Source organism: Streptomyces pluripotens, from assembly GCF_000802245.2.
Taxonomy (GTDB): Bacteria; Actinomycetota; Actinomycetes; order Streptomycetales; family Streptomycetaceae; genus Streptomyces; species Streptomyces pluripotens.
Genome location: NZ_CP021080.1, coordinates 2244242 through 2301912, shown reverse-complemented (window position 1 = coordinate 2301912; position 57671 = coordinate 2244242). Strand labels below are relative to the sequence as shown.

Sequence of the window (57671 nt, the reverse complement as noted above, 5' to 3'; positions counted from 1 at the left end):
GGGCGAGCCGAGCCGTGAACGGTACGGCGTCACGGTCACGCCGGAGCGCACCTGGGCCTGGCTGGACGACCCGGTGGGGCCATATGCCTGGCCCCTCCCCGGGCAGTCGCAATCCCCGGTCCTTCCCTAGGCCCTGCGGATCGTGATCGTGGTCCAGGCGCCCACGTGTACCCGGTCACCGTCCTGGAGCGGAACCGGCACGAAGGGCTGGATCGGTTCCTCCGCGCCGTTCACCGTGGTGCCGTTCGTCGAGTTCTGGTCGACGATCGCCCAGCTGCCGTCCGGCTGCTGGACCAGTACCGCGTGCTGGTGCGAGACACCGGGGTCCTCCGGGGGCACCGCCAGGTCGATGTCGGGCGTGTCACCGGTGGAGTGTCGGCGCCGGCCGATGGTGATCTGGTTGCCGGCGAGCGTGCGCTGCTGTTCGGGCGAGTACGCGGGCAAATTCAAGCCCGCGGCCTCGGGCCCGGAGCGCTGCATCATCGCCATGAAGTACTCGCGGTCCGGGCCGATGGTCGCGGTCCAGGTGGCCTGCTGCGACGGCTGCGGGAAGCCGGGGCCGGACGGGCCCTGCAGGCCGCCGGGCGGCGGGTAGCCGTATCCGCCGCCCTGGCCGCCGGGTCGGCCACCGTCCGGGCTGCCGGGTCCTCCCGACGGACCGGCGGATGTCGGAGGGGAGATCACCCAGTCGTCTTCACCGCCGCCGAAGGACGGGCCACCGGCGGACGGACCGCCGAAGGGCGAACCACCAGGGGGGCCGCCGACCGGGGGCCGACCGGTCTCCTGCGGGAAGGCGGGCGGAGCGGACGGCGCGGACTGGAACGCCTGAGGGGCGCCCCCGGGGCCGGCCCCCGGTCCCGGGGGCCGGCCGGCTGACGAGGAAGGGGCGGACGGCGGTACCGGGCGGGACGGGTCCACGCCGAATCCCGAGGGGCCGGGCGCGCCGGGACCCCGGGACGGACCGGGTGGCGTGGGGCCATCGGGGGCGGACGGCTCACGGCTGAAGGGCGGCGGACCGGAGGAGCCGTCGGGTCGCTGTCCCTGCCCCTGCCCCTGCCCCTGCCGTTGGCCACCGCCGAAGAACGGCGAGCCGGACGGGCCGCCGGCGCCCTGCGGCTGGGACCCCCCGAAACCGGAGAGCCCGTCGGAAGCCGGGCCCTGGCCGGGCACCCGGCCTGCCACCTGGCTGCCGCCGAAGTCCCGCGGCGGGCCGGACGGACGCCGTTCACCGCCGAAGGCGGGCGGGGCGGTGGGGCCGTCGGGTCCCGAGGGGCCGGGCGAGGTCGGCGGGCCGGACCGACCGCGGTCGCCGCCGAACGGCATCGGGCCGGAAGGCTCGCTACCGAAGGACGGTATCGGCTCGGCGGGCCGGTTTATCTGCGAGGGCCGTGAGTCCCGGTACTCGTATCCGTCACCGCTGCCGTACGTCGCGCTCGGCGGCTGGAAGCGGGCCTGTCGTGTGGGGGCGGCCGGGGTGTACGAGGTGGCCGTGTTGGTCAGGAAGTTCCACCGGCACTCCTCGCAGAAGGGCGCACCGCCCTCGCGGGGCGTGCGGCACTGCGGGCACAGCTCCGGCTCCGAGCCGGGCGTACCGGACGGGTGCGGATGTCCCCCACCGGCCTGGCTGCCGGGACGGCTCTGGCCGGTGGGCGGTGGGAAGCCGTAGCCGCCGGCGGGCGGGGGCGGCGGAGGTACGGCACCGGCCATGCGGTGACCGCAGACCTCGCACCAGTCGTCGGAACCCGACTGGTGTCCGTTCGGGCAGGTCGGCATGTCGGTGCTTCCCCTCCTGCTAAGGGTCCGGCTGGATATCGCGCTGCCGTGCGGCAGCGTCACTTCTTTACACGAACAGTCTTTGTGGACCGGGTCTCGAGAGTCATCTCATCGGCCTCGGCGACCTTCGTCTTCAACCGCACAGTACCTGTCGCGGCATCGACCACGTCCACCACCTTCGCAAGCAGTTTCGCAGTATCCGCGTTCCCCGAGGCACTCGCGAGCTGAACTGCCCGCCCCAGTTTGGCCGTTGCGCCGTCGAAATCACCCGATTTACGGAGTTCGAGGCCTTGCTGGATGGCTTGTGCGAGTTCGGCCTGCCCGGTGTAGTGGGCGACCTGCGGATTGATCGAGGTGGACGCGGTCATGTCGTCGGTCCAGACGGCCCGTACGAGCCCCTGCGCGCCGAGGCTTTGTGCACTTCCGTCCGGTTGGGGCACGATCAGGGAGACCCTGGCGGCGAGCATCTCCTGGCCGAGGCCAGCCGGTGGAACCTCCACGCACACGTGGTAGTCGCGGGACTCGTCGCCCCAGGATCCGGTGGGGTAGTCCCCGGCTCGGGGCCCTGCCTCGGTGCGCCGAGCAGTCAAGTCCTCGACGGTGGGAGCGACTTGCTTGACGAATCTGAGGGACGCGCCGACCGGCGTCCAGATCCGCAGGGCGACGTCGGCGACCTCTTTGCCCATCACCGTCTCCATCATCTGGGTGAAGTCGGTGGCCAGGCCCGACGGGTCGGCGACGATATCGGCGGTGCCGAGCAGCGCGGAGGCGATACCTGTGACTTCTTTCACTTCCCAGTCGGTGCCCACGCCTCGTGCGTCACAGGTGAGCCGTCCGGCGCACGCACCCAGCGCTTCCCTCAGGTCCTCCGGTGACTCGTGTTCGTTGCGGCCGTCGGTGAGCAGGACGCCGTGCCGGATGGTGACGTCCGCCGAGGACAGCAGCCGGTCGGCGAGGCGCAGCCAGGTACCGATGGCCGTACCGCCGCCCGCGCTCAGCCGGCGCAGTGCCTGTTTGGCCTGTGCACGGGTGGTGGCGTCGGCGACCGCGAGTCGCCCGCCGCCCGGGTACACCTCCTTGGCCATGTGCGTGCCGCCGATCACCGCGAAGTGGGTGCCGTCACGCAGGGTGTCGATGGCGGCGGCGGTGGCGTCGCGGGCATTGCGCATCTTGGTCGGCGGGTAGTCCATGGAGCCCGAGCAGTCGACCATGAGGGCCACGGCGGCGGAGGGCCGCTGCCCGGTCGGATAGAAGGGGGCGGTGACCGAGCTGCCGATGGTGCCGCCGCCCGTCGCCGTCACCGTGACGATGGTGTTGACCTCGTGGCCGCCCTGCGGCAGGTACTCGTTCTGGTAGACCTCCACCGAGAACTGCGGCACGGTCGACTTCGCGAAATTGGCCATGCTTGATCGCATCCCCCTCCGGCACCCCGCTGACGCGAGGCGTTGCGTGTGGACGGCCCGGTCCCCTCCGGTCCGCCGAGGCCTCCCCGCTGTGTGACGGCGTTCCTTTTCGGCCTCAGGCCGATCCTGCCCCCTGAGGCGGCGCCGGGAACGGCAGGACCGCCACTGTTACGTTGTCGTGGCCCCCGCCGTCCAGGGCGTGGCCGACCAGTACCCGGGCGCAGTGCAGCGGGCGTGCCGCAGCGTCCGGCGGGACCGCCTCGGACATCTCCTCGGCCGTTTCGGCGTAGTTCCACAGCCCGTCTGTGCACACCACCACGACACCGGGCCGGTCCGGCTTGAAGCAAGCGGTGTGCGGCTCCAGCTCGTAGGCATCCGCGCCGAGCCAGCCGGTGATCGCGTGGGCGCGTTCGTCGGCGTACGCCTCGGCCTCGCCCATCAGCCCGGCGGCGACCATCTGTGCGGCCCAGGAGTCGTCCTCGGTCAGTCGGGCGGGCGGCGCACCGCGGTCGTCCGGCACCCAGTAGACCCGGCTGTCGCCGACCCAGCCGACGACCAGCAGCCCGGAAGCGACCACCGCGCCGACGAAGGTGCAGGCCGGGGCGTTCTGGTGCGGGAGGTGGTCGCGGGCCGTGGCGGGTTCCTCGGCCAGTGCGTTGACGGCCTGTGCTGCGCTGACGATCGCCTCGTGCATGGCCTGCTGCGGGTGGGTGCCGTGCGGCAGGGCCGCCAGCAGTGAGTCACCGGCCGTCCGAGCCGCCGCCAGGGAGGCGTCGTCGGGGCGGGTGGCCGACGAGACGCCGTCGCAGACGACCGCGAGGGCGGCGGGTGTACCGTCGGCGAGCGTGGTGTGGCCGACGGTGAAGGCGTCCTCGTTGCGGTGATGGCGCAGGCCCCGGTCGCTGACGGCGGCGACCGGGCCCGACTCCCGCTCCAGGTGGTCGCGTTCGCGTGGCTGGGCGTGCCCGCAGTTCTCGCAGTACCCGTCGCTGTCCACCCGCCCCGCACAACAGGCCACGCACATCTGCTGCGGGGCGGCCGGACCGGCACCGGAGCCGGCGGCGGGGCGCGGGTCCGGCGCTTGCAGCGGGTACTCGTCGAGATCCGCCGGCCGGTCGAAGCGCACCCCGGAGCCCGCGGGCCGCTCCCGGCCGGGTGCACCGGCCTCGTGCCCGGGCAGGGGAGGGCCACCGGAGCCGGGGCCGGACCGGTCGGCCGGTTCTGACGTGGGCCGGTCCGTGCCGTCTCCGGGGGAACCGGTCATGGCGAGCGTCGGATGGTCCTGCGGCGGAGCGGGTACCACCGAAAGGTCGTATCCGCACGCTCCGCAGAAGAGATCGCCTGGTTCGACGGGCTCAGCGCAGCTCGGGCACTTCTTCAGTGCGGCCTGCTGGGGCATCTGCGACATCAACTACACCCACGTCCGGGGGCGGTAACGGTTGGCCCGTTCCACCAGTTCGATCCTCTCCTCGCCGCCCGGTGCCAGCCGGGCCAGCGTGCGGTAGGCACGTTCCAGGCCGAACCGGAGGCCCCGCTCGTCCAGACCGCTGCCCAGCAGCACCTGTCCACCAGCGGCAGGCGGAGTGGTGCTCTGGCCCACGGACAGTACCCAGTCCAGTGCACAGCCGAGAACCTCCGCCGACAACTGTGCGCGCCGTGCTGGGTCCAGACCGTATGCCTGCAGCGCCTCGACCTGTCCGGCGGCGGCCGTCAGGTCGTCAAGGAACGGTACGTCACCGGGGGGCGCCGTGCGCTGTTTGATCCGGGCCCGGACGGCGGCGATGCGGGCGGCCGTGTAGTGGATGGAGGATTCCGGCACCGACTCCAGCGTCTTGACGGCGCCGCGCCGGTCCCCGGCCGCGAGCTCCACCCGGGCGAGTCCGAAGGCCGCGCTCACATGACTCGGGTCGGTCGCCCACACCAGGTAGTAGTACTCGGCGGCGTTGTCCAACTGGCCCAGCACCTCCGCGCACAGGCCGAGCGCGAGCTTGGGCGCGGCCTCGCCGGGGAAAGCGTCGTAGATCGCATCGAAGGCGAGCGCGGCACCTTCGAGGTCGCCGGTGACCAGGGCGCTCACGCCCCGGTACCACACCACCCGCCAGTCGTCGGGCCGCTCCTCGTCCAGCTTGCCCAGGCCCATCAGCGCGCCCTGGTGGTCGCCCCTCTCCAGCCGGGCGCGGACCTGCCGCAGTCGGGTTTCCACGGTCGGCGTGGGCGCCGCATCCAGCGCGCTGATCAGCTCGGCCGGCGCGGCGGCCATCAGGCCCGCCAGGAAACCGGCGTTGGGGTCGTCCGGGTCGACCAGCGGCACCGGCAGGGCGAGGGCGGCGGCCCGGACGTCCACGGGCCTGACGAGGGCCGACGGGCTGGAGGGGGCGACCGGTTGTCGTTTCGCACCGCGCGCCGCCCGTGACCCCAGCCGGGACACGTCCTCGCTCAGGTGCGGGAACAACTCCGTGTCCGTGACCTTGATCTCGGGCCCGAACAGCGTCGACAGGGCCGGCCGCGCCTGCCCGGTCTGCAGCGCGACGACCTCACGCAGCACGCCGGTCAGCTGCTCGGACATCTCCTGCGCGGAGGCGAACCGGCGGGCCGGGTCGGGGTCGGTGGCACGCACCAGGAGCCGGTAGAAGGACTCGTAGCGGCGGAAGACCTCGATCGTGTCCGGGTCGGGCAAGGAGTCCGCGTAGAGGTTTGTGTACCCCTGGAAGTCGAAGGTGAGTACCGCGAGCGTCCGGGCCACCGTGTACAGGTCGCTGGCCACCGACGGGCCGGTCTCGGCGACCTCCGGTGCCTGGTAGCCGATCGTGCCGTAGATCGCCGACTCGTCGTCGTCCACGCGGCGCACCGCGCCCATGTCGATCAGTTTGAGCTGGTCCTCGGTCTGGATGGCGTTGTCGACCTTGAAGTCGCAGTACAGCAGGTTGCGGCTGTGCAGATGGCCCAGCGCCTCCAGCGCCTCGATGCCGTACGCGCAGGCCTGCTCCACCGGCAGCGGATCGCGCCGGCCGTCGGGAGTGCGGCGGGCGTTGGCGATCTCCTTGAGTGACTTGCCGCCCACGTACTCCATGACGATGTAGCCGTCGAGGGAGCCGGTGCGCTGGTCGAGGTGCTCCACGAAGTTGTAGATCCGCACGATGTTGGCGTGCTCTATCTCCGCCAGGAAGCGCCGCTCGGAGATGGCCGCCGCCATCGCGTCCTGGTCCCCGGTGTCCAGCAGGCCCTTGAGTACCACCCACCGGTCGGCGACGGCCCGGTCCACGGCGAGGTAGATCCAGCCGAGTCCGCCGTGCGCGAGGCAGCCTGCGACCTCGTACTGGCCGTGCACGATGTCCCCAGCCCTCAGCTTGGGCACGAAGGAGTAGGGGTGCCCGCACTTGGTGCAGAAACCTTCCGTGCGCCCCGGCCGCTCACCGCGGGCCCGGCCGACCGGTGCCCCGCAGTCGGCCCGTGAGCAGAACCGCTTCCGCTCAAGCACCTCCGGGTTCTCCAGCACCATCGCGCGGGGGTCGGGCCGCGGAACCTGCGGCACGCTCACCAGCCCGGCGCCCAGTCGACCGCGTGCCGACGTGCTCGACGACGAACCGGAGCTGCGCACCGACACCGATCGGCCGCTGGACCTGCCCGACAGCGAGCGGGAGAGACGCCCGGACACCGAGCGGCGCGACTTCGACGACTGGGAGGCCGTACGGGAACTGCCGGAACTACCGCTCTGCGCGGAGCCCCTGGTCATTCCGGTGGGCGGCGAGCCGACCATCCCGGTCGCCGAGACCACGGGTGCCAGGCCGCAGGCGTCGCAGTACAGCTCACCGCCGCCGACGTCCTCGTAACGGCCCTCGCACCCCGGCCGCTGGCACTCCTGCCCCGGCTGACTCATGACTGGCCCCCCTCAGGGCCCTCCGGCATGCCGGGGCCGCCGAGCAGTTCGACTGCTGCCTGCTGGTAGCGCAGCACGGCCTGTTCCGCCACACGCAGGTCGCAGGGCGCGCTCCACAGCATCCGCCGGGCCGCGTCGTACCGCTCGACCAGCACCGGGTCCTCGGCCAGACCGTGCCGGGCGACCTTCGCCTTGTAGGCGTCCAGCCGGCCGCGCAGTTCGGCGCGGACCGCGAGTGGTGCGGTGACCGCGGTCAGCGACTCACGGGCCCGCAACAGTTCGTCCTCCGCTTTCCGTTCGAGGGATTCCAGGAGCGGGGAGAGGCGGTGCCACCGCGCCTGCCGCCGGTACTCGGCCGCCGTCGCCAGTTGCTCCTGCAGCGCGGTGGGTGGGCCGCTGACCACCGGTACCTCGGTAGCGGCGATCTTCGCCAACACCTCGCCGCGTGCGGTGCGGGCCTCGGCGAGCGTGCGGTCCGCGCGGGAGAGCACGTCCCGCAGCCGGATCAGCCGTGCCTCCGCGTCCTGGCGGACCGTCAGTACGGCTTCGATCTCCCGCCGTGCGTCCTCCAGGGCGCGCGCCTCACGGTCGTACACCGTGGTGTCCGGACGGCCGCCTCCGGGGGCCGAACTGCCTTCGGCCGGTACCCAGAAGGCGAGCGGATCCGAGACGACGTCCTGCCGCAGCCGGGTCAGTGTGCGGGTGATCCGTTCCAGGTCGTCACCGGCCGGGTGCTCGCCCGGACGCACGCCGACGGAGTGCGCGAGCTGCCGGGTGCGCTGGAGCTCCGCGGCGAGCAGATCGATCCGTGCGGGCAGTGCGGACCAGACCGCGTCGGCGGCGACGACCATGTCCAGACTCGTCGCGTACAACTCGTTCATCCGGTCCACCAGGGAGGTCAGTGAGAAGGTCTCGCTGAGCCTGCCGTTCCCGGCGACCGTCACTGAGTCGCCGCGCAGTAGCCCGGTCAGCTCCACCAAGTCGTCGCGGCTGGACCAGCGGCGTCGGGAGCGGATCTCGCGGGCGGTGTGCAGGGTGGCGGCGTAGGCGTCGAAGTACCCCCACAGACGGGTGATCCGGGCCTCCGTCGCCTGCCAGCGTTCCTTGGTGACGCCGGTCAGTTCCGCGCCTTCGAGGAGTCTGCGGCCCGCGTGGTCCTGTAGGGCCAGCAGCGAGGTCTCGATCGCCTCATGTTCCTGGCCGAGCCGCGCCAGCGCACGGTCCGCCTCGTCCCGGTCCATCACCGGCCCGGCGGGGTCCGTGACGCCCATCGATCACCTCTCGCTGCTGTGTGTTCCGGTCGGATGTGGCTCAGCCGGCGCGCAGATACCGAGGCGCCGGTGGCTCGGACGCCGCCGAGTCCTTCCCCAGTGTCGCCGACAACCACGTGTCGTACGACTCCTGCCAGCCGTGCGCTCGGTAGTCCATCAGAACGCGATTGACCCGGCGTACGAGATCGGAGGCGTTCTTCTTCATCGCCACGCCGTAGTACTCGGTCGTGAACGCCTTGCCCTTGAGCTCGACGGTCGGATCTTGGGCGGCCTGGCTGGCGGCGAGGGCGCCGTCGGTCACCACCGCGTCCACCTCGCCGAGTTGCAGCCGGACCAGGCAGTCCAACTGGTTCGGGACGGTGGTGGAGATGTCGGTGGAGGCGGGCAGACGGCCGGACTTCCGGTCGGCCGTCAGCTTGATGAACGCGGTCGAACCGGTCGCCGTGCAGATCTTCTTGTGCGCGAGCGAGTCGTCGTAGCCGGTGATACGGGACGACTTGGGTGCGAGTACCTGCTGCCCGGTCTTGAAGTAGGGGGCGGAGAAGGCCACTTGCGTCAGACGGTTGCAGGTGATGGTCATGGTCCGCACGACCATGTCCACCCGGCCGTTCTGGATCGCCGGGATGCGCTGGCTGGTGGGAATGGCCTTGAACTGAACGGCATCCGGGTCACCGAGGATGTCCTGTGCTATTCGGTGCACCAGGTCGATGTCGAAGCCCTCCAACTGTGCGCCCTCGGTGTTGGGGTTGCGGTAGCCCCAGCGGTAGCTGTTCTGGTCGATACCGACGACCAGTTTGCGCTTGGCGCCCGTCCGGGCCTTGATGGCGTCGATCGTGGGGCCGTCCGCGCCGGAGGGCGGCAGGGTCTGCTCCTGGGCCTGGGACTCCGTGCAGTCGCCGGCGCGGGCCTGGCTGCCGGTGGCCACCCGCTGTCCGGCACGGACTGGCCGGTGTGCTGCCTGGGTGCACGGCAGCAGCAGGGCGAACGCCATCGCCAGCGCGCACAGCACCGCCATCGCACCGACCCCGCCCCAGCCCCGCAGGGAGGTTCGGGTACGTGCCGCGAACATCGACGCACCCCCTGTCACCGGTACTCCGAGAGTCTGCGCCCGATGCCTGCCACGGCGCCGGCCGCACCCAGCAGCGCGAGGCCGGCCGCGCCCTGTGACAGCCCGGTCATGGCGCTCCGCCCGCTGCCGGCGGCTCGCTGGAACTCGGTCTGCTCGTGGCCGATGGCCCGGGCGAGGTTGGCATCGACGCTGTCGAAGCACTCACCGGTCGCACCCTTCGTCCCGATCACCTTGTCCAGCGCCTGCTGGTAGTTGCCGTTCTCGTCCTCGGAACGGGCCGAGGCGTGGCGCTGCTTCCACACCGCCATATTGCCCTGGGCCGCCTTCACCGGCGTGCTGCCCGCCGGGTCGTCGGCGAGCGTCTCCGCCTCGGTGAGTCCCTTGCCGAGCACGGCCATGTCCTTGTCGAAGGCGTAGTAGTAGGCGTCGTACGTCTCCCCGCCGACCGTGATGGTCTGGGCACCGCGCGACACCAGGCTCAGGTTCTCGTTGCCGCGCGCCTTGAGGGAGGCGATCCTGGCGTCGTGCAGGACGCCCAGTGAGCGGATGCCGTGGTCGTAGGAGCGGTTGAGGTCCGCGCGGGCGACCGCGTGCCCCACCACCAGCCACAGCAGGACGACCGTGGTGGCGGCGGTACCGGTGACCAGGCCGTGGTTGAGGACGCGGTTGGTGCGTCGGTAGGTGCGGTGTTGGGCCCAGCCCAACGCGGCGAGTGCGAGCAGCCCGAGCGCGATGGCGGCCCACGGATAGGGCGTGGTATCCGCGTAGTCGGCGTCGAGCCGCTGGTTCTCCGTCGTGTAGAGGTCCTCCGCCGCCGGGAGCATCTCGTACTGCATCTTCTCGTTGGCGTACCGCAGATAGGCGCCGCCCACCGGATAGCCCTGCCGGTTGTACGTCCGGGCCCGCTCGATCAGGCCCTTGTACTCGGGCAGCAACCGGTTCAGCTTGGCGATGGTCGCCTCGGAGGCCGAGCCGGGCTCGGCGTTGGCGGCGGCGGTCACCAGTCCTCCGGCGGCGCTGCGGATGTCCTTCTCGTACCGGTCCCGGGAGGCGGCGGTTTCTTGGCCGCCCGCCAGGAACCCGCTGGACGCCGTCGTGTTGGCGTCCGCTAGGGCGCGGTAGATCCCGGCGGCCCCGGAGCTGAGTGGCTGGCTCCGGTGCAGCACGTCGTCGGCGGCGGCCGCCCGTTCGCTGGTCTGCCAGGCCGTCACGGCCCCGAACACGAGGACCAGCAGGGCGAGTAGGGCCCCGATGATCCGCAACCGCCCCGGCTCGGTGGTCGCGGCGGCCCGCACCCGCTCGGCGCCCTCGGCGAAGGCGCTGCGGCGGTCGGGCGACCCGACGGCGGCGACCAGGGGGGCCGACGGGCCGGGTTGGACGGGAAGTTGGGGGGCGGCGGGCACGGCGGCGCCGGTCGGCGGCGTTGCCGCGCTGCTCTTCGGCGGGTGTGTCACTCGACCTCCCCCAGGGTCATCCGTTCGCCGCCAAGTATCACCGCACGGAGTGACATCCGCACTGGCCTTCACTGGATCTTGATCGGATCGCAGTGTGCCCGACGGTACGCGCCGTCCGGCACACCACCCCCTGCCGATGAACACGCGGGTCAGGGCACGCCGGTTCCCCGGCTCGGCGTGTGCATGTCCTGGCCCGGGGAAACCGCGTTGTCGTGGCGGTGGGTCTCGCCGGTGCGCTTGCCGCAGGCGAGGCCGGTGCCCCCGTGGACGAACCGGTGCCCCTGTGGATGAAGGTGCCCCGCCGGCCCGTGCGGGACGGACCCGGGCGCCCTCCCGGTGCTGCGGACGAACCCACCCATCTGGGGCAGCAGCCCTTGCCGGGCAGACGTCCGGGGGAAGGGCCCCGTCAGGTACCGGCGCCGTGGTGTTCGACCGGCACGTTCGCCCAGTGCTCCTTCGCCCAGTGCTCCCGTACCCGTCCCTGTGCCTGCGCCCCCGCTCCCAGCCGGTCCAGGCCAAGCAGCACCGCCCCCAGCACCGGGTGCGCCGTGACCACACGGACGTCGGCCTCGGGGGCGCGGACGGACAGCAGATCCCGGATGCGGTCCTCCAGGGGGAGATGACCGGCCGTCAGGACGCCTCCGCCGAGCAGGACGGGCGTCTCCTCGTCCAGCAGGTCCAGCCGGGTCAGCGCCACCGTGGCCAGTACCGCCACCTCCTCGGCCAACCGGGAGACGATCGAGCGGGCCACCGGGTCACCGTCCGCCGCCGTCGCGAAGAGGACCGGTGTCAGCTCGTGGCGGCGGTCGTGCTCGATGCGTTCCAGGTGCAGGGCCTCGATGAGGGCGTACATGGTCGGCAGGCCGAAGTGGGCGGGCAGAGTGTGGGACAGGGCTGTCGGCGCGCCCCTGCCGTCCGCCGCTCGCGCCGCGTACCAGAGGGCCTCCTCTGCCAGGCCCCAGCCTCCGCCCCAGTCGCCGGAGATCCGGCCGACGGCCGGGAAGCGGGCGGTGCGGCCGTCGGGGCGCAACCCGACGCAGTTGATGCCCGCGCCGCAGACGACCGCGACCCCCCGGGGCTCGGCGACTCCCGCGCGCAGCACCGCGAAGGTGTCGTTGCGGACCTCCACCGACGTGCCCCACGCGCGCGCCCGCAGCGCGGCGGTCAGTTGCTCCTCCTCCACCGGGAGGTCGGCGTTGGCCAGGCAGGCCGAGACGTGACCGACCGACGTCAGACCTGCCTCGGTGAACGCCCGCGCGACCGGTTCGGCCAGCGTGTCCAGGGCCGCCGGCATACCCACCGCGGGCGGACGGAAGCCACCGCCGCGTGCCGTGGCGAGCACCTCTCCGGCGCCGGTGACCACGGCCACGTCGGTCTTGCTGTTGCCCGCGTCGATGGCGAGAACACTCGCGGTGTCAGGTGCGGTCAGGCCCACGCCAGGTGCTCCCGGTTGTGTGCGATCAGTTCGTTGGTGAGTGTTTCGGCGTACGCGTACTGGCCGATGAGGGGATGGGCGAGCAGGGCGCGGAAGACGCGGTCCCGGCCGCCCCTTAGGGACGCTTCCAGGGCCAGCTCCTCGTACGCCGCCACGTTCGAGATCAGCCCCGAGAAGAGGGGCTTAAGGGCCGGTACCGGCAGTGGCACGGGACCCGAGGGGCCGACCGCCGCCTGCACCTCGATCACCGCGTCGTCGGGGAGGAAGGGGAGCGTGCCCCGGTTGAGCGTGTTCACGACCTGGTAGGGGCTCCCCTGTCCGCCCAGCAGAGCCGCGGCCAGGTCGACGGCCGCCTCCGAGTAGTAGGCGCCGCCTCGCTTGGCCAGCAGTGCCGGCTTCGCGTCCAGGGAGGGGTCGCCATACAGCTTCAGTAGTTCGCGCTCCATGGCGGCCACCTCGGCGGCCCGGGAGGGCTTGGTGCGCAGTTCCCGCACCACCTCGTCGTGCGCGTAGTAATAACGCAGGTAGTAGGAGGGAACCACGCCGAGGCGGTCCAGGAGGGGGCGGGGCAGGTGCAGGTCGGCGGCGATCGCGTCACCGTGCCGGGCGAGCAGTCCGGGCAGTGCGTCCGTACCCTCCGGGCCGCCCAGCCGCACACCGGTCTCCCAGGTCAGGTGGTTGAGGCCCACGTGGTCGAGGTGGACCTCGCGCGGTTCGGTGCCCAGCATCGTCGCGAAGGTGCGCTGGAAGCCGATCGCCACGTTGCACAGGCCGACCGCGCGGTGCCCGGCCTGGACCAGGGCGCGGGTGACGATGCCGACCGGGTTGGTGAAGTCGATGATCCAGGCGCGGGGGTTGGTGCGGCGCACGCGTTCGGCAATGTCCATGACCACTGGAACCGTGCGTAGCGCCTTGGCGAGGCCGCCCGCGCCGGTCGTCTCCTGGCCCACGCAGCCGCAGTCCAGGGGCCACGTCTCGTCCTGCTGGCGGGCAGCCTGTCCACCGACGCGCAGTTGGAGCAGGACGGCGTCGGCGCCGTCGACCCCCGCGTCCAGGTCGGCGGTCGTGACGATCCGGCCGTCGTGTCCCTGTTTGGCGAAGATGCGGCGGGCCAGGCCGCCGACCAGCTCCAGGCGCTCGGCAGCCGGGTCCACCAGGACGAGTTCCTCGATGGGCAGGGTGTCCCTGAGGCGTGCGAAGCCGTCGATGAGTTCGGGGGTGTAGGTCGAGCCACCGCCGACCACGGTGAGTTTCATACGGGGTTAGCCCTTCACTCCGGTGAGCGTGACACCCTCGACGAACGCCTTCTGGGCGAAGAAGAACACGAGGATCACGGGGGCCATGACCAGCACGGTCGCGGCCATGGTGAGGTTCCAGTCGGTGTGGTGGGCGCCTTTGAAGGACTCCAGGCCGTAGCTCAGGGTCCAGGCACCGGGGTTCTCGGACGCGTAGATCTGGGGGCCGAAGTAGTCGTTCCAGGCGTAGAAGAACTGGAAGAGGGCCACGGCGGAGAGGCCCGGTTTCGCCATGGGGAGGACGACCCGCACAAGGGTGCGCAGGTCGCCGCAACCGTCCACCCGTGCCGCGTCCAGGTACTCGTTCGGGATGGTCATCAGGAACTGGCGCAGCAGGAAGATGGAGAACGCGTCGCCGAACGCCATCGGGATGATCAGCGGCCACAGGGTGCCGGACAGATCCAGCTGCTTCGCCCAGAACAGGTACATCGGGATGATGACCACCTGCGGGGGCAGCATCATCATCGAGATCACCAGCATGAGGGACAGACTGCGGCCCCGGAAACGGAACTTGGCGAGCGCGTACGCCACCGGGACCGAGGACGTCACGGTCAGGACGGTGCCGAGGCCGGCGTAGACCAGCGTGTTCCGCCACCAGGTCAGGAAGCCGGGTGTGTCGAAGACCTTCCGGTAGTTGCCCCACTCCCAGGTGTGGGGGACCAGGTCCTTGCTGAGTGCCTGGCTGTCGCTCATCAGCGAGGTCAGGAGCACGAACACGAACGGGAGCGTGAAGAACAGCGCGGCGGCGACCCCGAGGGAGTGCACGGCGATCCACTCCAACAGGGCACGGCGGCGGGCCGTGCTTTCGGCGCCGGACACAGGGAGCGTCGGCTTCACCGGTTTGTCCAGTGCGTGGGCCACGGTCAGTCACCTGCCTGGATCAGGCCGCCCCGGCGCCGCATCAGCAGTGCGGTGAACGCCATCGACAGGGCGAAGAGCACCAGGGCCACCACGCAGGCGGACCCGTAGTCGAAGCGCTGGAAACCGAGGTTGTAGACGAGCTGCGGGAGGGTGAGCGTGGACTTGTCCGGATAGCCCGGTTCGAACTGGGTGCCCGCGCCCTGGATCACGCCCGAGGCGACCTTCCCCGCGATCAGCGGCTGCGTGTAGTACTGCATGGTCTGGATCACGCCGGTGACCACGGCGAACATCACGATCGGGGAGATGTTGGGGAGCGTGACGTACCTGAAGCGCTGCCAGGCCGACGCACCGTCCAGCTCCGCCGCCTCGTACTGCTCCGCCGGTACGTCGAGCAGCGCGGCCATGAAGATCACCATCAAGTCGCCGACCCCCCACAGTGCCAGCAGGGTCAGGGCGGGCTTGGACCAGGCGGGGTCGTTGAACCAGCCCGGTGCCGGGACGCCCGCCTTCTCCAGGATCGAGTTGACCGGTCCCGTACCGGGGTTGAGCAGGAACGCGAAGGCCATGGTTGCCGCGACCGGCGGGGCCAGGTACGGCAGGTAGAACAGGGTGCGGAAGACCCCCGTACCGGTCTTGATCTTGGTGATGAGCAGGCCGGTGCCGAGCCCGAAGAGCACCCGGAGGGTCACCATCACCACGACCAGCCACAGCGTGTTGCGCAGTGCGGGCCAGAAGAGCGGGTAGTGCTCGAAGACGTAGGCCCAGTTCTTCCCGCCGCTCCACCGCGGCGGCTGGAAACCGTCATAGTGCATGAAGGAGAAGTAGACCGTCGAGATCAGCGGGTATGCGAAGAAGATCGCGAAACCGAGCAGCCAGGGCGACATGAAGGCAGCCGTACGAAGCGCCGCGCGCCGGCGCTTCGATGCCAGAGTTGCTGTTGCCATGGGCTACTTCGCCTGCGCGATGTCCGTGTCGATCTGTGCAGCCGTCTTTCTCAGCCCGGCTTTCAGATCGGTGACTTTGCCACTCTCGTAGTCGTATCCGAACTGCTGGATCGTCACCAGGTACACGCCGCCGTTGACGGAAGCGGGGGTCGTGGTGGAGTTTGGGTTGGCGGCGATGTCCAGGAACGTCTTGAACCGTCGGTCGTACGTGAGCCTCGGCGACTTCAACGCGGCCAGGGTTGAGGGGATGTTGTGGATGTCGTTGGCGAAGCCGACCACCGCGTCCGTGTCCGTGGTGATGTACCTCAGGAATTCCCACGCCGCGTTCTGCTTGTGGCTGGTGGCGGCGATGCCCGCGATGGTGCCGGTGATGTAGCCCTTGCCGTACTGCGAGATCTGGTCGTCGGGTACGGGCAGCGGGGCGACCCCGATCTCGAACGTCGGCTTGGCCTCCTCGGCCATGGCGAGCCGCCACTCGCCATCCATCTGCATGGCCACTTGGCCGGTGTGGAAGGGGTGTTTGGGACCCCACTCGTCGCCGAGCGTCGCCCGGAACTTCTCCAGCTTCTGGAATCCACCGAGTTCGTTCACGAGTCTCTTCTGGAGCTCGAATCCCTTTTCGAAGACGGGGTCCGAGGCCAGATTCGACTTGCCGTTCTTGTCGAAGTACGTGGGTGAGAACTGCGCGAAGTAGTGTTCCGTGGTGGACTCCCAGCCGTGGTAGTCCGGCATGAAGCCCAGCTGTCTGTACCCGTCTTTCCGGGGGATGGTCAACTTCTTGGCGTCGGCCTCGAATTCTGACCATGTCTTCGGTGGGTTCCTGATGCCGGCTCCGGCGAACGCGGTTTTGTTGTAGTAGAGCCCGTACGCGTCACCGAGCAGTGGAACCGTGCAGCGGTCCGAGCCGAACTGAGTGTATTCATTCATCGCCTTCGGGAACGTCTTCGCGGGGTCGATTCCGGATTTCTTGAAGAAGGGGTTGAGATCCACCAGGGCGCCCGAGGAGCAGAACGTGCCGACGTTGTTGGTGGTGAAGGAGGAGATGACGTCGGGGGCCTTGTCCCCGCCCGCCCGCAGCGCCTGATTGATCTTGTCGTCGGTCATGTCGCCGACGATGTTCACATGGATGTGGGGGTGGGACTTCTCGAAGCCGGAGACCAGCGACTTGACCGCCTTGACTTCGTTCGGCGCGCTCCAGGCGTGCCAGAAGTTGATCGTCGTGTCCTTCGACGGGTCGTCGGCGGCGCCGGTGTCGGACTGCCCAGTGCAGGCGGTGGTGAGTAGAACGGCGGACACAGTTAGGGCGAAAGCTGCTTTTCGGGCAATTTTGGGTATGGCTGTGGGCATGGCCAGGTCTCCCAGGGGCGGGCTGCGGGGCAACAGGGGTGGGCTACGGGGGTGGGGAGGGAGTGGAGAGAGCGCGGGGAGGCGCGAGGGCGGGGCGGCGTTCAGCGCGAGGTGTCGAAGACCTCGTCGCGGGTGGCGGCGAGCGCGGACTCCAACGCGCCACGCAGCACGGGGCGTTCGCGGATGTCACCGACGGCCAGTCGGGGGCGGGGTGCGGCCAGCTCCGCCAGTTCGGCCTGGACGAGGGTGCGCAGCTCCTCGCCGCCGGCCGTCAGTGCGGATCCGCTGAGGACGACGAGCTCGGGGTCGAGGACGGAGACGAGTGAGGCGAGACCGGTGGCGAGCCGGGTCGCGTAGGCCTGCAGCAGCTTCCGGTAGGGGCCGTTCGTGTGATGGGCGGCGCGGGCGACGAGTTCCGTGGCGGCTTCGGTGTAGGGCCCCGCCGGCACGTCCTCGACGCCGAGTTCGCGGGCCAGTTCCGGCAGGATCTGAGTACCGGCCAGTTCTTGGTAGCCGCCACTGTTGGCCTTGGTCACCTGGCGTACCAGGGGTGTGCCCGGCACGGGCAGGAAGCCGACCTCGCCGGCTCCACCGGTCCAGCCGCGGTGCAGTCGGCCACCGAGGACCAGGGCGGCGCCGAGCCCTTCCTGGTTCCAGAGCAGGACGAAGTCCGTGTGGCCGCGGGCCGCACCGAGCCGCTGTTCGGCGACGGCGACGAGATTGACGTCGTTCTCGTACTCGACCGGCATGGGCAGCGCCGCCGCGAGTTCGTCGAGCAGGGTCGGCGAGTGCCAGCCGGGCAAGTGGGAGGCGTAGCGCAGGCGGCCGGTGTTGGGGTCGAAGGCGCCGGGGGTGGCGATGACCAGCCGGTGTACGTCGGAGCGGGACAATCCCGCAGCTTTCGCGGCGCCGTCGAGGGCATCGGTGACCTGCTGGACCACGGGTTGTGCCGGGTGTCGGCCGGGGGTGGGCAGTTCGTACTCGCCGACCGTGCGACCGGTGACGTCGGCCACGGCGGCGTGGATGCGGCTCGGGGAGACGTCCAGTCCGGCGGCGTGGGCTGCAGCGGGGTTGACCGCGTACAGCTGGGCGTTGGGGCCTGGGCGGCCCTCGCTGGTACCGGTCACCCGCACGAGCCCGGCCGCTTCCAGGCGGGCCAGCAGTTGGGAGGCCGTCGGCTTGGACAGGCCGGTGAGCTTACCGATCCGGGTGCGTGACAGCGGGCCGTGCTCCAGCAGGAGGTCCAGGGCGGCACGGTCGTTCATGGCGCGCAGGACGCGCGGGGTGCCCGGCGTGCCCGGCGTGCCGGCGGTTCCTGCCATGGGGTTCGACACCTGCCCTTCCAGCCGCCCGGCTTCTCAGTATCACTGAAGAGCGCCGTTGAGCACTGTTAGGAAACTTTCCTGTTCGGGTGGGAGGAACCTAAGCCCAGGGCGAACGGGGCGTCAAGAGACGACGCCGCCGAGATGGCGGAGTCGTTGCCTCGCCGGTTGTGCCGCCGGGTGCGTACGGGACGTGCGCTTCTCCCGTGGGCGAAGCCGGCCCGGATCCCGTCACGGATGTGGTTGCCGCTGGTCATCCGGCCATACCGGGGATGGTGCTGCGCGGGGCGCGGGGCGCGGGGCGCGGGGACCGGGACGGCCCTGCCCCGGCTCCCGCACCCGTGCCGTGACGGATGCGGCGCCCGGTCGTGGCGCTCCGGTCCCGCCGACACCGGGCTGGGCCCCGTGGACCCCCGCCCGTGCAGTTCCGGCGGGACGGCGGACACCGGCGGCCCCTCGGCACGGAAGCGGGACCTTCCCACCCGGCCGGTGTGCCGGACTGCCGCGCTACTCTCCCGGCGGAGCGGGGCGCGGGGGCGTCACCGGTGCCGTCGACGTCGTCTCGGGGGAATCCCCGTCGGCGTGGACCGAAGGGGCCCCCATCGCCGCCGAGTCGGCGGCCTCCCCCTGGTCCGCCACGGCCGTCGCCCCGCCCACGACCCGCACCCCGGCCGCGTCGAACGCCCGCTTGATCCGCCAGCGCAGTTCCCGCTCGACCGTGGTGTCCTTGCCCGGCATCGTCTTGGCGGACACCCGGACCACCATGGAGTCCGGAAGGACGCTGTCCAGGCCCAGCACCTCGACCGGGCCCCACAGAAGCTCGCTCCAGGGCTCTTCCTTGCCCATGCGCTCGGCGACCGCGTCCAGCGTCTCCTTGGCCCCGTCCAGATCCTCGTCGCCCTTGAGCGTGACATCCACGCTGGCCGTGGCCCAGCCCTGCGAGAGGTTGGCGACCCGCTTGACCTCGCCGTTGCGGAGATACCAGATGGCACCGTTGGGCCCGCGCAGCTTGGTCACGCGCAGTCCGACCTCGATCACCTCGCCGGTGGCCACGCCGGCGTCGATCACATCACCGACGCCGTACTGGTCCTCAAGGATCATGAACACCCCGGAGAGGAAGTCCGTGACCAGGTTGCGGGCGCCGAAACCGATCGCCACGCCCGCGACGCCGGCGGAGGCCAGCAGCGGTGCCAGATCGATCTGGAACGTGGCGAGCACCATCAGTGCGGCCGTGCCCAGGATGAGGAAGCTGGCCACCGACCGCAGCACCGAGCCGATCGCCGCCGCGCGCTGCCGGCGCCGCTCGGCATTGACCAGCAGCCCGCCCAGCCCGCTGCCGTTACCCGTCTGCGGTGAGCGGTTCATCCTGTCGATCAGCTGGGTGATCGCGCGCCGCACCGTCGCTCTGAGCGCGATCGCGATCACCAGGATCAGCAGGATCTGCAGCCCCATCGCGAGCCACGTCGTCCAGTTCTGCTCGACCCAGCTTGCCGCGTTCGTCGCGCTGTCCTGGGCGTCCTGGAGGGACGGTACGACCGGCTCCGTAGACTCCGAGGGAGACGGTGACGCTGACGCACCGGCGGCCATCAGCAGGGCGGACGAGGACGACACGGCAGGTACCTCCAAGGTGCTGCACGGTCCGCACCGGTGGGTGGTCGAGGTCACGAAAAGGTCACCGGACGGACACGGACACCACACTAACGGGGCATGGCGTGTGCCCTGCGCGGATCCGCGCAGGACGGGCGCAGGAGAGACACGACTCACGTCGGCTTGAACCGTGCCCCACCCAGGGCATCCCTCACCTGTGGTCGAAAACACTCCCAGCCCGTTACCGGGACATGGTGGCGCATGGACCAGGCATGAGGGGAGACTGACTGCAGATCGTCCCGGCGCGAGCCACGCGCCGCCGACGCCCAAGGAGGCACCCGTGCCGCACGTCCTGGTCCTCAACGCGTCGTACGAGCCGCTCGGCGTCGTACCGCTCCGCCGCGCGCTCGTCCTCGTCCTGGAGAACAAGGCCGTCTCCCTCGAGGAATCCGGCGCCTATATGCACAGCGCGACCGTCACAGTCCCCGCACCCAGCGTGGTCCGGCTCAAGCGATTCGTCCGGGTCCCCTACCGGGGGCCCGTTCCTCTCACCCGTCGGGCGCTGTTCGCCCGCGACGGGGGCCGGTGCATGTACTGCGGTGGCGTCGCAACCAGCGTCGACCACGTCATCCCGCGCAGTCGCGGGGGCAAGCACGTCTGGGACAATGTGGTGGCCTCCTGTCGCCGCTGCAACCACGTCAAGGCCGACCGCCACCTCGTCGAACTGGGCTGGCGACTGCGGCACAAGCCCGCCCCGCCCACCGGACTGGCCTGGCGCATCATCGGGACCGGCCATAGGGACCCGCGCTGGTTGCCCTACTTGCAGCCGTACGGCGCGGATGACGCCCTGGCCCGGATCGACGGCATCTCCGCCTGACGATCCGGGCCTTCGCACACCCGGGAGCCACCCCCGTGGGTCCCCGGGCACGTCCCGCGGCAGGCCTGCCCGATCAGCCGCGGGGCCCTTCAGGGCGCGCGCCACACACCGCGTACAGGGCGGTGCCGAGCGCGAACAGCGACAGCGCCGCGGCCCAGGCGCCGGTCTGCGCACCTGGCTGCACCGGCCACGCCCACACCGTGACGCCACGCCCGCGCGCCGCCGAGGAGGCCAGGTACACGGCACTCACATAGCCGAAGGCGGGCAGCCAGCTCAGCCGGGCGCCCAGCAGCACGGCCGCCGTCGCGCTGAAGCCGGTACAGCCCAGCGTGTTGCGGATCACCGCGGGGGGCCCGAAGGTTTCCGCGTGCCCGAGCACCGCGAGCGTCAGTGACGCCGCCGCCAGTGCGGTCAGTGCCCCCAGGTGCACCAGCCGCCGCGGCCACCACGGTCGTACGGCCGTGCGGTCCAGTTCCTCCGAGTCGCCGTGCAGACCCGCCCCAATCACCGCCGAGGCCAGCAGCGGGGCCAGCGCGACGATCGGCACGCGGCGGAAGGGGTCCAGATAGCCGTCCAGCTGACCGGCGGCCCACACCGCGAAGCCCGCGGTGCCGATCAGTGCGGTGAGGGTGAGGGGAACAGCGCGGGAACGCGCGTACAACAGCGGTCCGGTCACAGTGACGGCACCCCCGCGGGGCCACAACGGCCCGCCGTCGCGAAGTACGCGGACAGCCATCTGCGGCGCTCCTCCTCACCCAGGCCGGCCAGCCGGGCCCTGGCCGCGCGGCGCCGGCGCAGTTCGGCGCGCTGTTCCGCGCCGCCCCGTCCGTCCGCCCGGTCGAAGGCGGCCTGCAGCGGGTTGGGCGCCAGATAGTCGGCCACCGCATCGTCGGCCCTGACCCTCCGTGGGTCCGGGTCGTCACAGTCGTGCCGCTGCAGCGCCATCACAGCCTCCCACGCGTACTGCTTCGGATCGGTCAGCCGCCCTCGTACGACCGACCAGCCGAACGGCGTCAGCATCGGCAGCTGGACCTCGCCGGCACGCGGGTCGCTGCCCCGGTCCACCCAGCGGGTGGGCAGGTTGTGCACGCCCCTGAGCTTGCCCGTGATCCCCGACAAGGCGTCCCTGACCTGCGGCAGCATGCCCGGGTAACGAGCGCTGACACAGACCGCAGGGGTGGTGGAGGTGTCACAGACCTGCCGCTCGGCGATCGTGTCCACGCGCCACAGCCCCGCTCCGGCCTGCCCAAGCAGCACGCCCGCCGCCGCGGCGGCGGCCAGCGGCACCAGGGCCGTCACCCGGCGCCGGGCTGTGTGCGCCAGTACCGCGGCCACAGCGAGCCCGCCCGTCCACCCGGCCATCGCGACCGGCTGCCACCACACCGGCCGCAGCACCGCCAGGGCCTGGAAGGCGGGGTCGAGGCGGACACCCGGACCCGAGTCGCCGGTCCCGGCCACTCCCAGCCCCACGTACCCGGCCATCGCCAGCAGGGGGGCGGCCAGCCGCGTGGGCGCGATCCGTCCCACCACATGGCCGGCCACCGCAGCCGCCAGCATGGTCACCGTGTCCTCCGGCAGCAGGGCCAGGTGGGGCCGGTCGCCCTGGGAGAACGGCCAGGTGGCCACCATGGCCAGAGCCACTGCGCACAGATAGCCGGCAGCTCCCCAGAACGCGACCGGCAAGGCCGAGGCCAGAAACCGGGCGAGCGGAGACCGGACCGCAGAACCCCACAGCTCCTCTGTGCAGCGCCGCCGCTCCCGCCCGCCCTGCCAGCAGCCAGCGGCGGCGGCCAGTGGCACGGTGATCAGCAGGGCGTTGTGCGCCTCCGCGGCGGTCTCCGCCCAGTCGCCCTGCCAGCGGGTGGAGACGCCGGTCAGCATCGCGCCCAGGGTCAGCAAGATTGCGCCCCCGGCCCAGGGAGCGAAACCGCGCACGGCCTCGGCGCGCAACGGGTGCGGCGCCCGGACGGATTCCTCCGGTCCGGCGGTCACGGCCTTCGGTCCGACCACGTCGGTCATCGCACGCCCTCCCGCACACCCGCGGCACGGTGCGCCCGCAGGGCGGTCGTGTAGCCGCGTTCGATCGGGTGGTCGCCCGGGCCGTCGGAGGCCTCCCCGAGCAGGGTGAGCTGCTCCGGGGTGCCCCGGTAGGCGATCCGCCCCGCGTCCAGCAGGGTGACCTCCGTACAGGCGGCGGCCACGTCCTCCACCAGATGGGTGGAGACCACCACCGTCGTCGTGCCGCCCAGCTCGCGCAGCAGCTCACGGAACGCGACGCGCTGTTCCGGGTCGAGCCCGGCCGTCGGCTCGTCCAGCAGCAGTACGCCGGGATCGTTGACGATGGCCTGTGCGATGCCGACGCGGCGCACCATCCCGCCGGACAGCGTCCGGACCTTCGCGTCGATGCGGTCCCCGAGACCCACCCGGGCCACGGCCCGTTCCACGGCGGCCGGGATCCGCGCGGCGGGCAGCTCCTTCAGCCAGGCCACGTACGCCACGAACTCCCGCACGGTGAACCCCGGGTAGTGGCCGAACTGCTGCGGCAGATAGCCGAGCCGGCGCCGGACTTCGGCCCGTCCGCGGCGGTCCGAGATCTCCTCGCCGAGCATCTCCACCCGCCCGGACTCTGGTCGCGCCACCGTGGCGAGCACGCGGATCAGGGAGGTCTTACCCGCCCCGTTCGGCCCGAGTAACCCGTGCACACCAGTGCCGAGGACCAGATCGGTGGAGTCGAGGGCGAGGGTCTTGCGGTGCCGGACCCGCAGTCCGGTCACACGTATCGCAATCAAGGTCTCTCCAGGAGGGTGCGCCGCCGGTGGAGACACCGGAACCGGCGGCTGTACGGAAAGCCGGGAGGGTGGGACGTCGGCACGTCCGTCACTGGTCGAGCGGGCGGTCGAAGGCCGCCCGGCGGACAGCCAGCAGGGCGGCGCTCAGGACGGCTGCCGCCGCCCACGCGCTCTGGGCGCCGACGCCGTCGAGGCAACGGGAGAGCTGCCCGGCCAGCCGAGCCGTGCTCGCGCCAGCGGGCGACGTGGGCACCGGGGCCAGCACCGCGCACAGCCAGCCGCCTCCCGTCAGCCAGGCCGCCGTCCGGCAGCCGAGGAAGGAGGCCAGGGCCAGCGAGCCCAGCGTCAGCGCCAGCCCGGGGAGCAGCCAGGCTGCGGCGGCCGGGGCACCGGAGGCGGGCAGCAACAGGCCGGTGAGGGTCAGCAGCGGCAGGCTCACCGCGAGAACGGCGACCGTACGGGTCAGTGCGAGCCGTAGCCCACCACCCGGGGTGGACGCGGCGATCTCGTGCAACGGGTCGGCGTGCGGACCGTAGGACAGCGTGACCCCGGCCACCGGTACGACCGGCGCGACCGCCAGCAGCAGCGCACGCGCGCCGGGGAACCCGGTGCCGTACGCCAGCCCCAGCGCGCCGCCGGCCACCACCAGGACGGCGGGCAGCCAGGCCCCGCGCACGGCGGGCCCGGCCGCCCACAGCAGGCGAGCGAGCCGCGATGCCACCGGAGCTTTCGGACGTGCCGGTCGCGAGGGCGGCGTCGCCGCTGGTGCCGGTGGCAGGCGGGGCGGCTCCGGCGCGGCTGCCAGTACCGCCTTCCGTGCCTGGGCGAGCACCGCCCCGGCCGTCGTGCCGTGTACCGCCTCCGACACCCGGGACGCACAGCCCGCGCAGCTCTCCACGTGCTTCTCCAGGGACCACGCCTCCGTCTCCGGCAGCACCCCCCCGGCATAGCGGGCGGCCAGGTCGGCGGAGACGTGCCAGCTGCGCGCGTTGCCGTTCGTCATGCTGTGCCTCCCAGCGGGATCGGGGGCAACTGAGCCAGTGCCGCCCGTAGTTCGGCCCGGGCGCGTCGGGCCCGGGATTTGACCGTGCCCTCGGGTATGCCGAGCAGCAGGGCCGCCTCACGGGTACTCAGCCCGTCCACCACGGTCGCCCGCAGCACCTCGCGCAGCTCGGGGGAGATCCGGTCGAGGGCGGTGCCGACGTCGCCGTACTCCAGTCCGGCCAGCACCCGGTCCTCCGCGGACGGCGCGGTGCCGGACCCGTACCCCCCGGGCGAATCCGGTTCCAGTGGCGACCCGGTGAACCGGGCGACCCGCTCCTGAGCCCGCTGGGCGTCGACCAGGCGGCGCGCAGCGATCGTCCACAGCCAGCCGCCGGCCTCCTGCCCGCGGTGCCCGTCCGCCGACCGCCACACCGTGACGAACGTGTCCTGCAGCACCTCGCGCACCATCTCCGGGTCGGCGCAGCGCCGCGTCAGCCGGGCGTGCAGCCAACCCGCGTGCCGGTCGTACAGGGTGCCCATCGCGGCCGTGTCCCCCGAGGCCACGGCCCGCAACAGCACCCCGTCCTGGTCGGCGCCGCCGGCCTTCTCCTCCTGGCCCCCCATGGGGCGGAACAGTCTCACACCCTCTCTATCGGTCAGCGGGCCAGAGCCGGATCACGGCCACTCCATCAGGTGCACCGGCGGCGGTCACGAGTGCCGACGCCTTCACGGGGTAGGCCTGCCGTAACCCCTTCCAGGCCGGGCATCCGACACACCGACGTCCCGCCCGCCTGCCGACCGACCACCGACGTACCGACGTACCGACGTACCGACGACGAGGAGACCCCCCGTGGCCGCACCGGCTAGCCTTCCGATCCCCGCCCAGTGGAAACGCGTGGCGGACCACTCCGCCCGGACCGACGAGGCACGGCTGTGTGTCTTCAGCGCGGAGAGCGCCGACGCCCAGGCACCGCTGACCAGCGAGCCGCCGCTGCCCGACGCCGAACCCCTCACCAGCGAACCCCCGCTCGCCGACGCCACCCCGCTGACCAGCGAGTCCGACCCGGTCGCGGACTCCGTGGACTCCTTCGCCCTGGGACTGTAGATGGCCGCGGCGCACGACGAGGGGGTGTCCCGGTCCGGCGCCGATCCGTCCCGGCCCGCCGGCGTCGATCTGTCCCGGCTCGCCGGCGTCGATCTGTCCCGGCTCGCCGGGTTACACGGGGTCGCCACCTCCTACCGTCCGGCCCCGGACCGCAGCGCCACCGTTCCCGCCTCGGCCGTGGTTGCGGTCCTGGCCGCCCTGGGCGTCGACGCAAGTACGCCGGACGCCGTACGGGCCGCTCTTGCTGACCGGGAGCGCGAGCTGCGCGAGCGTCTGCTGCCGCCCACGGTGGTGCAGTGGGCCGGCGACGAGTCCCCCGCCGCCCTCGCCGGGCTGCCCGACGGCACCCGGCTGCGCGTCGAGACCGAGGAGGGGGAGGAGCGGGACGGGATCGCTGACCTCCCGACCGGTGTCCACCGGGTGACCGCCCTCGCGCCCGACGGGCGAACCGGCCGTGCCCATCTCATCGTCGCCCCCAGCCGGCTGCCCGGCCCGCCCGGCCGTTCCCACGGCCTCCTCGTCCAGCTGTACTCCCTCCTCTCCCGGCGTTCCTGGGGCATGGGCGACCTCGGCGACCTCGGCGAGCTGGCCGGCTGGGCGGGACGCACCAACGGCGCCGGATTCATCCAGGTCAATCCCCTGCACGCGGCCGTGCCCGGCGCCCCGACGGACCCGTCGCCGTACCGGCCTTCCTCCCGCCGCTTTCCCGACCCGGTGCACCTGCGGGTCGAGGACATCCCCGAGTTCGCGTACGTCGAGGACCGCAACCGTCTGCACACCCTGCTGGAGCGGGCCGGGCGGCTTCGGGCCGACGTCCTCGACAAGGGCGCCCTCATCGACCGGGACGCGGTGTGGGAACTGAAGCGGGAGGCCCTGGAGCTGGTGCTGGAGGTTCCCCTCGGCCCGGGCCGGCAGGCCGCCTACGACGACTTCCGCACCACCCACGGCAAGGCACTCGACGACCACGCCACCTGGTGCGCCCTCGCCGAGACCCACGGCTCCGACTGGCACCGCTGGCCGGACGGCCTGCGCGACCCCGGTTCCGCCGCGACCGCCCGCGCCCGTACCGGACTAGCCGACCGCGTCGCCTTCCACGCCCGCCTCGCCTGGCTCACCGACGGCCAGCTGCGCGCCGCCCAGCGTGTCGCCCGTGAGGCTGGGATGCCGGTCGGGATCGTGCACGACCTCGCCGTTGGCGTGCACCCCGGCGGTGCTGACGCCTGGGCGCAGCAGGACGTGTTCGCCGCCGGCATGTCCATCGGCGCCCCACCGGACGCCTTCAACGCCCGCGGCCAGGACTGGGGCCTGCCGCCCTGGCGCCCCGACCGCCTCGCGTCCTGTGGCCACGCCCCCTACCGCGACCTCCTGCGTGCCTTCTTCCGCTACGCCGGCGCACTGCGCATCGACCATGTGATGGGCCTGTTCCGGCTCTGGTGGGTCCCTCGGGGCGGCGCGCCCACCGAGGGCACCTACGTCCGTTACGACGCCGACGCCATGCTCGCTCTCCTCGTCCTGGAGGCCACCCGTGCCGGGGCGGTCGTCATCGGCGAGGACCTGGGCACCGTCGAGCCCGGAGTGCGCGAGACACTGCAGCGACGCGGGGTGCTCGGCACGTCCGTGCTGTGGTTCGAACGGGACTGGGAAGGCGATGGCCGCCCACTGCCCCCTGAGCGCTGGCGCACCGATTGCCTGGCCACCGCCACCACCCACGACCTGCCGTCCACCGCCGCCCGGCTCACCGGCGACCACGTCGGCCTGCGTGATCGGCTGGGCCTGCTCCTCCGCCCGGTGGCCGAGGAACGCGCCGAGGCCACCGCCGACACTGCGCAGTGGCTCGCTCTGCTGGGCAGTCTCGGCCTGCTGCACAGCCCGGCGGCCGGGCCGCCCGGCTCCGACGAGGAGGAGGAGATCCGAGCCGTCCACCGCTTCCTGCTGCGCACCCCGGCCCGCTTGATCGGCGTCTGGCTGCCGGACGGCGTCGGCGACCGACGCCCGCAGAACCTGCCGGGCACATGGGACCAGTACCCGAACTGGCGGCTGCCGATTGCCGACGTGCAGGGGCGGCCGGTGTCCCTGGAGGACCTGGTCGCCTCGCCGCGACTCAGGGCGCTGCTCGATGTACTGCGCCCGGCCGGCGCGACCGGCTCGTGCAGCGCATCCGCCATTACCGCACCCCGGACGCGCGGCCCGCGCGGCGGTTCGCTAACTTGAGACCGTGGACAAGAAGAACGCCCTGCGCGCCGGCGCCCTGGCCGCCGGTACGACGCTGATGATGCTGCTGATGTCGTCCCCCGCGCTCGCGCTGAGCCGCGATGACGGTGACGACCCCGGCCCGGGTCTGAGCGTCATCCAGACCGTGGGCCTCTACGTGCTGATCCCGCTCGGGCTGTTCGTGGTCATCGCCGGTCTGGTGATGGTGCTGGACAAGTCCGACCGGAAGGGCGGGGCTTCGTCCAAGTCCGGCGTCAAGACCGACGCCCAGGCCAAGGCCTGATCGGACCAGAGGTTCTCTCACCAGGGGACCATAGGTTTCCTCACCAGGGGCGCCCGCCCTCCCGCCGGTACGCGCGTATGCCGCAACCGTTGGGTGGGGCCGGCGCCCTCGGTGTTCTCGCGCCTGCTCAGGGACTCGGTGCCGGACTCGGCGCGGTCAGATACCGCTGCACGGTCGGCCCGAGCCACGCCACCATGTCCTCACGCGTCAGTGCCACGGCTGGCGGCAGGCGCAGCACGTAGCGGGTGAGCGCGAGTCCGAGCAACTGTGCCGCGCACAGCGCGGTCCGCGCCGGGACCTGCTCCGGGTCGGGGCACACCTGTGCGGTCACCGGGAGCAGTTGCTCCCGGAAGATGCTCTGCATCCGCTCGGCCCCGGCCTGGTTGGTGGCACCGACCCGCAGCACTGCCGTCAGCTCCTCGTTCTCCTCCCACAGGTCCAGGAAGTGGCCCACCAGCGCCTGCCCGACCTCGTCCCGTGGCACCTGGCCGAGGTCAGGCAGGCGTAGATCGAGCGCGACGGCCGCCGCGAACAGGCCGTCCTTGCTGCCGTAGTACCGCATGACCATCGACGGGTCGATGTGCGCGTCCTTGGCGATGGCCCGGATGGTGGCCCGCTCATAGCCGTCGGAGGCGAAGCGTTCGCGGGCGGCGGCAAGGATGGCCCTGCGGGTGGCATCGGAGCGACGCCCTTGGTGCGTGTTCATACTGCCGTTCATACCAACAAGCGTAGGCCAACAGTCGTGGGCCAACAAGCGTTGACAAGTCCTTTTGGTGGACCTAGCGTGGTCAACGCTTGATGGCCAACGACTGTTGGCCATCAAGCGTTGACCACCGGTTGTTGGTCAATCGGCGTAGGCATACCAGGAGGTCACCTTGAACGGCACCACTGGAACCACTTCGGAAACGTCCGATACATCCGATACATCCGACACGCCCAATGCATCCGACACGCCCAATGCATCCGACACGCCCAATGCATCCGACACGTCCCCTGCGTCCAGCGCGGTGAACCCGGTGAACGCGTTCGGCGCGGCGAACCCGGCGAACCCGGTGAACCCGGTGAACGGTTCGAACACCTCGAACGCCACAAGTGCCCCGGTCCGCGAACGCCGCGACCGGGCTGCCTCCCGTGTGATCGTCGTCGGTTCCGGCCCCACCGGCCTCCTCCTCGCCGGTGACCTCGCCACCGCCGGCATCCCGGTCACCCTGCTCGAAAAGCGCCCCCACGAGATCAGCAACCTCTCCCGCGCCTTCGTCCTGCACGCCCGCTCCCTCGAACAGCTCGACGCCCGCGGCCTCGCCGACGGCCTGGAGGCCCTGGGGCAACCCCTCGACCGCCTCCACCTCTTCGGCCGGCTCACCATCGACCTCGCCGGCCTCCCCTCCCGTTTCAACCACCTCCTGGTCCTCCCGCAGTACGAGGTCGAGAAGGTCCTGGAGCGGCGCGCGGTCGAGGCGGGCGTCGACTTCCGCTACGGGACCGAGCTCACCGGCCTCACACAGAGCACCGGCGGGGTGACGGTCGAGGCCCGCGGCTCCGAAGGGCGCACGCAGATCCTCCGGGCCGCCTACGTCGTCGGCACCGACGGCATGCACAGCGCCGTACGGCGGGCGATCGGACTGCCCTTCCCGGGCAGGTCGGTGATCCGGTCCGTGGTACTCGCCGACGTCAGACTCACCGAGAAGTCCCCGTCCCTGCTCACCGTCAACGCCGTCGGCGACGCCTTCGCCTTCATCGCCCCCTTCGGCGACGGCTACTACCGGGTGATCGGCTGGCTCCGCGGCCGCAACGTCTCCGACCGCGAGCCCCTGGACCTGGCGGAGGTCAAGGAGATCACGCGCCTCGCGCTCGGCCGGGACCTCGGGATGCATGATGCCCGCTGGCTCTCCCGCTTCCACAGCGACGAACGGCAGGCGCCCGCTTACCGGGTCGGGCGGGTCTTCCTCGCTGGGGACGCCGCCCACGTGCATACCCCGGCCGGTGGCCAAGGCATGAACACCGGCCTACAGGACGCGGCGAATCTGAGCTGGAAGCTGGCGGCGGTCCTCGGCGGGCACGTGGAGCCCGGCCTGCTCGACAGCTACCACGCCGAGCGACACCCGGTCGGTAGGGAGGTGCTGCGCAGCAGCGGCGGCATCGTCCGGCTGGCTATGGCCAAACGGCCCTGGGCACTGGCCGCCCGCGCTGCGCTCACCACCGTCCTGAACCGTGTCGACATGGCCCGCCGCAAGGCCACTGCGCAGGTCACCGGCATCGGTTACCGCTACCCCGCCCCCCGGGGAGCCCACCCGCTCACCGGCACCCGCGTCCCGGACGTCGCCCTCGCCGGCGGCAGCCGGCTGCACGAGGCCCTGCGCGGCGGCCGGTTCGTGCTGATCACCCCGGAGCCGTACCAGGAGGGGGCGGGCTGGGGGGACCGGTTGGCTACCGCCCGTTGGGTCAGCGACCGCCGCACGACCGTGCTGGTACGCCCTGACGGCTATGTGGCCTGGGCGTCCGGCTCCGCCGACCGCACGGCGATCGGAACGGCACTGACCCGGCACCTGGGCCCAGAGATCCGAGAGGCCTGAGGATCTGAGGGCCTGAGGGGCCACGTCTTCCCGGGGCGTCGGCGTCCCCTTGGCGGGGTGGCGGGGAGGGCGGCCTTTGACCGTTCAGCTTCTGCGCGCGCCAGCGCGGGCAGTCCGCGGTACGGCCCTCCCGACGCCGCGGGACCGTGGCGGCGACCGCCGGTGGTGCGGGCCGCCCAGCGCAGCACGTACTGGCCGCGGTGCGCGAGGGGGCGGGCGATGCACCGGCGGCCAGGGGGGACGCCCTGCGCAGCGCCGCCGAGGACCTGCGTCCGCGGGGTGTCGCCCCTCAGCGCACGGAAAAGGGCGCCCGGCGGAAACCGGGCGCCCTTCGTCGGTGTACGGACGGCTACTCGGCGGCAGCCGCGTCCGCCGCCTGCGCCTTCAGCGCTCGCTCGATGCCCGAGCGGGACTCCGAGACGAGACGGCGCAGGGCCGCGTTCGGTTCGGCCGAGGCCAGCCAGTTGTCCGTCCTGGTCAGGGTGTCCTCGGACACCGGGATCGACGGGTAGAGGCCGATGGCGATCTGCTGGGCCATCTCGTGCGAACGGGCGTCCCAGACGTCCTTGAGGACCTCGAAGTACTTGTCCGCGTACGGCGCGAGCAGCTCCCGCTGGTCGGACTGCATGAAGCCGCTGATCACGGCTTCCTGTACGGCGTTGGGCAGCTTGTCGGAGTCGACCACCGATGCCCATGCCTCCGCCTTGGCCTCCGGCGTGGGCCGGGCCGCGCGGGCGGTCGCCGCGTGCCGTTCGCCGGCCGCGGTCCTGTCCCGCTGGTACTCGCCCGCGATCTCGGACTCGTCGTACCGGCCGACCGCCGCGAGCCGCTCCACGAACGCCCAGCGCAGCTCGGCGTCCACGGCCAGGCCCTCGATGGTGTGCGTGCCCTCCAGCAGGGCGTCCAGCAGATCCAACTGCTCCGGGGTGCGCGCGGTCGCCGCGAAGGCCCGTGCCCAGGCCAGCTGGTGGTCGCTGCCCGGCTCGGCCGCGCGCAGGTGGGCCAGCGTGGCGTCGGTCCAGCGGGCCAGCAGTGACTCGCGGGCGGCGGGCGCCGCGTACTGGTCGACCGCCAACTTCACCTGGCGGTGCAGTGACTGCACGACGCCGATGTCGGACTCCTTGCCGACGCCGGACAGGACCAGCGCGAGGTAGTCACGGGCGGCCAGCTCCGCGTCCCGCGTCATGTCCCAGGCCGACGCCCAGCACAGGGCACGCGGCAGGGACCCCTCGAAGTCACCGAGGTGCTCGGTGACGGTCTTCAAAGACTCCTCGTCCAGGCGGACCTTGGCGTAGGACAGGTCGTCGTCGTTGAGCAGGACGACCGCGGGGCGGCGCTTGCCCTGCAGCTGCGGCACGTAGGTCAGCTCGCCGTCGACGTCGAGCTCGACACGCTCGGTGCGCACCAGCTTGCCGGATTCGGCGTCGAGGTCGTACAGGCCGACGGCGATGCGGTGCGGGCGCAGGACCGGCTCGCCCGTGGCGCCGGCGGGCAGAGCTGGAGCCTCCTGGCGGACGGCGAAGGAGGTGATGATCCCGTTGGCGTCGGTCTGCACCTCGGGCCGCAGGACATTGATGCCGGCGGTTTCCAGCCACTTCTTCGACCAGGTCTTCAGATCGCGGCCGGAGGTCTCCTCCAGGGCGCCCAGGAGGTCGGACAGGCGGGTGTTGCCGAACGCGTGCCGCTTGAAGTAGGTCTGCACACCGCGGAAGAACGCGTCCTCGCCGACGTACGCGACGAGCTGCTTGAGGACGCTCGCGCCCTTGGCGTAGGTGATGCCGTCGAAGTTGACGAGCACATCGTCGAGGTCGCGGATCTCGGCCATGATCGGGTGGGTGGAGGGCAGCTGGTCCTGCCGGTACGCCCACGTCTTCATCTGGTTGGCGAACGTGGTCCACGAGTGCGGCCAGCGCGAGGCGGGCGCGTACGCCTGGCAGGCGGCCTCGGCGTACGTGGCGAACGACTCGTTCAGCCACAGATCGTTCCACCACTCCATGGTCACCAGGTCGCCGAACCACATGTGCGCCAGCTCGTGCAGGATGGTGGCGGCCCGCCCCTCGTAGGCAGCGTCCGTCACCTTCGACCGGAAGACGTACTGGTCGCGGATGGTCACCGCGCCGGCGTTCTCCATCGCACCCGCGTTGAACTCGGGCACGAAGAGCTGGTCGTACTTGGCGAAGGGGTAGGGGTAGTCGAACTTCTCCTGGAACCAGTCGAAGCCCTGCCGAGTCACCTCGAAGATCGCGTCAGAGTCCAGGAACTCGGCGAGCGAGGGACGGCAGTAGATGCCGAGCGGTACGCTCTGCCCGTCCTTCTCGTACACGCTGTGCACGGAGTGGTACGGGCCGGCGATGAGGGCGGTGATGTACGTCGAGATGCGCGGCGTCGGCTCGAACGCCCAGACGTTGTCCTTCGGCTCCGGCGTCGGCGAGTTGGAGACGACGGTCCAGCCCTCCGGTGCTTTCACCGTGAACCGGAAGATTGCCTTCAGGTTCGGCTGCTCGAACGAGGCGAACACCCGGCGGGCGTCCGGGACCTCGAACTGGGTGTACAGGTAGGCTTGTTCGTCGACGGGGTCGACGAACCGGTGCAGGCCCTCGCCCGTGTTGGTGTAGGCGCAGTCGGCGACGACCCGCAGGACGTTGCGTCCTTCCAGCAGCCCCGGCAGGGCGATCCGGGAGTCCGCGAAGACCGTGGTGGGGTCGAGCTGGTCGTCGTTGAGGACGACCTCGTGGACGGTCGGCGCCACCAGGTCGATGAAGGACTCGGCGCCGCCGCGGGCGACGTCGAAGCGCACCGTGGTCACGGACCGGTAGGTACCGCCCTCCTGCGCGCCGGAGAGGTCGAGATCGATCTCGTACGAGTCAACGGTGAGCAGCTCAGCCCGCTGCTGCGCCTCTTCGCGAGTCAGGTTTGTGCCAGGCACGCGGTCATCTCCTCGTTATGTGTCGGTTGCGCCATCCTTCCATGGGATCCACCGGGATCGCGATGTCCGGTTCCCGTCGGCGAGCGGGGTGGCGGCTCGGACTGCCCACCGACGAGGAGAACGGCGCTGCGCGCCGTACGGGCGGTGCCGACGACGGCGGTCCCGACCGCACGGGCCGGCCGGGACGGCGCAGGGGGCGGTCACGCGACCGTGACCGCCCCCTGCGTACGCGCGGGCTACTTCGCGGACAGCTCCGCCGCGACCAGTTCCGCGATCTGGACCGCGTTCAGCGCGGCGCCCTTGCGGAGGTTGTCGTTGGAGACGAACAGGGCGAGGCCGTTGTCGACCGTCTCGTCGCGCCGGATGCGGCCGACGAACGACGGGTCCTGGCCGGCCGCCTGCAACGGGGTCGGGATGTCGGAGAGGGCGACACCCGGGGCCTTCGCGAGCAGTTCGGTGGCCCGCTCGGGAGAGATCGGGCGGGCGAAGCGGGCGTTGACCTGGAGGGAGTGGCCGGAGAAGACCGGGACGCGCACACAGGTGCCGGAGACCTTCAGGCCGGGGATCTCCAGGATCTTGCGGGACTCGTTGCGCAGCTTCTGCTCCTCGTCGGTCTCGTTCAGACCGTCGTCGACGATGGTGCCGGCGAGGGGGAGCACGTTGAAGGCGATGGTGCGCTGGTAGACCTGCGGTTCGGGGAAGTCGACCGCCTCGCCGTCGTGGGTGAGCTTGTCGGCGTCGGCGGCCACCTTCTGCACCTGGCCGTGCAGCTCTGCCACTCCGGCGAGACCGGAGCCGGACACCGCCTGGTAGGTGGCGACGACCAGTGCCTCCAGGCCGGCCTCCTCGTGCAGCGGCTTGAGCACCGGCATCGCGGCCATGGTGGTGCAGTTCGGGTTGGCGATGATGCCCTTGGGACGGTCGGCGATCGCGTGCGGGTTCACCTCGGAGACCACCAGGGGGACGTCTGGGTCCCTGCGCCAGGCGGAGGAATTGTCGATCACGACGGCGCCCTGTGCGGCGACCTTCTCGGCCAGCGCCTTGGAGGTGGCGCCGCCCGCGGAGAAGAGCACGATGTCGAGGCCGGTGTAGTCGGCGGTCGCAGCGTCCTCCACCGTCACGCCGTCCACTACGGTCCCGGCCGAGCGTGCCGAGGCGAAGAGACGAAGCTCGGTGACCGGGAAGTTCCGTTCCGTGAGGATCCTGCGCATGACCGTGCCGACCTGACCGGTGGCTCCGACGATTCCGACCCTCACGACGACTCCCTCTGTGTGTCTCTTGCCTGACCGGGGCTTTCCATCATGCGGCCGACCCCGGCCAACCTGTCCAATTCTTTGCCGGGCGTGCCCGAGGGGTGGGACACCGTGACCCGGGTGACGGTTCCGTACCTCCGGCGCGGACCGTGCTCAGCCGCAGGTGTTCCACCGGTCGCGTCCCCGCACCGGAAGCTGTGCTGTGGCGCCCCTGCCCGCCCGGGCCCCGGCCACACAGCGATGTGATGTACGCCTCTCCGTGTGCGCCCCTCCATTGTCCCTGCGTCCTGCCATTGTCCCTGCGTCCTTCATGGGCCCTGTGTCAGTCACGGGTCCCGTGTCGCTCGTGGTGCACGCGTTCCGTCCGCCGGCGGCCTGTCTGATCCCGGGCCGGCCGTCCCGACCCGGTCGGGCCCTGCGCGTCGCGCTGGGTTCGCTCGCCGGCGCCGCGGCCTTCTCACTGGTCGTCGGCTTCGGCTGGTTCGTGGTGCGCTCGGAGGGCAGTGACACGGCGATGACCGCGGGGAGGGACCACGGCGCGGAAAAGGCCGCCGACGCACCGGGCAGGGCGTCCGGTGACGATGGGCGGCCAGCCGACCCGGAACGTGTCCTGGCCTGCTCACAGCTGGTCGTGGAGGGTACCGTGACCCAGGTGGAGCCGCGGAAGTCCTCCTCCGCAAACCGGATCACGCTGAGCGTGATCCGCTCCTTCAAGCCCGCGCAGGGACCGGCCGAGGTCAGCTTTCTGCTCGACGCCGGCGCGCAACCGGCACCGCGCAGGGGGCAGCACGTCCTCGTGCGGGTCGCTCAGGGGCAGCCGAGCGCGAGCCTGTGGGCCGTGGGAAGCACCCGGGTGGCCGTCAACCGGACCTGGATCACCGAGACCCTGCACGAGCCCCGACGCACCACCTGCCCCTTCGACCACCCGTCGTGAGCACAGCACAGCATGTGAGGCACCACATTCACCTGACCGCACCACAGTGCATCGCACTAGGGCGCGGCAAGGGGCGGGCGTCCGTCCGGACACCCGCCCCTCTCAGGCGCGTCACCCCGTCACGGTGTGACCTTCCGTCACGGTGTGACCTTCCGTCACGGTGTGACCTTCTCGATCTTCACGCTGCCGATGCCCGCGACCGTGCCGCGGGCGTTCACCAGCTGGACGCGGCCGAAGAACTCGCGGCCCGCCGGTGCCTCGGCGGCTGCCGTGACCTGCCCGGTCACGGTGGCCGAGTCGCCCGTGTCGAGCTTGACCGGCGTGGTGCCGTCGACCGAGACGGTGCCGAGCGCGGAGGAGAAGAACACGTCCCGGTAGTCGTAGTCGGTCGAACCGGCGGGAACCGAGTAGCCCGCGACCTCGATGGTGTAGGTGCCGGCCGCCGGGGACGGGATGGAGACCGCCTCCTCCGAGTCGCCGTCGGCGGACTGCGCGACCTGCTTGCCGCTCGCGTCGTAGACGGTCAGGTCAAGGTCGGCCGCGGTGTCGGAGACGTTGCCGATGGCGACGTCAAGGGACTTGGCGCCGGCCGGGACGTCCACCGTGGTGGTCTGCGTCTCGCCCTGTCCGATGGACGGTCGGGCGGTCTTGGCGGAGCCGAGTGGGCCACCGACCAGCTTGCCGTCCAGCGCCGCGTACGCGTTGGTCACCGTCCAGGTGGCGGTGACCGGGCTGCCGACCTTGGCCTCCGGAACGGTCACGGTCTCCGGGGCGAAGCGCGCACCGAGGACGGAGAACTCCAGCCGGTACGGGTTGTTCAGCATCGGCGAGGTGCGGCGCGCCTCGACCTCCACCTCCCAGACGCCGGGCTGCGGGTCCGAGTAGGAGCGGACGTCGGGCCTGCAGCCCTTGCCGTCCAGGTAGTTGTTGTAGCAGTACGGGGTCGAGGTGTTGTCGACCGGAACGCCGTAGGGGTGGATGGCGATGAACCGGGTCTGGCTCCTGTCCTTCAGCCCGCCCATCGCGATCTCCAGGGACTTGGCCCCCTCGGGCACGGTCAGGAAGTACGACCGCGTGCTGTTGCGCTGTACCGAGCCCGACACCGTGTGGGTGTGGTGCAGCGGGGTGGAGACCACCACGGTGGTGAGGATCTGCTTGTCGATGCCCTTGGTCCTCGGGTCGTCGACCTCCAGGATCGCGCTCTTGATGCCCGCGGACCGCGGGGTCGCCCGGACCTTGACGGTCACCGGCTGGTTCAGGGGCAGCCGTACTACGTCGTCGCCGACGATCCGGAAGGTGTGACCGGCGTTGTTCTTGAAGTGCAGCTTGTGCCGGACGGCCTGGTCCGGTCCGGAGGTACGGGTGACGGTGATGTCGTAGGTCTTCTTCTGCCCGGCCTTCAGGCCGCCCTCACGGTCGTAGAGGCCGGTGCCGAAACCGGGGGTCTTCAGAGCGAAGTCGATCGCGGTGTCGACCGGGGCCTTGACGGTGTAGTCGTGCGCAGAGGCGTTGTGCCGGATGGCGCGCCACGCGTCCACGATGTCGATCAGGCCCGCACCCTCCTCGTACGCCTGCACACCCCTGATGTGGTCGGCGGTCGAGGTCAGCGCCGTGCGCAGCTTGGCGGGCGTCAGGTCGATGCCCTTCTGCCGAGCGGCCGACAGCAGCAGCGCGGAGGCGCCGGTGGCCTGCGGGGAGGCCATCGAGGTGCCCTGGAGCATCGAGTAGCCGGCCGGTAGCGAGTAGCCCGCCTCGGGGACCGGGGAGCCCGGCAGCCAGGTCTGGGTGCTGTTGATCGCGGCTCCCGGCGCGACCAGCGTCGGCGTGAAGCCGCCGTCCTCCCTCGGGCCGCGCGAGGAGAAGGGCAGCAACTGGTACCTGCGCTTCACCCGTGAGCCGTAGTTGGCGGCCCAGGTCTGCCGGGAGATGGCCGCGCCGACCGAGATCACCTTGTCCGCGAGACCGGGGTCGCCGATGGTGTTGGCGCCGGGACCGGAGTTACCCGCGGAGATGACCAACTGGACGCCGTAGGTGTCGATGAGCCGCGTGTACAGCTCGGCGCGCGCGTTGTTGCCGTCGTTCAGCGCCGGCAGGCCGCCGATCGACATGTTGACGACGTCGACGCTCCGGTTGGTGACCAGGTCGATCATGCCCTCGGTGAGGGCGACGTTGGTGCAGCCGCCGGACCAGGTGCAGGCCCGCGAGGAGACGATCTGTGCGCCCGGGGCCGCGCCGTTCATCGTGCCGCCGAACAGGCCGTTGGCAGCGGTGATGCCGGCCACGTGGGTGCCGTGCTCGGACTCGATGACACCGATGTTGACGAAGTCGGCCTTCTTGCCGACCCAGGACCCTCCGTAGGGGTCCATCGCGACGTCCTTGCGGATCTGCACGACGAACGGCACCCGCTCGACCACATCGGTCTTCGGGTCGTCGGTGCCGAAGTAGCCGACCTGGTAGCCGTCCTTGTACGGCTTCATCGGGGTGTCGTTGGTGAAGTCGTGGTCGTTGTCCAGGTCGAGCGTGACCGTCCCGGCCGCGGGGTCGTACAGCACGCCCCAACTGTCGGTGGTGTCGCCGTCCCGGTTGAGGTCGCCCTTCTCGTCACCGCCCGTGGTGGCGGACTCCTTGAAGGTGCTGATCTCATACGAGCCGGCCGGCGCCTTCCAGGCCCGGCCCGCGTAGGAGAAGTCCGGCCCGGAGACCGCGGTGACCATCGGGCGCCAGGTCGCGTCGCCGTCCAGGATCGGGTCGGTCGCGGTGACCCAGTCCACGACCTTCCGCTCGCCGGTGGTGGTCTTCTGCAGGGCCGGGTGGCCGAGGTCGACGCCTGAGTCGAGGATGCCGATGGTGATGCCCCGGCCGTCCGCCTTCGGGTGCTTCTTGACGAAATCGACGGCACCGGTCTCGAAGGACGGGTTGTACGGATTCTCCGCCGGGGTGTCCTTGCCGGGGCCGGGATATGTGTTCTTGCCCTTGCCTTTGCCCTTGTGTGACGTGGCGGTGGTGCCCGCGTCCGGGGTGGGATCGTCGAGCGGGATCTCCCGCATGAGGTCGATGGCGTGCACCGAGGAGAGCTTGGCCGCGGCCTTGATGGCCGCGTCGGCCTTGCCGGTGGGGACGGTGGCGCGGACGTAACCGACCTTGTCATAACTGCGGCCCACCGAGCCGCCCTTGACCGCGTTCAGCTCCTTGGTGACCTGTTCGGTCCGGCCCGGTGCTGTCGCGATCATCATCGTGACGTTCTTGGCGCCGTCGGCCTTGGCCTCGGCGAGCGTATCGGCGTCGTCCGAACCGAGTTTGTTGTGGGCTGACTTGACACCGGGTTCGGCGGCCGGAACGGGCGGCGCGTCCGCGGCAGCGGCCAGGGGCACCGGCCCGGCCGCGGAGAGTGCGGCCACCACGCCCACGGCCGCGGCCACGCGGGCCAGGCGTCTAGGACCGGATATCGGATCACGCTCGGGTGACTGTGTCATCGGCATCCCCCAGATAAGGAACGAGCGAACGAGAGCGCTCAGCTTTACCCAACGGACTGGATTTTGGCGAGCATTGACCGAACCGACATCGATGTATGGGGAAAACCCGCGATGGACTTTGCCCGGATCGGCTGTGTATGGGGCGGATTCCACTCGGCGGCGCCTGCGCGGGTCCGCTCTTCCCGTCTGGACGACGGACCGCCCTCCGGCTCACCGGTCGGTCCCGCACCTGGCGCTGCGCCGACGGCCGGGTGGGCGGTCCGCTGTCCCCGCTGGGGTTCTGTGCGGCCCGGGTTGCCCTGCCTCGGCCCCTCACCGTCCCGCAGCTCACCGGGCGCCGGGGGCCTCACCGTGCGCCGGCCGGTGCCCTCACCGCCGGGGCCGGCTGCTTTGAAATCCGTCCCCTACCCCGGGAGGTGAACGAGGAGTGACCGGTCCCCGGCCGCCCGACATCCACTCCATGGCCGCGCTTCCCACCTCGTGATCCACGTACGTGTTCGGCGTCAGGCGTTGCTGCCGCGTTCACGCGCAGGTCACCCCCGCTGCCAACCATCCGAAGCGAGCGGGGCGTTCGTATCTGCGGCGTCCCGTGACCACTGCCGACGCGTTCGCACTCGGGGAGATCGCGCCATGTCGCGCATACACTCTGTCGCCGCCTCCGCTCTGGGGGTCAACCGCCGTACCGTTCTCGCCGCCGCCGGAGCGGTCTCGCTCTCCGCGGGCGTCGGCTACGCCCTGCATCCCACCGACAGTCAGGCCGCTACCGCCGAGCCCGCCGCCGGCAGCGCAGCTCCCGCCGCCGCCCGGCCGTTCGCGGACAAGTCCCGACAGACCGCCGCCACCTCACCCACCCCCTACACCCAAGGCACCACCGTCGCCTCCGTCGCCGCCCCGCGCGGCGGCTCCGGCTACCGCCGCCTCGGTGACGGTCCCGGATGGAAGCGGGTCGTGCGCGGTGAACTGGCCGCCCCCCGGCCCACCCGTGTGGTCCGCCGCACGGCCCTGGCCGCGTTCGTGCAGTTCACCGATCTGCACCTGACGGACGTCCAGCATCCGCTCCGGCTGGAATACCTGCGCGCCTACGACCAGCACGCCTGGCGCCCGCAGGAGGCCCTCACCGTGCCCGGAGCCATCTCGCTCGTCGAGCGGATCAACGCGCTGCGGGGTGCGCCCGTCACCGGTGCCCCGCTGCGCTTCGTCATGACCACCGGCGACAACACCGACAACAACGCCCGCTCCGAACTGGAGTGGTTCATGAAGGTGATGAGCGGTGGCCGGATCACCCCCAACTCCGGGGACCCTCAACACTACGAGGGCGTGCAGAACAGCGGTCTCACGCTGTACTGGCAGCCCGGCTCCGCCACCCGCGACCACGACAAGGCGCTGGGCTTCCCGAACCTGGAGGGCTTCCTGGCCGCCGCGATCCGCGAGGTGCGCAGTCCCGGACTCCACCTGCCCTGGTATTCCACGGTGGGCAACCACGATGCCCTCCCGCTCGGCTGCTACGGCTCCCACGGCGACCCCTACCTCACTGAGGCGGCCATCAAGGGCAAGAAGCTGTGCGACGCCCCCGTCGCCGACGCCAGGAAGCTCCGGGCCGCGATCAAGAAGGCTACGGACCCTGAAGGCACCGGCTACCGCGACTTCCTCAAGGCCCACACCCGCTCGATGCGCACGGTTACGGCCGACGAGAAGCGGGCCCCCTACACCCAGGCCGACTACCTCAAGGCCCACCTGGACCCCGCCCACCAGGGCCACGGCCCGTTCGGCCACGGCTACTCCACCGCGAACCTGGACGCGGGCACCCAGTACTACTCCTTCCGCATCTCCGACGACGTCATCGGCATCAGCCTCGACACCACCGACCCCGGTGGCCACTACCAGGGCTCCATCGGCACCGCCCAGCTGGAGTGGCTGGACCGGACGCTGGGGCACGACAAGCACTCCTACGCCGTCGTCTTCAGCCACCACACCAGCAAGACCATGACCAACACCCGCCCCGACCCGGCCCGCCCGAAGGAGCGCCGCCACGGCGGCGCCGAGGTGGTCTCCGTCCTGTCCTCCCACAGCAACGTCCTGGCCTGGGTGAACGGTCACATCCACAAGAACGCCATCACCCCGCACCGGGCTTCTTCAGGCGGCTCTTTCTGGGAGATCTCCACCGCCTCGCACATCGACTTCCCGCAGCTCGCCCGCGTCATCGAGCTGGTCGACAACAAGGACGGCACGATCTCCCTGTTCACCACCCTGGTTGAGTCCGCCGCACCGCACCGCACCGACTACGCCGATCTGACCCAGACCGGCCTCGCCGCCCTCTACCGCGAGCTGTCCTACAACGCGCCCGGCCGCATCGTGAGTTTCGTGGGCACCGAGGCTGACCGGAACACGGAGCTGGTGCTGAAAAAGCACCGATAGTCACCCAACCGGCCTACAGCGGAGCAACTTTCGCGCAATGCCCCCGGTCCCATCCCTTGACCGAGCCCACACACAGGCTGAGGGAAGACATGAACGTACGTACGACTCTGGTGGGCGGCGCAGCGCTGCTGCTCTCGGCGGCCCTCGCGGGGCCTGCCGGTGCGGCTGCCGGACCCACCCGTCCCGGCAGCGATCACAGCGCCACCCGCAAGGCCGTCGAGGCGGCGGTCGAGGCCGGCGTGCCCGGAGCGACCGCCACCACCAAGGACGCCCGTGGCTCCTGGTCCACGACGGCCGGCGTCGGTGACCTCCGCATGGGCACGCCCCGCTCGGCCGCCGACCGCTATCGCGTCGCCAGCATCACCAAGACCTTCGTCTCGACGGTCCTGCTCCAGTTGGAGGCGGAGGGTCGGCTCTCGCTGGACGACACGGTGGACAGGTGGTTGCCCGGGGTGGTCCGCGGCCACGGCCACGACGGCCGCCGCATCACCCTGAGGCAGCTCCTCAACCACACGAGTGGCATCTACAACTACACGTCCGACGACGACTTCGTCCGCGCGTACTTCCTCAAGGACGGGTTCTTCCGGCACCGCTACGACACCCTCACCCCGCGCGATCTGGTGGCGATCGCCCTGCGGCACGAACCGGCCTTCGCCCCCGGCACGTCCTGGGAGTACTCCAACACCAACTACGTCGTGGCCGGGATGGTGATCGAGAAGGTGACGGGCCGCCCGTACGCGACCGAGATCAGGCACCGCATCATCGGCCCGCTGCATCTGACGGCCACTTCCGTCCCCGGCACCCGGGTCACGGTCCCGCGGCCGAGTAGCCGCGCCTACTCGAAACTGGCACCGACGGCCGAGGGGCCGACGTACGACGTCACGACGCTCAACCCTTCCCTGGCCTACTCGGCCGGCGAGATGATCTCGGACTCCGCGGACCTGGACCGCTTCTACAGCGCCCTGCTCCGCGGAAGACTCCTCCCGGCGAAGCAGCTGACGGAGATGAAGACCACGGTGAGGGCCGTGGGCATCCCGCACACCGGCTACGGTCTGGGCCTGATGGACACCCAGCTGAGCTGCGGCGTCCACGTCTGGGGCCACAGCGGAGGCATCCAGGGCTCGATCTCGTTCGCGGTGACGACGGCCGACGGCCGGCGTTCCCTGGCGTTCAACTTCAACGGGGACTGGGCGGGGGGCATGGCCGCCGTGCTCGAAGCGGAGTTCTGCGGGGAGACCGGGGCGACACCGGGCAGTGCCTCGTCCTCGGTCCCGAAGGGCCTCCGCTACCGGACCGCCCACCGGGCACGTGAGCTGCTCGGCGGTGGCAAGGGCAACTGATGGCACGTCGGGCGGTCCGGGGAGCCCCAGACCGTCGGGCCGCACATGAGGAGGGGGCCGCCGGAAACGGTTCCGGCGGCCCCCTCCGCTCCCCTCCTGGTGGCTTCCTGCCGTCTTCCCGGTCCGCCACTACCGGGGCAGCACCACGACATAGGCGGCCGGTTCGCGGTCGCCGGCCGCCATCAGCGCGGTACGCACCACCGCCGCTTGCTGCTCCATCGCCTCCCTGAGCTTCTTCGGCGTGATGTACACGACCGTGATCCCGAGGCGTTCCAAGTGCTCACGCTTGCGCGCGTACTCCGACCACATCGCGTCCTCGTCCTGACGGGGGGCGCGCGTATCGAGCTCGACCGCGACCGCCTGGTCCGGCCAGTAGGCGTCGAGGCCGCCGAGGTGCGGGCCACCCGGCAGACGCAGGTCGACGTTCCAGACCGGGTCGGGCAGGCCGTACTCGTGGACCATCCGGTAGAGGCGGTCCTCGGCGATCGAGCGGCCCTCTGCCAGCAGCGAGTCGACCGCATCCACCACATGGGGGCGGTTCAGCAGCTTCGCCAGAGTCAGCTCCCGGACCACGGCCGCCGGTTCGCAGTGGCCGCCGCGCACCGCCTCGGTCAGCAGCCGCCGCACTGCCTCAGGGTCCGTCAGCTCCGCCACCGCGTCCGCCAGGGCCCGTGGCACCGGTGCCACCGGCAGGCCCGTCACCACGCGGGGCGCGGGCAGGGCAGGGGCGCGCAGGATGCGCACGTAGCCCGTGGAGCGCAGCCGGCGCAGCCGCGGGACCAGCACGTCGATGCGGTCCAGGGAGAGCAGCGGCGGGGTGGCGGAGAAGCCGTGCAAGGTCAGTGCCGCCGGGCCGGTGATCACGGCCTCCGTGTACGGCTGGCGGTGCGGGGTTCCAGCCGCCGGCTGGGCGGGGACGCCGGGCGCTGACGTCCGGGCCGCGTACAGCAGGGCCCCGTGCAGGCGTTCCTCGCTCGTCGGCAGGCCGGGGTGCAGCAGGATCACGTTCGGGAGCAGCTGACGCCAGGGGCCGTCGGGACGGCACTGCTCGTTCAGCTCGGCAGTCGTCACGCCGTGGGCTCGGAGCTGGGCCGCCGTCAGGACGCGGCGGTGGACCTCGGAGAGGTGCCGGAGGGGGCGGGGGAGAGCGGGGTGTTGTGCGTCATGACCCCGGGATTCCCGCAGCCCGTGCCGCCCGTAACCGCTGTTACACGGCTGTCGAAAAATGCGGACAAGGCAGGACTAAAGGTCAGGTGTTCGGATGCCGAGTAGGGGCGGAAAACCCCTGGTCCGATCAGGCGTGGACCAGGGGTTACGGTTATTCTTGCCCGAATTTCGTAACGGTTACCGACTGGGCAAGCTCAGGCCAAGGCTTACCGGTCGGCCGCCGTCCCGTCGTACGCCTGTGCGCGCAGCGCCCGTGCCAGGTCGTCCCGCGCCTCCAGTACCAGCCGGCGCAGCGCGGGCGCCGCGTCCCGGTGCGCCGCCAGCCACGCGTCCGTCGCCTCCAGGGTCTCCGGCCGGTCCTGCAGTGCCGGGAAGAGCCCGCGTACGACGTCCATACCGATCTGGATCGACCGCTCCCGCCACATCCGCTCGATCGCCGCGAAGTACTTCTCCGCGTAGGGCGCGGTCAGCTCCCGTTGGGACGGCTGGGCGAAGCCCGAGATCGTCGCCTCCACCAGTGCGTTCGACAGCACGTCGGACTCCACCACCTGCGCCCATGCCTGCGCCTTGACCACGGCCGACGGGCGGGCCGCGAGACAGCGCACCTGGTGCCGCTTGCCGGAGGCCGTATCGTCCCGGGCCAGTTCGGCCACCAGCGCCGACCCGTCGGCCGCACCGTGGGCCGCGAGTGGCTCCAGGAACGTCCAGCGCAGTTCCTGGTCCACCGTCAGGCCCTCGATCGTGGTGGTCCCGTCCAACAGTTCGGTCAGCAGCTTCAGATCCGGCTCGTCGGAGGCCACGGAGGCGAAGAACCGAGCCCAGGCCAGCTGGTGCTCACTGCCCGGTTCGGCCGCCCGCAGCTCGCGCAGCGCGCCCTCGGCGAGCAGGTGCCCACCGGTCTCCCGCCACTGCGGTGCCGCGTAGTGCACCAGCGCCGAGTTCGCCCACGTGTGCAGCGTCTGCAGCACGCCGATGTCCGATTCGTGCCCCGCGAACCGCAGCACCAGGTCGATGAAGGCCCGCGCCGGGAGCAGCGCGTCCCGGGTCAGGTTCCACAGGGCCGACCAGCACAGCGCACGGGCCAGCGGGTCGGTGATCGCGCCCAGGTGCCCGCGCAGGGTCGCCAGCGAGGTCTCATCGAATCGGATCTTGCAATAGGTGAGGTCGTCGTCGTTGACCAGCACCAGCTCCGGCGCGTCGGCACCCGCCAGCTCCGTCACCACGGTGCGCGGGCCCTCCACGTCCGTCTCCGCGCGTGCGTAGCGCTCCAGCGCGCCCTCGACTGTCCGCCGGTACAACCCCACCGCGACCCGGTGCGGACGGATCTCGGGGTGTGACTCGGGGGCCTCCTGGACCACCGCCAGCTCGGCGATCCGGCCGTCCTCGGGGTCCAGCAGCACCTGCGGGGACAGCGAGTTCACCCCGGCCGTCTGCAGCCAGGACCGCGCCCACGTGGTCATGTCCCGGCCACTGGTCTCCGCCAGCACCGACAGCAGGTCGCCGAGGCGCGTATTGCCGTAGGCGTTCCGCTTGAAGTAGCGGCGGGCACCCTCCAGGAACGCGTCCTGGCCGACGTACGCCACCAACTGCTTGAGGACGGAGGCGCCCTTGGCGTAGGTGATGCCGTCGAAGTTCAGCTTGGCGTCCTGCAGATCGCGGATGTCCGCCGTGATCGGGTGCGTGGAGGGCAACTGGTCGGCGCGGTAGGCCCAGGCCTTGCGACGGTTGGCGAAGGTGATCCAGGCATCGGTGAAGCGGGTCGCGCCGACGTTCCCGAACGTGCCCATGAAGTCGGCGAAGGACTCCTTCAACCACAGGTCGTCCCACCACTGCATGGTGACCAGGTCGCCGAACCACATGTGCGCCATCTCGTGCAGGATGACGTTGGCCCGCGCCTCATACGAGGCCTGTGTCACCTTCCCGCGGAAGATGTACTCCTCACGGAAGGTCACCAGACCCGGGTTCTCCATCGCGCCCAGGTTGTATTCCGGAACGAAGGCCTGGTCGTACTTCCCGAAGGGGTAGGGGAAGGCGAAGTGGTCGTGGAAGAAGTCCAGACCCTGTTTGGTGATCAGGAAGACGTCCTCGGCGTCGAAGTGCGGCGCGAGGCCCTTGCGGCACATCGCGCCCAGTGGGATCTCCAGCTTCGTCCCGTCTTCGAAGACGCGGGAGTAAGAGTCCGTGACGTAGTGGTACGGGCCCGCCACCACGCAGGTGATGTAGGTCGAGATCGGCTTGGTCTCCGCGAACCGCCAGATCCCGTCGACGAGTTCGCCCGCACCGTTGCTCCACACCGTCCAGCCTTCGGGCGCCTGCGCCTCGAAGCGGTACGGAGCCTTGAGGTCCGGCTGTTCGAAGTTCGCGAACACCCGGCGGGCGTCGGCCGGCTCGTACTGGGTGTAGAGGTAGACCTCGCCGTCCTCGGGGTCGACGAAGCGGTGTAGGCCCTCTCCGGTGCGCGAGTAGGCGCACCGGGCGTCGACCACCAGCTCGTTCTCGGCCGCGAGGTTCTCCAGCGTGATCCGGGCGCCGTCGAAGACCTCGCCCGGGTCCAGATCCCGGCCGTTGAGGGAGACGGAGGTCACGCTCGGCGCGATCAGATCGGCGAAAGTGGCCGTGCCCGGTTCGTTGCAGCGGAAGCGGATCGTGGTCACCGAGCGGAACGTGCGCGGCTCGTCGTCCCCGTCGCCGACGGCGGACCTCAGGTCGAGGGACACCTCGTACCCGTCGACGGACAGCAGGGCGGCCCGCTCCCGGGCCTCGTCGCGGGACAGATTCTCACCGGGCACGGGCGGCACTCCCTCGTGGTCGCGTGATTGGTGCGTGATGGGTGTGTGTCTGGTGTGGGACAGGACCGATCCTGCCACGAGCCCCTGACGCGTGGGGCGGCGGGGAATGCGGGTCGCGGTGACGCCGTTGTGCTTGACCGATGCTGTAGGAGACCGTTCCGCTGAGGAGAAGCATGTCCGAGACCGCGACCTCGTCCGGCAAGACTCCCGTCGACTTCTGGTTCGACCCGCTGTGCCCGTGGGCTTGGATGACCTCGCGCTGGGTGCTGGAGGTGGAGAAGTTCCGGGACATCGAGGTCCGCTGGCATGTCATGAGCCTCGCCGTGCTCAACGAGGACAAGCTGGACGAGCTGCCCGAGCGCTACCGGGAGATGCTCGTCACCCAGGCCTGGCAGCCGGTCCGGGTGGTCACCGCGGCGTGGCAGAAGCACGGCGACGCAGTCCTCGGCCCGCTCTACGCCGCGCTCGGCACCCGCATCCACAACAACGGCGAGGGCCCGACCCTGGAGGCCATCGCCGGCGCGCTCGCGGACGTCGGTTTGCCCGCAGAACTGATCGAGTACGCCGAGCAGGAGAATTTCGAGTTCGAAGCGGAGCTGCGTGCCTCCCACAAGGAGGGCATCGAGAAGGTCGGCCAGGACGTCGGGACCCCGGTCATCGCACTGCCCGGCCCCGACGGCGAGCAGATCGCCTTCTTCGGCCCCGTCGTCACCCCCGCCCCCAAGGGCGAGGCTGCGGTCCGTCTGTGGGACGGCGCGATCGCCGTGGCCTCGGTGCCGGGCTTCTACGAGATCAAGCGGACCCGCACCCTCGGGCCCATCTTCGACTGACCGCCACGGGCCTACGGCTGACTCCACCGGTGCCGCGCACACCGTCCAGTGCGACGGCGGAGGCCCTGCGAGCCGTGCCGCGGTGCCCTGTCCACCGTTCTCGCCGCCGTTGCGCGTACCGGTTCCCCTCCGTCTGCTCTGGCCGGTGGCTCCGGGTGCGTCGAGGCCCTTTGACGGGCTGCGGCCTGTGGGGTTCCCGTCGGCAGGCCGGTGGACGTAGGGGACGTACAGGTGGGGAGGACCCCCGCGAGTCACGTCCTCGCGGGGGTCCTCCGTTCATCCGCCTGCCGACGTGAAGGGTGAGAAGACGATCACGAGGCAGGACGATCCGGCGGCGCTCAGGGCGCCGGCAGCAGTACGTTCGGGCGGGCTGCCGCGGCCTCGTAACGGCGGGCGACGTCCTGCCAGTTGACGACCTGCCACATCGCCTCGACGAAGTCCGCCTTCTGGTTGCGGTACTGCAGGTAGAAGGCGTGCTCCCAGGCGTCGAACACCAGGAGCGGGGTCGAGCCCTGGCCGACGTTGCCCTGGTGGTCGTAGACCTGCTCCACGACCAGGCGCCCGCTCAGCGGCTCGTACGCCAGCACGCCCCAGCCCGACCCCTGGGTGGTGGCGGCGGCCTTGGACAGCTGGGTGCGGAAAGCGGCGAAGGAACCGAAGGACTCCGTGAGCGCGTCCGCCAGCCCACCCACCCCGTCGGCCGCCATCGGCTCACCGCCGCCCTCCTTCGGGCCGGTCATGTTCTGCCAGTAGATCGAGTGCAGGATGTGCCCGGAGAGGTGGAAGGCCAGGCTCTTCTCCAGCCCGTTGACCGAACCCCAGGATTCCTTGTCCCGCGCCTCGGCGAGCTGCTCCAGGGTGTCGTTGGCGCCCTTCACATAGGCCGCGTGGTGCTTGTCGTGGTGCAGCTCGATGATCTCGGGGCTGATCACGGGGGCGAGCGCGGAGTAGTCGTAGGGCAGGTCGGGCAGCGTGTAGACGGGCATGGGTGATCCCCTCCGGAACCTTATTGCACATCACTTGCAACTACACGCTAACAATAAGAGCGTCAGAGCGACAGAAAGACCCCCGCGTGTCGCGCACACGGGGGTCTCTCTGTGGGGTGCCCGGCTGGGGCGCCCGGCGGACGGCGGGCGTCAGCGCTTGGCGCGCACCCGCTGCCAGGCGTAGCCGGCCAGCGCCAGGAAGAGGGTCATCCCGCCCGTCGAGTAGAGCTGGGCGCGGGTGCCCGGCTCCCTGGCCATCAGAGCGAAGATCGCGACGATGCCGGCCAGCGCCACCCAAGTCAGCCATGGGTACGCCCACATGCGTACCACGAGCTTCTCGGGGGCGTCGCGTTCGATCCGGCGGCGCAGGAGGAGTTGGGAGACCGCGATGAAGATCCAGACGACCAGGATGACCGCACCGATCATGTTCAGCAGCCAAGAGAAGATGTCGTCCGGACGCCAGTAGCTCAGCAGGACGCAGACGAAGCCGAAGAAGCAGGACGTCAGGACCGCGACCCGGGGTACTCCGCCGGACAGTCTCGCCAGTGCCCTCGGGCCCTGTCCGCGCTCGACCAGCGAGTACGCGATGCGTGAGGAACCGTAGATGTTGGCGTTCATCGCCGACAGTAGTGCCACCAGCACGACCACGTTCATCAGTCGGCCCGCGCCGGGGATGCCCAGGTGGTCGAGTGTGGCGACGTACGGGCCCTTCTCCACGACCTCCTTGGAGTCCCAGGGGACGAGTGTGACGGCGACCGCCATCGAGCCGATGTAGAAGAGGGCGATCCGCCACATCGCCGTGCGCACCGCGCTCGCCACGCCCCGCACCGGGTCCTCCGACTCGGCCGCCGCGATGGTGAGCGTCTCCAGGCCGCCGTAGGCGAAGACCGAGGCGAGCAGGCCGATCAGTAGGCCTTCGCTGCCGTGTGGCATGAAGTCACGCAGTTGTGAGACGCCGGGGGAGTCGGTGCCGGGCAGCACACCCGCGATGGCCAGTACGCCGAGCACCAGGAACAGGCTGATCGCGCCGACCTTGAGGGCTGCGAACCAGAACTCGAACTCGCCGAAGTTCTTCACGGCGGCCAGGTTCGCCCCGCAGAACATCACCATGAACAGGGCCACCCAGGCCCACTGCGGGGTACCCGGCAGCCAGCCTTGGACGATCCTCGCGGCGCCGATGCCCTCCAGGCCGACGGCCGTGCAGAGCAGTACCCAGAAGGACCAACCGGCGGCGAAGCCCGCCCAAGGGCCGATCGCCCGTTCGGCGTGCGCCGAGAAGGAGCCCGACGACGGGTAGGCGGCGGACATCTCCCCGAGCATCCGCATCACCAGCATGACCAGGAGGCCGGAGAGGGCGTAGGCGATCACGATCGACGGGCCGGCGGCGGCGATGCCCGCGCCGGACCCGACGAACAGGCCCGCGCCGATCACGCCGCCCAGGGCGATCATCGACAGATGGCGCTGTTTGAGGCCGTGGGAGAGGGGCTCGCGCTTTTCCTGCGGCGGTGTCTTCGTGGTGGTGCTGCTGGGCATGGGGACGCGGCTCTCCCAGTGCAATAGGCGGGTAAAACCCCGTCAGTCTGGGTGGCGCGTCCGCTCAGACGAACGGACTGCCCATTATCCGGACACTCGTTTCACGCACCGTGATCGGAGGATCACGCAAGCGCCTTGCTCCGGGCCGCCCGCCGGGACCCGCTGGGGGTGGTCGTGGGGGCGCCGAACGCGTCGAGTGGTCAGGGGTGACCCTTGCTGTTTTGGTGGAACCTTACAGATGGCTTGAGGTGTTCCTGTGGGTGTTCCCATGGTTCGAGCCACCCCACCTCAGTGACCGGTATCACGCCGGACTCGGCATGGTCGACTTCTTTTGTGAGAAGCCAACCAAGCGTGTGTTCGAGCCTTTGTCGGGCGCTGACGGTGATCAGCACGAGGGCGCAGGTATAGCGTCACGGTGTTCCCACCTGCCCACTTGATCCCGGAGATCCCATGAGCACCGCCACCGCCACCGCCCGCCCCGGTGCAGTCCTCGCCGACCTGCTCCCCGCGTCCCGCGTCCGTGACGCCGCCCTGGTGCTCGGTGGCGCCGTGCTCACCGGCCTCGCGGCCCAACTGTCGGTTCCGGTCCCCGGGTCGCCAGTACCGGTGACCGGTCAGACCTTCGCCGCCCTGCTCGTCGGCGCCACGCTGGGCACCCGCCGCGGCTTCCTCTCCCTCGCCCTGTACGCGCTCGCCGGTGTGGCCGGCGTTCCGTGGTTCGCGGGCGGCACCTCCGGCGTGGGCTCCGTCTCCTTCGGCTACATCGTCGGCATGCTGCTCGCCTCTGCGGCCGTGGGCGCCCTGGCCCGCCGCGGCGCCGACCGCTCACCGCTGCGCATGGCGGGCACGGTGATCCTCGGTGAGGCGATCATCTACGCCGTCGGTGTGCCCTACCTGGCCTTGGCCGCCGACCTGCCCGCGGCCAAGGCGATCGCGCTCGGACTGACGCCGTTCCTGATCGGTGATGTCCTGAAGGCCGCACTGGCGATGGGTCTGCTGCCCACCGCCTGGAAGTTCGCCGGTCGGCGCTGAGGCCGGGTTCCCGCCGCTCGGCCGGGGCTCCTGGCGCTGCAGCGGGTTCCCGGGGGCTTGCGGGGTCCGCGCCGTGACCGTCCTCGCGGGGCACACGGGTCCGTGAACGGGTGCGGCGGCGCGCTGCGTCGCGGATGCGGCAACGGCCGCGCGACCCGGCGGTTCGCCTCGGGTCGCGCGGCCGTTGCCGCACGCGGATGGATCAGCCGACGGACACCTTGTCGGCCGGCGCCTCGGTCGCGGGGGCCGGGTGGCTCGCCGTGACCCGCTCCTTCACCACGGCGATCACCAGTACGACCGCGGCGACCAGGAGCGACAGCAGCACGGTTTCGCGGCCGTCGTGCTCGGTGTCGGTCAGCATGTAGCCGAGGACGAAGACGATCAGGAAGGCCGTGGCCCAGGTCAGGTACGGGTAGAGCCACATCCGTACGACGAGCTTCTCCGGCGCTTCCCGCTGGATGATCTTCCGCATCCGAAGCTGTGAGAAGCAGATGACCAGCCACACGAACAGGGCCACCGCGCCACTGGAGTTGACCAGGAAGAGGAACACGGAGTCGGGGAACTCGTAGTTGAAGAACACCGCCACGAAGCCGAAGACGACCGAGGCCAGGATCGCTGCCAGCGGTACACCGCGGGCGGTGGTGCGGGCGAACGCCTTCGGGGCGTCACCGCGCTGACCAAGTGAGAAGGCCATCCGGGAGGCCGTGTACAGGCCGGAGTTGAGGCAGGACAGCACCGAGGTCAACACGATGACGTTCATGATCTGACCGGCGTGCGCGATCCCGAGCGAGTCCAGTGCGGCGACGTAGGAGCCGTCCTTCTTGATGGCGGGGTCGTTCCACGGCAGCAGCGAGACCACGACGAGGATCGAGCCGAGGTAGAAGACGGCGATACGCCAGATGATGCTGTTGGTGGACTTGGTGACCGCCCGCTGCGGGTCCTCCGACTCGCCGGCTGCCAGGGTCGCGATCTCGCTGCCCATGAAGGAGAAGACGACCAGCAGTACACCGGTGAGGATCGCGCCCGGGCCGTGCGGCAGGAAACCGCCGTGGCTCGTCAGATTGCCGAAGCTCGCCCGGTCGGCGTGCACGCCCGGCAGCACACCGAACACCGCGAGCAGACCGATGACGATGAACACGCCGATCGCCACGACCTTGATCCCGGCGAACCAGAACTCGAACTCGCCGTAGGAGCCGACGGAGATCAGGTTGGTCGCGGTCAGCACGGTCATCACGATCAGTGCCCAGCCCCACTGGGGGACCGCTGGGACCCAGCCGGCGAGGATCTTGGCGCCGGCGGTCGCCTCCACGGCGAGCACGACGACCCAGAAGAACCAGTACAGCCAGCCGATGGAGAACCCGGCCCAGCGGCCGAGGGCGCGGTCGGCGTGTGCGGAGAACGAGCCCGAGGTCGGGTTGGCGGCGGACATCTCGCCGAGCATCCGCATCACGAGGACGACCAGGGTGCCGACGAGGGCGTAGGACAGCAGGATGCCGGGGCCAGCAGTGGCGATGCCGCTGCTGGAGCCGACGAACAGGCCGGCACCGATCACACCACCGATGGCGATCATCGACAGGTGACGGTTCTTGAGACCTGCTTGAAGTCCGGAACCAGGGGTCATGGACGGATTTCCTTTGCGCCGGAGGAGCGTTTCCCGTACGAGCGGAGCGCCGTTTGGTGTGGCGGATACGGGATCTCGCACGAGCGATGAACGAGACGGTCCAGTGAATCGGAGGTGAATGGATTCGGGAACCTCTGAATCCAGATCGTTACTTGAGGTTTTCTTGAGGTTCCATGGTTCAGCTTGGATTTCATCAGCCAGTCTGTGAATCGGCGGTGTGCCACGACCCGGCGCTGCCGCTGCGACACCGCCGTGTCACACTCATGGCATGCGCGTGTATCTCGGCTCCGACCATGCGGGCTACGAACTGAAGAACCACCTCGTCGAATGGCTCAAGGCCGCCGGCCACGAGCCGGTCGATTGCGGACCGCACCTCTACGACGCCCAGGACGACTATCCGCCCTTCTGCCTGCGCGCCGCGGAGAAGACGGCCGCGGACCCGGATGCACTGGGCATCGTGATCGGTGGCTCGGGCAACGGTGAGCAGATCGCCGCGAACAAGGTGAAGGGTGTCCGGGCAGCCCTGGCCTGGAGTGAGGAGACGGCGACGCTCGGCCGTCAGCACAACAACGCCAACGTGGTGGCCGTGGGGGCGCGTATGCACAGCACGGAGGAGGCGACCAAGTTCGTCGAGGTCTTCCTGGGCACCCCGTTCTCCGGCGACGAGCGTCACATCCGCCGCATCGCCATGCTCTCCGCATACGAGACGACTGGCGACCTTCCTCCGATCCCGGCCCACCACCCGCAGCAGGACTGAGGTTCCCTCGGGGGGCTGGAAGGAACAGGAACCGTGCCAGAGGGGCACACGATCCACCGGCTGGCGCACGATTACGCCACCCGCTTCTCTGGCACGGCCCCGCGTGTCACCAGCCCCCAGGGCAAGTTCTCCGACGCTGCGGACCTGCTGGACGGCGCCGTGCTCACCGCCACCGAGGCCCACGGCAAACACCTCTTCCTGCGGTTCCGCGACGCCGACTGGGTTCATATCCACCTCGGCCTCTTTGGCAAGGTCGGCTTCGGGGACGCCCCGGCGCCCCCGCCGGCCGACACCGTCCGGCTCAGGCTCGCGAACGACACCTCCTACGTCGACCTGCGCGGCCCCACCACCTGCGCACTGATCACGGACACCGAGAAGCAGGCGGTACACGACCGACTCGGCCCCGACCCGCTGCGCGCGGACGCCCGACCGGAGACGGCGTACCGCAGGATCTCCCGCAGCCGTAGCACGATCGCCGCACTGCTCATGGACCAGAAGGTCGTGGCCGGGGTCGGCAACGTCTACCGTGCCGAGATCCTCTTCCGGCACGGCATCGACCCCTACCGTACAGGCCGGGACATCACTCCGTCCGAGTGGGACGTCATCTGGGCCGACCTCGCCACGCTGATGCGCGAAGGAGTGCGGCACAACCGGATCGACACCGTTCGCCCGGAGCACACACCGGAGGCGATGGGACGCCCACCCCGCGTGGACGACCACGGCGGAGAGGTGTACGTCTACCGACGGGCAACCCAGCCCTGCCACATCTGCGGCGACGGCATCCGCACCGCCGGTCTCGCCGCGCGCAACCTCTTCTGGTGCCCCACCTGCCAGAAACGGTGAACGGGTCCCGGAGGCCGTGCGGTGCTCACCGGCCTGGTGCCGCGGCCAACGTCGCCTGCCGCGGAACTGGTTAGTGCACTGACCGCATACGTTCACCGGATCGGTGGCTCCGGGCAGGCGGTCCCGGCCTCCTGCCCAGGACCGCCTGGGTGAGCTTCCGGGGCTACCCGGGCTGCACTCTTCTCGACCTCCTGCGGTCCGCCGCCTCCGACGGAGCAGGCCATCCCTGGCCTAGTCTCGCTCAGGGGTTGGTACCCGGGTGGACGGCTACTGCTGAGGCTCAGCCGGGCGAGGCTCGCCCAGTCGATCAAGCTGTACGGGCAATCGGCCGCCCGCCCCATCGACCTCCCGCCCCTTGAGGGTCCGGACGGGCCAAGCCGATCTCATTGAACCGGTGGATCACGTCCCGGACGGTGTCCTCGTCGGCCTGCACCCGCTTCGCAATCACCGGCACACGGTTCCCGCCGGCCGAGGCCAGCAGCGTCGTCGCCCGCCGGACCCGCACCGAACTGGTGCTGCCCCGACGCACGATCTGCTGCGGCCTCTGCTCCTCCGGGTGGGTCAACCCGCGCACACGGACAGGCGCAGTCACCACACCTCCAGCGGTCGGAACGGACGTCACCACACATCCAACCGCCCAAACCACCACCCGGCGAACCCACGCGCTAGAAGCCGTGCGGCAGCCAAGGGGCCACCGGTGAGCCGAACGCCACCGACACCTCCGCCAGCGTGCCCGGGCGCACCTCCCGTACCCGTCCGGCCGCCGCCAGCGACATCAGGGACACACCGCCGAGGTAGGCCGCGCCCAACTCCCATACCGTGAGTGCGAGATCGGGTGCGTCCGTGGTCCGTTCACAGGACGCGCCCTTCGGGTCGCCGTGCAGCCGCCAACGCCCCGCGTTCCAGGGACAGAAGGAATCCTGGACCTCGAACACGACGTCCACCGGCGTCAGATAGGTGCGCGCCGACAGGGCCGCGCCCACGTCCACGAGACGCACGTATCCCGCGTCCCGCAGCCGCGGCCGGCAGCGGCGGATGTCAGAGACCAGGTGCTGCCAGGAATCATCGACCGGCCGTCCCCGCATCGTCAGCGTCGACATCAGGTCGATGCCGAACAGGAACCGCCACAGCGCGCCCTCGGTCGCCGGATCGAGCGCGGCCAGGTCCTTCAGCGTCACCTTCCCGTCGTGCCCGCTCGCCCCCCAGTCGATCTTGGTGCGAAAGCGCGCGTACCCGGTGACCTCGCCGTCCCGTTCGGCGACCACGCACTGCAGCGCCGCTGACCCGTGCCGCTCGCTCTCCGGGTCGAGGAGTTCCGCCCGTTCCCAGCCGGGCTGCCGGACCAGCATGCCGGGGCGGCGGGACACCAGGGTCGCGTACACCGCCTCGCACTCGGCCAGGGCCTCGGCGGGCGCCGCGTAACGCACCCGCACCTCGTCGGTTCCCGCAGGCAGTGCCAGCGAGACTCGACCGGTGTCGATTTCGGCGCTGAGCTGGAAGGTCGCCGAGCCGTAGCCGAAGCGGCCGTAGATCGGGGGCTCGGAGGCGTGCAGTGCCGCGAGTGGCTCGCCCTTGGTACGGGCGTCGTCCAGCAGCCGGCGCATCATCGAGGTCAGCGTCCCGCGCCGCCGGTGGGTGGCGGCCACACTGACCATGGTGACGCCCGCGGTGGGCAGTACGGCCCCGCCCGGCACGGTCATCCGGAAGCTGAAGGCCCCGGAGGTGCCGACGATCGCGCCTCCGTCCCAGACGGCCAGGGAGCGGTCGAACTCGATCAGTGATCTGAACAGTTCGCGTTCCTCGGGAGAGGCCGGCTCGCCACCGAACGCGCGGATCAGATGGTCCCACCAGCGGTCGAACTCCTCCGGGCGCAGCACCTTCGACTCGGTTCCGTGATCAGTCCCCATGAACCCTGCCTATCAGGGCAATGCGCGACGAGCCAGTGAAATTCTCCCGAGTGGCCGCGGGATCGGCCGCGCGTGCCGTTCACTGAAGGGCGGACCGCGAAACAGAGCCTCGCACGGGGGGACAAGTGGGACCTCCCGTGCCAAGCGGCCGGTGGGATGGATAGGGTCCCGGACTAATGGCAGCAGGACGAGAGCGGCGCGCAAAGGCCGAGACGTTCACGGCCCGGTGGAAGATGCAGTGGCACCGGGTCCGGGTCGGCCTGCGCAGAAGCGCTGTGGACTACTTCCGCGGGAACGGCTCGGACTGGATCGCGTTCGCCGGACTGCTCCTGACCGTCCCCCTCCTCGCGGTCATGACCCTCGTCGACTCGGTGTGGTGTTCCCCGGCCATTCTGGTACTGCCGATCGTCGCGGGCGGCCTGCTGCTGCGCCCGGCGAGCCTGCTCGGTCTGTACGCGGCGGCGGCCACCGCGCTGATCGTGGAGTCGGTGCGGCTCGGCCCCTACTCCGAGGGGCCGGCCCAGGTCACTCCGGGCGTGGTCCTGGTGGTCGCCGCGTGCGGTTTCTTCGGGCTGCTCACGGCGCAGTTCCGCAGCCGGGTCGGTGTGCCCTGGCGGCGCGGCGGCACCATGCTGTTCGACCTGCGCGAACGCATCCGGGTACAGAGCAAGCTGCCCAAACTGCCCCGGGGCTGGCACCACGAGATGGCGCTGCGCCCGGCGGGCGGCCAGTCCTTCTCCGGCGACTTCGTGGTCGCCGCGTGCACCAACGGCGGCCGCACCCTGGAGGTCGTGCTCACGGACGTCTCCGGCAAAGGCATGGACGCGGGTTCGCGGGCACTGCTGCTGTCGGGTGCTTTCGGGGGCCTGCTCGGCTCCCTCCCCCCGCACGCCTTCCTCCCGGCCGCGAACGGCTACCTCCTCCGCCAGGACTGGGACGAGGGCTTCGCCACCTCCATTCACCTGGTGCTGGACCTCGACTCCGGCGACTACGAGCTGTACACCGCTGGCCATCCGCCCGGGCTGCAGCTCAGCGCGGGCAGCGGGCGCTGGGAGGAGAAGGCCGCTGAGGGACCACTGCTCGGCGTGTACGACGGTGCCCAGTTTGACCCCGTGAAGGGCTCGCTGCGGCCCGGAGATGTGTTGATGCTGTTCACGGACGGGTTGGTGGAGACCTCCGATCGGGACATCATGGAGGGCATCGACCGACTCACCGGAGAGGCCGACCGCTATGTCGCCGGCGGCTTCCGCGGCGCCGCTTGGCATCTCATCGAGGCAGTCGCCAAGGACGTCAACGACGACCGGGCCCTGTTGCTGATCTGCCACGAGACCTCCGTCAACGCCCGCTGAGCGGGACGCCGTCGACCGGCGTCGCGGCTCGGCACCCGGCGCCGGACCGGCTCGGC

General features: G+C 70.8%; 43 protein-coding genes and 2 pseudogenes (1 of these 45 cut by a window edge). 14 read left to right on the top strand and 31 right to left on the bottom strand.

From position 1 onward, the window contains the following. Positions 1 to 130, top strand: the 3' portion of a protein-coding gene (locus LK06_RS10175) for a methyltransferase domain-containing protein (protein WP_039649636.1). It extends 875 nt beyond the left edge of the window; only the last 130 of its 1005 coding nucleotides appear in the window; the start codon falls outside the window, past its left edge; it ends in the stop codon at positions 128 to 130. Here the strand turns inward: LK06_RS10175 and LK06_RS10170 are convergent. The 14 genes from LK06_RS10170 to LK06_RS10105 all read right to left on the bottom strand — a co-directional run bounded on the left by LK06_RS10170 (position 127) and on the right by LK06_RS10105 (position 19638). After that, the gene (locus LK06_RS10170) at positions 127 to 1773 is read right to left on the bottom strand and encodes an FHA domain-containing protein (RefSeq protein WP_043433057.1); all 1647 of its coding nucleotides are present in this window, start codon (positions 1771 to 1773) and stop codon (positions 127 to 129) included. The two genes, LK06_RS10175 and LK06_RS10170, sit on opposite strands and share 4 nt — an antisense overlap. A 59-nt stretch (positions 1774 to 1832) precedes the next feature. Beyond that, entirely contained in the window at positions 1833 to 3176 is a 1344-nt protein-coding gene (locus LK06_RS10165) for a vWA domain-containing protein (RefSeq protein WP_039649633.1), read from the bottom strand. Positions 3177 to 3291: 115 nt separating this feature from the next. Further along, positions 3292 to 4584: a PP2C family protein-serine/threonine phosphatase gene (locus LK06_RS10160; protein ID WP_039649768.1), complete on the bottom strand. Its 1293-nt coding sequence runs from the start codon at positions 4582 to 4584 to the stop codon at positions 3292 to 3294. A gap of 3 nt (positions 4585 to 4587) precedes the next feature. Further along, entirely contained in the window at positions 4588 to 7053 is a 2466-nt protein-coding gene (locus LK06_RS10155; protein WP_071659211.1) for a serine/threonine-protein kinase, read from the bottom strand. Next, positions 7050 to 8324: a coiled-coil domain-containing protein gene (locus LK06_RS10150; RefSeq protein ID WP_039649631.1), complete on the bottom strand. Its 1275-nt coding sequence runs from the start codon at positions 8322 to 8324 to the stop codon at positions 7050 to 7052. The genes LK06_RS10155 and LK06_RS10150 overlap by 4 nt, the downstream gene beginning before the upstream one ends. A gap of 40 nt (positions 8325 to 8364) precedes the next feature. Next, positions 8365 to 9393, bottom strand: a complete 1029-nt coding sequence (locus LK06_RS10145) for a glutamate ABC transporter substrate-binding protein (RefSeq protein WP_039649630.1) — start codon at positions 9391 to 9393, stop codon at positions 8365 to 8367. Between the two features lie 14 nt (positions 9394 to 9407). Then, entirely contained in the window at positions 9408 to 10847 is a 1440-nt protein-coding gene (locus LK06_RS10140; protein ID WP_174673843.1) for a hypothetical protein, read from the bottom strand. Between the two features lie 406 nt (positions 10848 to 11253). Then, positions 11254 to 12282, bottom strand: coding sequence for an N-acetylglucosamine kinase (locus tag LK06_RS10135; protein WP_052318884.1), 1029 nt, complete (start codon positions 12280 to 12282; stop codon positions 11254 to 11256). Continuing rightward, complete coding sequence (locus LK06_RS10130; protein WP_043408038.1) at positions 12273 to 13538, bottom strand: 6-phospho-beta-glucosidase; 1266 nt, start codon at positions 13536 to 13538, stop codon at positions 12273 to 12275. Before LK06_RS10130 ends, LK06_RS10135 begins: the two co-directional genes overlap by 10 nt. Before the next feature lie 6 nt (positions 13539 to 13544). Further along, positions 13545 to 14438, bottom strand: a complete 894-nt coding sequence (locus LK06_RS10125) for a carbohydrate ABC transporter permease (RefSeq protein ID WP_039649626.1) — start codon at positions 14436 to 14438, stop codon at positions 13545 to 13547. 2 nt (positions 14439 to 14440) lie between these two features. Continuing rightward, entirely contained in the window at positions 14441 to 15382 is a 942-nt protein-coding gene (locus tag LK06_RS10120) for a carbohydrate ABC transporter permease (protein WP_039649624.1), read from the bottom strand. A 3-nt stretch (positions 15383 to 15385) separates the two neighbouring features. Beyond that, positions 15386 to 16729 carry an extracellular solute-binding protein gene (locus LK06_RS10115; protein ID WP_052269755.1) on the bottom strand — a complete coding sequence of 448 codons (1344 nt, stop codon included), beginning with the start codon at positions 16727 to 16729 and terminating at the stop codon, positions 15386 to 15388. A gap of 101 nt (positions 16730 to 16830) precedes the next feature. Beyond that, the gene (locus LK06_RS10110) at positions 16831 to 18051 is read right to left on the bottom strand and encodes an ROK family transcriptional regulator (RefSeq protein WP_039649622.1); all 1221 of its coding nucleotides are present in this window, start codon (positions 18049 to 18051) and stop codon (positions 16831 to 16833) included. 507 nt (positions 18052 to 18558) lie between these two features. Continuing rightward, positions 18559 to 19638: a mechanosensitive ion channel family protein gene (locus LK06_RS10105; RefSeq protein ID WP_174673984.1), complete on the bottom strand. Its 1080-nt coding sequence runs from the start codon at positions 19636 to 19638 to the stop codon at positions 18559 to 18561. A 340-nt stretch (positions 19639 to 19978) separates the two neighbouring features. Between LK06_RS10105 and LK06_RS10100 the strand changes: the two genes are divergently transcribed. Continuing rightward, a complete protein-coding gene (locus LK06_RS10100; protein ID WP_039649619.1) occupies positions 19979 to 20515 on the top strand; it encodes an HNH endonuclease in 537 nt (178 codons plus the stop codon). A 73-nt stretch (positions 20516 to 20588) separates the two neighbouring features. On the opposite strand, the gene LK06_RS10095 is transcribed toward LK06_RS10100, so the two are convergent. From LK06_RS10095 to LK06_RS10075, 5 genes are all read right to left on the bottom strand, one after another. Then, a complete protein-coding gene (locus tag LK06_RS10095) occupies positions 20589 to 21191 on the bottom strand; it encodes a hypothetical protein (RefSeq protein ID WP_039649756.1) in 603 nt (200 codons plus the stop codon). Further along, positions 21188 to 22534, bottom strand: coding sequence for a hypothetical protein (locus tag LK06_RS10090; protein WP_052269754.1), 1347 nt, complete (start codon positions 22532 to 22534; stop codon positions 21188 to 21190). The genes LK06_RS10095 and LK06_RS10090 overlap by 4 nt, the downstream gene beginning before the upstream one ends. After that, positions 22531 to 23289 (bottom strand): ABC transporter ATP-binding protein, encoded by a 759-nt coding sequence (locus LK06_RS10085; RefSeq protein WP_039649617.1) that lies wholly within the window; start codon positions 23287 to 23289, stop codon positions 22531 to 22533. The genes LK06_RS10090 and LK06_RS10085 overlap by 4 nt, the downstream gene beginning before the upstream one ends. A 103-nt stretch (positions 23290 to 23392) precedes the next feature. Then, the gene (locus LK06_RS10080; RefSeq protein ID WP_043433054.1) at positions 23393 to 24307 is read right to left on the bottom strand and encodes a hypothetical protein; all 915 of its coding nucleotides are present in this window, start codon (positions 24305 to 24307) and stop codon (positions 23393 to 23395) included. Beyond that, a complete protein-coding gene (locus LK06_RS10075; protein ID WP_039649613.1) occupies positions 24304 to 24912 on the bottom strand; it encodes an RNA polymerase sigma factor in 609 nt (202 codons plus the stop codon). The genes LK06_RS10080 and LK06_RS10075 overlap by 4 nt, the downstream gene beginning before the upstream one ends. Before the next feature lie 226 nt (positions 24913 to 25138). Between LK06_RS10075 and LK06_RS10070 the strand changes: the two genes are divergently transcribed. From LK06_RS10070 to LK06_RS10060, 3 genes are read left to right on the top strand one after another with little or no spacing between them, the layout of a single operon-like run. Continuing rightward, complete coding sequence (locus tag LK06_RS10070) at positions 25139 to 25393, top strand: hypothetical protein (RefSeq protein WP_039649611.1); 255 nt, start codon at positions 25139 to 25141, stop codon at positions 25391 to 25393. Further along, positions 25394 to 27604 (top strand): 4-alpha-glucanotransferase, encoded by a 2211-nt coding sequence (gene malQ / locus LK06_RS10065; protein ID WP_086083261.1) that lies wholly within the window; start codon positions 25394 to 25396, stop codon positions 27602 to 27604. It begins immediately after the preceding gene. A gap of 4 nt (positions 27605 to 27608) precedes the next feature. Next, a complete protein-coding gene (locus LK06_RS10060; RefSeq protein WP_039649608.1) occupies positions 27609 to 27887 on the top strand; it encodes a hypothetical protein in 279 nt (92 codons plus the stop codon). 127 nt (positions 27888 to 28014) lie between these two features. Here LK06_RS10060 and LK06_RS10055 read toward each other — a convergent pair whose 3' ends face one another. Together LK06_RS10055 and LK06_RS10050 are read right to left on the bottom strand one after the other, a co-directional pair. Continuing rightward, positions 28015 to 28605 (bottom strand): TetR/AcrR family transcriptional regulator, encoded by a 591-nt coding sequence (locus LK06_RS10055; protein ID WP_039649605.1) that lies wholly within the window; start codon positions 28603 to 28605, stop codon positions 28015 to 28017. 126 nt (positions 28606 to 28731) lie between these two features. Beyond that, positions 28732 to 28977 carry a hypothetical protein gene (locus LK06_RS10050; protein ID WP_043433639.1) on the bottom strand — a complete coding sequence of 82 codons (246 nt, stop codon included), beginning with the start codon at positions 28975 to 28977 and terminating at the stop codon, positions 28732 to 28734. Between LK06_RS10050 and LK06_RS10045 the strand changes: the two genes are divergently transcribed. Beyond that, on the top strand, positions 28949 to 30460 hold the full coding sequence (locus LK06_RS10045) for an FAD-dependent monooxygenase (protein WP_078858865.1): 1512 nt from the start codon (positions 28949 to 28951) through the stop codon (positions 30458 to 30460). The genes LK06_RS10050 and LK06_RS10045 overlap by 29 nt on opposite strands. A gap of 349 nt (positions 30461 to 30809) precedes the next feature. Here LK06_RS10045 and pepN (LK06_RS10040) read toward each other — a convergent pair whose 3' ends face one another. Together pepN (LK06_RS10040) and LK06_RS10035 are read right to left on the bottom strand one after the other, a co-directional pair. After that, the gene (gene pepN, locus LK06_RS10040; protein ID WP_043433641.1) at positions 30810 to 33386 is read right to left on the bottom strand and encodes an aminopeptidase N; all 2577 of its coding nucleotides are present in this window, start codon (positions 33384 to 33386) and stop codon (positions 30810 to 30812) included. A gap of 236 nt (positions 33387 to 33622) precedes the next feature. Then, positions 33623 to 34642: an aspartate-semialdehyde dehydrogenase gene (locus LK06_RS10035; protein ID WP_039649599.1), complete on the bottom strand. Its 1020-nt coding sequence runs from the start codon at positions 34640 to 34642 to the stop codon at positions 33623 to 33625. A gap of 343 nt (positions 34643 to 34985) precedes the next feature. Between LK06_RS10035 and LK06_RS10030 the strand changes: the two genes are divergently transcribed. Then, a complete protein-coding gene (locus LK06_RS10030; protein WP_159025287.1) occupies positions 34986 to 35573 on the top strand; it encodes a hypothetical protein in 588 nt (195 codons plus the stop codon). 155 nt (positions 35574 to 35728) lie between these two features. On the opposite strand, the gene LK06_RS10025 is transcribed toward LK06_RS10030, so the two are convergent. Continuing rightward, a complete protein-coding gene (locus LK06_RS10025) occupies positions 35729 to 39046 on the bottom strand; it encodes a S8 family serine peptidase (protein WP_039649748.1) in 3318 nt (1105 codons plus the stop codon). Positions 39047 to 39676: 630 nt separating this feature from the next. Between LK06_RS10025 and LK06_RS10020 the strand changes: the two genes are divergently transcribed. Beyond that, positions 39677 to 41461 carry a TIGR03767 family metallophosphoesterase gene (locus tag LK06_RS10020; protein ID WP_039649593.1) on the top strand — a complete coding sequence of 595 codons (1785 nt, stop codon included), beginning with the start codon at positions 39677 to 39679 and terminating at the stop codon, positions 41459 to 41461. An 89-nt stretch (positions 41462 to 41550) separates the two neighbouring features. Further along, positions 41551 to 42801, top strand: a complete 1251-nt coding sequence (locus tag LK06_RS10015) for a serine hydrolase domain-containing protein (protein ID WP_174673842.1) — start codon at positions 41551 to 41553, stop codon at positions 42799 to 42801. Between the two features lie 129 nt (positions 42802 to 42930). Here LK06_RS10015 and LK06_RS10010 read toward each other — a convergent pair. Beyond that, positions 42931 to 43967: pseudogene (locus LK06_RS10010) on the bottom strand (hypothetical protein). A gap of 207 nt (positions 43968 to 44174) precedes the next feature. Next, positions 44175 to 46757, bottom strand: a complete 2583-nt coding sequence (gene pepN, locus LK06_RS10005) for an aminopeptidase N (RefSeq protein ID WP_043408019.1) — start codon at positions 46755 to 46757, stop codon at positions 44175 to 44177. A 173-nt stretch (positions 46758 to 46930) separates the two neighbouring features. Here pepN (LK06_RS10005) and LK06_RS10000 point away from each other — a divergent pair, with 173 nt between their 5' ends. Next, complete coding sequence (locus tag LK06_RS10000) at positions 46931 to 47587, top strand: DsbA family protein (RefSeq protein ID WP_039649587.1); 657 nt, start codon at positions 46931 to 46933, stop codon at positions 47585 to 47587. Between the two features lie 338 nt (positions 47588 to 47925). Here the strand turns inward: LK06_RS10000 and LK06_RS09995 are convergent, their stop codons facing one another. After that, positions 47926 to 48573, bottom strand: coding sequence for a superoxide dismutase (locus tag LK06_RS09995; RefSeq protein ID WP_039649585.1), 648 nt, complete (start codon positions 48571 to 48573; stop codon positions 47926 to 47928). Positions 48574 to 48723: 150 nt separating this feature from the next. After that, positions 48724 to 50106: an amino acid permease gene (locus LK06_RS09990; protein WP_043433643.1), complete on the bottom strand. Its 1383-nt coding sequence runs from the start codon at positions 50104 to 50106 to the stop codon at positions 48724 to 48726. A 450-nt stretch (positions 50107 to 50556) separates the two neighbouring features. Between LK06_RS09990 and LK06_RS09985 the strand changes: the two genes are divergently transcribed. Beyond that, complete coding sequence (locus LK06_RS09985) at positions 50557 to 51138, top strand: biotin transporter BioY (protein WP_039649581.1); 582 nt, start codon at positions 50557 to 50559, stop codon at positions 51136 to 51138. Between the two features lie 202 nt (positions 51139 to 51340). Here the strand turns inward: LK06_RS09985 and LK06_RS09980 are convergent, their stop codons facing one another. Then, positions 51341 to 52759 (bottom strand): amino acid permease, encoded by a 1419-nt coding sequence (locus LK06_RS09980; RefSeq protein WP_039649579.1) that lies wholly within the window; start codon positions 52757 to 52759, stop codon positions 51341 to 51343. 268 nt (positions 52760 to 53027) lie between these two features. On the opposite strand from LK06_RS09980, the gene LK06_RS09975 reads away from it, so the two are divergent. Next, a complete protein-coding gene (locus LK06_RS09975; RefSeq protein ID WP_039649577.1) occupies positions 53028 to 53516 on the top strand; it encodes a ribose-5-phosphate isomerase in 489 nt (162 codons plus the stop codon). A 33-nt stretch (positions 53517 to 53549) separates the two neighbouring features. Next, positions 53550 to 54359, top strand: a complete 810-nt coding sequence (locus tag LK06_RS09970; protein WP_039649575.1) for an Fpg/Nei family DNA glycosylase — start codon at positions 53550 to 53552, stop codon at positions 54357 to 54359. 340 nt (positions 54360 to 54699) lie between these two features. Here the strand turns inward: LK06_RS09970 and LK06_RS09965 are convergent. Together LK06_RS09965 and LK06_RS09960 are read right to left on the bottom strand one after the other, a co-directional pair. Beyond that, positions 54700 to 54951: pseudogene (locus LK06_RS09965) on the bottom strand (helix-turn-helix domain-containing protein); the annotation flags it as partial. 73 nt (positions 54952 to 55024) lie between these two features. Continuing rightward, positions 55025 to 56266 (bottom strand): GNAT family N-acetyltransferase, encoded by a 1242-nt coding sequence (locus LK06_RS09960; RefSeq protein WP_043433645.1) that lies wholly within the window; start codon positions 56264 to 56266, stop codon positions 55025 to 55027. Positions 56267 to 56442: 176 nt separating this feature from the next. Between LK06_RS09960 and LK06_RS09950 the strand changes: the two genes are divergently transcribed. Continuing rightward, on the top strand, positions 56443 to 57615 hold the full coding sequence (locus LK06_RS09950) for a PP2C family protein-serine/threonine phosphatase (RefSeq protein WP_039649568.1): 1173 nt from the start codon (positions 56443 to 56445) through the stop codon (positions 57613 to 57615). Positions 57616 to 57671 lie beyond the last annotated feature (56 nt).

Bases quoted from the DNA above. Each gene is read 5' to 3' on its own strand.
- LK06_RS10170 (WP_043433057.1), bottom strand. From the start codon at position 1,773: ATGCCGACCTGCCCGAACGGACACCAGTCGGGTTCCGACGACTGGTGC.
- LK06_RS10165 (WP_039649633.1), bottom strand. From the start codon at position 3,176: ATGGCCAATTTCGCGAAGTCGACCGTGCCGCAGTTCTCGGTGGAGGTC.
- LK06_RS10160 (WP_039649768.1), bottom strand. From the start codon at position 4,584: ATGTCGCAGATGCCCCAGCAGGCCGCACTGAAGAAGTGCCCGAGCTGC.
- LK06_RS10155 (WP_071659211.1), bottom strand. From the start codon at position 7,053: ATGAGTCAGCCGGGGCAGGAGTGCCAGCGGCCGGGGTGCGAGGGCCGT.
- LK06_RS10150 (WP_039649631.1), bottom strand. From the start codon at position 8,324: ATGGGCGTCACGGACCCCGCCGGGCCGGTGATGGACCGGGACGAGGCG.
- LK06_RS10145 (WP_039649630.1), bottom strand. From the start codon at position 9,393: ATGTTCGCGGCACGTACCCGAACCTCCCTGCGGGGCTGGGGCGGGGTC.
- LK06_RS10130 (WP_043408038.1), bottom strand. From the start codon at position 13,538: ATGAAACTCACCGTGGTCGGCGGTGGCTCGACCTACACCCCCGAACTC.
- LK06_RS10120 (WP_039649624.1), bottom strand. From the start codon at position 15,382: ATGGCAACAGCAACTCTGGCATCGAAGCGCCGGCGCGCGGCGCTTCGT.
- LK06_RS10115 (WP_052269755.1), bottom strand. From the start codon at position 16,729: ATGCCCACAGCCATACCCAAAATTGCCCGAAAAGCAGCTTTCGCCCTA.
- LK06_RS10110 (WP_039649622.1), bottom strand. From the start codon at position 18,051: ATGGCAGGAACCGCCGGCACGCCGGGCACGCCGGGCACCCCGCGCGTC.
- LK06_RS10105 (WP_174673984.1), bottom strand. From the start codon at position 19,638: ATGGCCGCCGGTGCGTCAGCGTCACCGTCTCCCTCGGAGTCTACGGAG.
- LK06_RS10090 (WP_052269754.1), bottom strand. From the start codon at position 22,534: ATGACCGACGTGGTCGGACCGAAGGCCGTGACCGCCGGACCGGAGGAA.
- LK06_RS10080 (WP_043433054.1), bottom strand. From the start codon at position 24,307: ATGACGAACGGCAACGCGCGCAGCTGGCACGTCTCCGCCGACCTGGCC.
- LK06_RS10075 (WP_039649613.1), bottom strand. From the start codon at position 24,912: ATGGGGGGCCAGGAGGAGAAGGCCGGCGGCGCCGACCAGGACGGGGTG.
- malQ (WP_086083261.1), top strand. From the start codon at position 25,394: ATGGCCGCGGCGCACGACGAGGGGGTGTCCCGGTCCGGCGCCGATCCG.
- LK06_RS10055 (WP_039649605.1), bottom strand. From the start codon at position 28,605: ATGAACGGCAGTATGAACACGCACCAAGGGCGTCGCTCCGATGCCACC.
- LK06_RS10025 (WP_039649748.1), bottom strand. From the start codon at position 39,046: ATGACACAGTCACCCGAGCGTGATCCGATATCCGGTCCTAGACGCCTG.
- LK06_RS10020 (WP_039649593.1), top strand. From the start codon at position 39,677: ATGTCGCGCATACACTCTGTCGCCGCCTCCGCTCTGGGGGTCAACCGC.
- LK06_RS10015 (WP_174673842.1), top strand. From the start codon at position 41,551: ATGAACGTACGTACGACTCTGGTGGGCGGCGCAGCGCTGCTGCTCTCG.
- LK06_RS10000 (WP_039649587.1), top strand. From the start codon at position 46,931: ATGTCCGAGACCGCGACCTCGTCCGGCAAGACTCCCGTCGACTTCTGG.
- LK06_RS09995 (WP_039649585.1), bottom strand. From the start codon at position 48,573: ATGCCCGTCTACACGCTGCCCGACCTGCCCTACGACTACTCCGCGCTC.
- LK06_RS09990 (WP_043433643.1), bottom strand. From the start codon at position 50,106: ATGCCCAGCAGCACCACCACGAAGACACCGCCGCAGGAAAAGCGCGAG.
- LK06_RS09985 (WP_039649581.1), top strand. From the start codon at position 50,557: ATGAGCACCGCCACCGCCACCGCCCGCCCCGGTGCAGTCCTCGCCGAC.
- LK06_RS09980 (WP_039649579.1), bottom strand. From the start codon at position 52,759: ATGACCCCTGGTTCCGGACTTCAAGCAGGTCTCAAGAACCGTCACCTG.
- LK06_RS09975 (WP_039649577.1), top strand. From the start codon at position 53,028: ATGCGCGTGTATCTCGGCTCCGACCATGCGGGCTACGAACTGAAGAAC.
- LK06_RS09960 (WP_043433645.1), bottom strand. From the start codon at position 56,266: ATGGGGACTGATCACGGAACCGAGTCGAAGGTGCTGCGCCCGGAGGAG.
- LK06_RS09950 (WP_039649568.1), top strand. From the start codon at position 56,443: ATGGCAGCAGGACGAGAGCGGCGCGCAAAGGCCGAGACGTTCACGGCC.